Source organism: Collinsella sp. AK_207A (assembly GCF_902501965.1).
In the GTDB taxonomy this organism is placed as follows: domain Bacteria; phylum Actinomycetota; class Coriobacteriia; order Coriobacteriales; family Coriobacteriaceae; genus Collinsella.
This window is the reverse complement of the sequence record NZ_CABWID010000019.1, coordinates 55933-113603: the sequence shown is the minus strand read 5'-3', so window position 1 is coordinate 113603 and position 57671 is coordinate 55933. Positions and strand designations below refer to the sequence as shown.

The window sequence follows — 57671 nt, the reverse complement described above, 5'->3', positions numbered from 1 at the left end:
CCCAACCGCCAGGCTATCCGCTCCATCGTGAAAGCGGGCCTGGCTACGAACTGCCAGATCATGAAGCACAGCATGTTCTACCGGAAGCACTACTTCTATCCGGATATGGCCAAGAACTTCCAGACCACGCAGGGCCCCATCGCCTTCTGCATGCACGGGCATCTGGATCTGGAGGTCACGGGGCGCGGTGCCGCCGAGCGTCCGGCGTGCGCGTTCGGCGAGGCCGAGGCGCAGAGCCTGGCTTCCGCGAGTGCCAACGCCGTGGGCCTCTCCACCAGCATGTCCGCTCAGATGCCCGAGGGTGGCACGGCGGGTGCGCCCGCTCATATGGCGGGCTACGATACCTCGCACCTCCAGCTGGCCGAGCGTCACGACGACGGCTCCTACACGGTGCCCATCCGCATCTTGCGCATCCACATGGAGGAGGATGCCGCCAAGATGACGCATCTGGGCGGCGAGGAGGGCCGCATCACCGCGGCCGCGGAGTCGCTCATCGACTACAACCGTTGCGGTACCCCGCTGATCGAGCTCGTGACCGAGCCGGATCTGCGCACGCCCGAGGAGGCGCGCCTCTTCATGGAGAAGCTGCGCCGCATCTTCCTCACGCTCGGCATCTCCGACTGCTCGATGGAGCACGGTTCCATGCGCTGCGACGGTAACGTGTCGCTGCGCCGCCGAGGCGAGACCAAGCTCGGCACCAAGACCGAGCTCAAGAACCTCAACTCCTTCAAGAGCCTGCACGACGGCCTCGCCTACGAGATCTGCCGTCAGGCCGAGGTGCTTGAGGAGGGCGGCATCATCTACCAGGAGACGCGCCACTGGGAGCCTTCCCGCAAGCGCACCGTGGTGATGCGCGTGAAGGAGACGGCGGACGACTACCGTCTGTTCCCCGATCCCGACCTGGCTCCGTACGACCTCTCCGATGAATTCGTGGACGAGTGCCGCTCCGAGCTGCCCGAGCTGCCCGATGCCAAGCGGGCGCGGTTCGAGGCGAGCTTTGGCATCAAGCGCGCTGATGCCGAGCAGATCGCGGGCGACCCGGAGACGGCGGCGTTCTTCGAGGCTGCGGCGGCCGGGCTCTCCGGTAAGGAAGCCCAGACCGTGGCGAATCTGATCGTCAACGAGCTCGTGGCCTATCTCAAGGCGGCGGGGTCGAGTTTGGCGGACTCCGGTCTGACGCCTGCCCAGGTGGCGGCCCTTGCCAAGCTGCTTGCGAGCGATGCCATCAGCTCCAACCAGGCGCATGAGGTGTTCGGCCTCATGGCAGAGAGCGGGGATGATCCCAACAAGATCGTGGACGCGCGCGGCATGCGCCAGGTGAGCGACACCGGAGCGCTGCAGCCGATCGTTGACGAGGTGCTCGCCAATTGCTCCGACCAGGCACAGCAGTACCGAGATGGCAACCAGAAGGTCATCGGCTATCTGGTTGGCCAGTGCATGAAGGCGAGTCGCGGCAAGGGCAACCCCAAACTCTTCAACGAGCTCCTGCGTGCGGCGCTCTCCTAACCGGAACGTGGTCCATTGGGCCACTCCCAATGGACCACTTTTTTGTGCCGCACGCGCTACGCGCTGCAGAGTTTCTTGATGCATTGCCAGGTCGCAGGTTCCATCAGATCGGTGCGTACGAGGAGCTCGCCGGCTCCGCCCTTGAGGCGAATGACAGCGAGACGGGGGGATGCGGCACCATTCGATGATGTCGTGGACATCGTCGTAGCGGACCGCGAAGACGGTCCCGCGGCCCTTCTCGATGAGGTCTTCGAAGAAGACAGCGCGAAAGGGCCGTCCCAGAGCACAGGGTGCAGCCCGTCCCATAGGTCGTGCGGACGCCAGGCAAGGCGCAGATGGCGCTGGAAAGTGGCGTAGTCGAATCCGAACTCCTGGGTGTAGAAAGGCTTTTTTGAGGATATCGGGCGCGTAGCTGATTCCTCCAGCAAGGTGGTACATGGGGACTGTCCCACTGCACCACCTTGTAGGGGTTGACAAACCGGCTGCGACGTAGGTGAGAACGTATACGTCATTTGACGTTGCCGTCCGTCGGCGGGTCCAGTTGTGAAGATGTTCAAAGACATTTTCCGGGCGTCGCGCCTTGGTTTTCCACAGAGTTCGGTACCGAAATAGAACACACGTTTGTAATTATGAGATGAACGGCACCTTGGGCGGGGTGGGTGGTCATCGGAAGAACGGCCGTAGAATCTACAACCCCCCTTATGGAAAGACACATTTGGAAGCTGTTGAAAACCAAAAGAGGCTTCTGCCGTAGGGTTAAAGAGAGCATCGTCCCGCTTGTGAAAGGAGGTCGGAAATGATAGATCAACTCAAGGAAGCAGTTCAGTCAGACTATAATCAGGCTATCATCATCCAATTAGGTGATAAGGAGCCTGCAATGTCTATCTACAAATCCCCTTCCATCTACCCTATCACGGCGATTTCCAAGAATCCCAAGGCGGTCAAGGAGCAGGCTGACAAGGGCATCGTCCATATTACCGAGAATGGCCGGGGTGCCTATGTGTTCATGGGCATGCAGGTGTTCGATGACCTCATTAGGCGAGAGCGCGAGGATGCCGCATACGAGCAGTATCTGCATGATGAAGTGGGAAGGGGCATCGCAGACCTCGAGGTGGGACGGTATACGACATCGCGTGAAGCGATGTTTGCCCGTGCCGCAGAGATTCGCGCGAGGCGGCCCGGTGGTTCTGATGCGTGAGGTAAGTTATTCTAATCAGTTTGCAGAGTCTGTTGCAGATATCGTGTCCGAAAAGCTCCGGATGCGCCTTGACGGAGTACTCGCGTCAATCGAAGCCCTTCCCGGCATAGGCTCTCCGAACGTACAGAAATCCCTGCGAGACGATTATGGCCCGGACATCCGCAAACTGCCGTTCCCGCCGTTTGTCATCGTGTATCGCTACGACTCTATCCGTGACCTACTCGAGTTCGTTGCCCTGCCGCATGGGCGAAACATCGCATAGGAGTTCGATTCTCCGCGGTACGGAAATGAAAATGCGCCCTGCGGCCTAGGCGGCTACAGGGCGCACTGAACTAATGGTGGAGGCGCGGAGAATCGAACTCCGGTCCACGAAAGCCCCCTGATCGGCATCTCCAGGCTCAGTCGCTTATTTAATCTCGGGCTTCTTGCGCGAAGCGACACGCTCGCGAAACCCCAACCGGTTCGGTCTTAGCCCGCGCCATACCGATTACGTGCGCGGGAGCATTCCCCTGAAATGACGTCTCACCGGAGTCGGGGAAATCCCCGGGTCGACGCGCCGCAAATTAATTAAGCAGCGAGAGCCAGAGGCTCATAAGAAGAGTTGTTGTCAATTCAATTTGACGGTACCCCTGTTTAACGTGGCGAGGAGACCACGGCCTGCTTCCTCTCTCAGAGCTATCGTGTCGAAACCAGTCGCCCCCTCAGAAATGAGGTCGCGCTCCGACCTGTCAAAGAACACGAGTCGCGCGACTGGACCGCACGGCTTGGTCGAACCACTATAGCACGCAGCGACATCCGGTCCAACTGCGTGCCCGTGAACGAACGTCTCTGGTTCGTTTGTTCGAGAATGCGAGCAGGCAAGTTCGGTTCAAATGAACGAAAAACGGTAACGCTTCCCGCAACGCAACGCCACATGCGTATCCGGGCCAAAACTCGGCCGGTTTACGCATATGGCGTTGCATGTTTCATCCGCAGCTCCTGTTACCGTTCATATGACCCCGATGGTGCGCCCAGCCCGGTCCAAGTAACTCCACAGCAGCTCTCCCGCGTCGTCAGCGCTCCATTCGCCGGGACAGCAAAGCGCCAGCAGGTACCGCGACCGAGCGATGTTCAGCGCCGTGGACATCGCCGCGATGCACTCTGCGTCAAGCGGCTGCTCGGGCAGTACGCGACGTTCCGGATGCGCGGAGAGATACGTCCGCAAGCAGTCCGATGTCGTCTTGTTCAGGCACACCATGTCCTTGCGGCTGCGAAACGCCAACTGGGGAATGGCAGCGATCACCTGGCTGCGCAGGTGCATGACTTCGGGGCTGTCGGACGCGGGGTAGAGCACCCCGGACACAAATCCCGTCACCGTCTTCAGGTACGGCCGGTCGCCCGCCGCTTCCAGCGCCGCGCCCAGCGTCTCGGCGGAGCAGTCAACATGGTGGTCGCCTAGCAGCGCCGCTTCCTTGGAGGAGAAGTAGTTGAAGAACGTCTTCTTGGAGATTTCGACCTCACGGCAGATAAGCTCGATGGTCGTCTCGTCGTAGCCGCGCTCGAGCACGCTCTGCAACGCCGTGCGCTCGATATCGCGCCGCAGCTTCAACTTCTTCCGTTCGCGCAGGCCCAGCTCGCGCTCTCCGTCCTCGTTGTTCATACGATGCCCTCCTTTCACGCCCCATCATAACGCAGTACAAGAAACTTGATAGAAGTTTATACTAAGTATATTATTTCACACAGACGGGGAAAAGGAACCGCATCAATTCGTACAAGCGAATCGGGGGTTGCCCATGGGGCTCACAAGAAAACAGGTCGAAATGGTATGTGTGTTGATCTTCGGCACGTTCATCGCCGTGCTCGACCAGACGCTCATGACGCCGGCGATGGCGTCCATCATGAAGGAGATGCAGGTCGGCACCACCACGGTGCAGTGGCTCACCACCGGATTCACCATGGTCAACGCCATCATGATCCCCGTCACCGCCTTCTTGATCGAGCGCTTCTCCACCCGTGCGCTCTACATGGGTGCGCTCGGTGTCTTCGCGGCGGGCAGCCTGATTGCCGGATGGGGCCCCAGCTTCGGCATCCTGCTTGCGGGCCGCATGATCCAGGCGTCCGGTGCCGGTATCGTCATGCCGCTCGTGATGACTGTGCTCATGCTCACCTTCCCCTCGGACAAGCGTGGTAGCGCGATGGGCATCTTCTCCTTGGTCATCGCCTTCGCGCCGGCCGTGGGCCCCTCGCTTGCCGGCTTGGTGATCGACCATGCGGGCTGGCATGCGATGCTCTACATCGTGACGGTCCTCTCAACGCTCGCCATCATCCTCGCCTTCTTCTTCCTCACCAATGTAGGCGAGCAGAACAGGGCGGCGAAGCTCGACAAGCCGTCCGTCATCATGTCCTCGCTCGGACTGATTGGGCTGCTCTACGGTTGCTCGACCATCGGCTCCGAAGGTGTGAACCCCCTCGACCTGGTAATTACCGTTGCTGGCGTCTTGGTCGTGGCGCTGTTCGTGCACCGCCAGCTCAGGCTGGAGAAGCCGATGCTCGAGCTCCGCGTCTTCACGAGCCGCAAGTTCCTCACGAGCGCCGTCATCGCCATGCTCGTGCAGGCCACGCTCTTTGCTGGCGGCATGCTCATGCCCATCTACCTGCAAACCTATCGCGGTTTCTCCGCCACGGTCTCGGGTCTGGTCATCCTGCCCGGCGCCCTGCTGATGGGTGCGCTCGGTCCGTGGGCCGGCCGCGTCTTCGATAAGAACGGCCCGCGCAGGCTCGTGCTAACGGGCACCGCGGCGCTGACATTCTCGTCGCTTGGCTTCTTCATGCTGCACGACAACACGCCGATCGCCCTGATCGTGGTGCTCTACACCATTCGCATGGGCTCCATCGCCCTCGTGAACATGCCGACCACCACCTGGGGCATGAATGCGCTGGATAACAAGCTCATTAGCCATGGCACCTCGGTCAACAACACCCTGCGCATGGTCGCCGGCTCGCTCGGCACCGCCGTGCTCGTATCGGTGTCCTCGGCCGTGTCCTCGACCAGCGTGGGATCCATGAGCGCCGCCGATGCCGGCATTACGGGTATCAACGCCGCCTTCGGCGTGGCTGCGGCGATGTGCGCGGCGGTCTTTGTGCTCGTGCTGCTCTTTGTGAAAGACAAGCCGGGCGACGCGGCTGGCGCCGACCCCGACAATGCCCGCCGCACCGTGCTCGAATCCATCATGAAGCGCGAGGTGTACACGCTGCCGGACACGGCGACCGTCACAGACGCGATGCAGCTGTTCGTGGACCACGGCGTGTCTGCGGTCCCGGTGGTGAACGCGGAGGGCATACCGGTGGGCTTTGTCTCCGATGGCGATATCCTGCGGTTCCTCTCCAAGGGGACGGGAGTGGGCATCGCGATGAACCCCACCTCGCTCATAACGCTCATCGACCCCACGATTCCGGACTTCAGGGCGCGCTGCGAGGAGCTCGCCGCCATGCACGTGGCGGATATCGCCGAGCCAAGCGTGGTGAGCGTGGACGTGCATGCCGACCTGCCCGAGGTATGCCGCGTGCTGGGCGAGAACCACCTTAAGAAGGTACCCGTGCTGGATGGTGGCAAGCTGGTGGGCGTCATCAACCGCTCCGACATCACGCACTACGCCATGGAGACCTACCTGGTCAACGAGAGCAAGTAAATCCTCGAAACCCCGAGGCATCGAAAAGGGGAGGCTTTTTTCAAGCGGCCAGGGTCGATTGCGCGGGAAGGCGCGGTCGACCCCGGCCGCTATAAATCAAGTTACATAGTGCTTGTGAAGCGGGTAGCAGCAATGCATGCCATTGGGTATCCTAAACGAGTTAGCTGAAGCAAACGAACGCTTTACAGCTCGCAGTTCGCAGTACGGACGCAGCTCGCAGATGATCAGAAAGGGATATACCATGTCCGATTCCAGCAAGGTTCTCACCAACGCCCTCATCGGTCTGGGCGGTACCATCACCAACGCCATGAACGACGATCCGGAGTTCGTTCCCTGCGGCCGCCCCGCTGGCATCGTGATGGGCAACGTCGCCGCGCTCGGCCAGAACCTCTCCGACGGGGAGTTCGCGGCCCGCGCCCAGCAGGTGACCGCGCTCATGGAGCACGTGGGCGACCATCATGGTGCCCAGGTTGCCGGAACGTACGAGGGGGAGCTCACGCAGGTCAAGACCAGCCTGCTGGATAGCCTCATCGAGCTGACCGACCTCACGCTCCCCATGCTCGAGGCCGGCGCGTTCGCTCCCGAGGTCAACGCGTTCTTCTACCGGAGCCTGGCGGCGCTTGCCGCCGACGACGCTGCGTGCGAGGCGCAGCTCGCCCAGCTCGACGCGATCGCGGCGCAGGTGAAGTCGCTGTAGGTTGCCGGCGAACCCTCCACTCGGTAAGGCCCTCGGAATCGTTCCGGGGGCTTTTTGGGTACAAGCGAGGGAACGAATCAAAACGACGAAAGGCGCGGTATGGCGGGAATCGATGCGGCGGGCAACGCGGGTAAGGTGGCGCTGGTTCTTGAGGGCGGTAGCTTTCGCGGGCAGTTCACGGCCGGCGTGCTGGACGTTTTCATGGAGAACGGTATCGAGGTGGACGCTACCTATGGCGTCTCGGCCGGCACGCTGAACGGCATCAACTACAAGTCGCGCCAGATCGGGCGGGCCAATCGCATCAGCCTAGCCTTCTGCAACGATTCGCGCTACATCGGCGCGAAGTCGTACATAACCTCCGGGAGCATGGTCGGCTACGACTTCTTGCTGAACGACATTCAGGATCGGCTCGATCCCTTTGACGCCGAAGCGTACGACGTCAACCCCATGCGGCTCTACGCCACGGTTACCAACATTCTCTTCGGCACGGCGGAGTACCTGCCGGTTAGCAACGCGGAGCTGGACATCGACGCCGTGCGCGCTTCCACCTCGCTGCCCTTGGTGACACAGCCGGTAGAGATCGGGGGCAACAAGTACCTGGACGGCGGCATCGCCGATTCCGTCCCGGTTGAGCACGTGCTCGAAGACGCGGGCTTTGATCGCGCGATCGTGGTCCTTACCCAGCACCGTGGCTACCAGAAGGCGCCATACGAGTTCATGCCGGCCGCGCGCGCGGCGTACGGTACCTATCCGTATCTGCTCGAGGCCCTGGCGACCCGTCACGAGCGCTACAACGAGCAGCGCGAGCATATCTGGGCGTACGAGGACGCCGGGCGCGCGCTCGTGCTGGCACCGCAGCGGCCCGTAGAGGTGGGGCATATCGAGCGCGACCCCACCAAACTGCTCGATCTCTACATCCAGGGACGCCAGGAGGCCAAGCGCCAACTCCGCGCGATTCGGGGTTTTCTGGGCTAGAAGCACGGGCTCGCCGTACCGCCGAACGGGGAAACGGACGAAGCCCTTTTCCCGTTCGGCGGTACGGCGTTTGCCTGCGGCATTTATCTGTGGAGACGAAGATAAATCGTTGACGCGTCGTCATGCCGCGATACAATGACACGGTTACTTGCAGAGCCCCGTGAATCTCTGTAAACGACACGTATCTGTACATGGAGGAGTCAAGTTGATTACCAAGTCGACTCACTACACCAAGCAGACCGAGGCCCAGCGCAACTGGGTGCTCGTGGATGCCGACGGCGCCGTGCTCGGCCGCCTCGCCACGCAGGTTGCTGCCATTCTGCGCGGTAAGACCAAGCCGCAGTACACGCCCAACTCCGACTGCGGCGATTTCGTCGTCGTCATCAATGCCGATAAGGTCCAGCTTACCGGCAACAAGGCGGCTACGAAGACCTACTATCGCCACACGGGTTACAACGGCGGTCTCAAGGCCGAGTCGTTCGCCCAGGCTATGGAGAAGCACCCCGAGCAGGTCATCGAGCGCGCCGTTCGCGGCATGCTCCCCAAGACCACGCTTGGTCGCGCCCAGCTCAAGAAGCTCAAGGTGTATGCCGGCGCGGAGCATCCGCACGCGGCCCAGAACCCCGTCAAGATCGAGCTGGAGGGCTAAAGCATGGCTGAGAACACCGTTGTCTACTACGGCACCGGCCGTCGCAAGAACGCCGTTGCCCGCGTCCGTATCGTGCCCGGCACCGGCAAGGTGACCGTCAACAAGCGCGACGCCGAGGAGTACTTCGGCCGCAAGCAGCTTGTTGAGGACGCCATCGCCCCCTTCAAGGTGACCGACACCGCCGGTTCCTTCGACGTCATCGCGCTGTGCGACGGCGGCGGCATCACCGGCCAGTCCGGCGCCCTGCGTCTGGGCATCGCCCGCGCCCTGCTGAAGGCTGGCGACTACCGCGCCGACCTCAAGCGCGCCGGCTTCCTCACCCGCGACGCCCGCGTGGTCGAGCGTAAGAAGTACGGCCTCAAGAAGGCCCGTCGCGCACCGCAGTTCTCCAAGCGCTAATCCGCTTTCGGGAGCGAACGCATTTTGCATACGGGACCTACCGAACGTTCGGTGGGTCCCGTTTCTGTGTAAATGGGGTATTGTATCTGCGAGCGATTCTGCCCTTCGGGGCATGGGATTTCGGATACGGCACGTCGCCATGCGGCACCATATCGAAGGGATGACCACATGAAGTACTTTGGCACCGACGGTTTCCGCGGCGAGGCGGGCTGCGTTCTCACCGTGGAGCACGCTTACAAGATCGGTCGCTTTGTCGGCTGGTACTACGGCGCCCGCTTGGAGCGTCGTGCCCGCGTGATCGTGGGCAAGGACACGCGTCGCTCGAGCTACATGCTCGAGTCCGGTATCGTCGCCGGCCTGGTGGCTTCCGGTGCCGATGCCTACCTGCTGCACGTCATTCCCACACCCGGCGTTGCCTATGAGACGGTCGACGGTCGCTTTGACTGCGGCATCATGATCTCGGCGAGCCACAACCCCTATACCGATAACGGCATCAAGCTCGTGAACGGCGAAGGCTACAAGATGGACGAGGACGTCTTGGAGCGCATCGAGGACTACATCGACGGCAACTGCGAGGTGCCCTTTGCCGTGGGCGACGCCATCGGTTGCACGATCGATTACATGCAGGGCCGCAACCGCTACATCGCGCACCTCATCGCGAGCGCCAACTTCTCGCTGCAGGGCGTGCGCGTGGGCCTGGATTGCGCCAACGGTTCCGCCTCTTCGGTGGCGAAGCCCGTGTTCGATGCCCTGGGCGCCGAGGTTCACGTCATCAATAGCGTTCCCGACGGCCTGAACATCAACGTGGACTGCGGCTCCACCCATATGGACCGTCTGCGCCGCTTTGTGGTTGAGCAGGGGCTCGACGCCGGCTTTGCCTATGACGGCGACGCCGATCGCTGCCTTGCCGTGGACGAGCGCGGCAACGTGGTGGATGGTGACATGATCCTCTACGTGTGCGGTACTTACCTCAATAAGCATGGACGCCTTGCCGGCGGTACCGTCGTGCCCACGGTCATGAGCAACCTTGGCCTGTTTAAGGCGCTCGATGACGCCAAGCTTTCCTTTGAGGTCACCGCGGTGGGCGACAAGAACGTGTACGCCTGCATGCGCGAGAAGGGCTATAGCCTGGGTGGCGAGCAGTCCGGACACATCATCTTCGGCGATATCGAGTGCACCGGCGATGGCATCATGACCTCGCTGCGCATCATGGAGGTCATCCGCGCCGAGCGCGAGACGCTCTCCGCGCTGTGCGCACCTATGAAGGTGTATCCGCAGGTGCTCGTGAACGTTCGTTCCGAGCATAAGGAAGACTTGGACGGCTGCGAGGCCGTTTGGGCCGCGGTGCGCGCCGCCGAAGAAGAGCTTGGCGACAAGGGTCGGGTGCTGGTCCGCACCTCCGGCACCGAGCCGCTCATTCGCGTGATGGCCGAAGCCGAGACCGAGCGCGCCGCGCAGGACGCCGTTGATGGTATCGTATCGGTTGTGAAGCGGGAACTACCCTAAAGGAGGCGCAGGGACCGTATGTTCGAAGGGCTGAAGAAGTCCCTGGGACTGCGCCATCGTCGGGCGATGGTGCTTTCATCGCCGATTGCCGGGCGCGTGCTGCCTTTGGCGGATGTGTCCGACCAGACGTTTGCCGACGGGCTCTTGGGAGAGGGCGTTGCCATCCAGCCTACGGGAGATCGAGTGGTTGCCCCTGCCGACGCTAAGATCGAGACGATTTTTCCAACCGGCTATGCCGTGGCGCTGCATACCCACGATGGCCTCGACGTGCTGGTTCATGTGGGCTTGGATACCGTGGCGCTGCGGGGCAGGCACTTCACCGTGCATGTTGAGACGGGCGATATGGTTCATCGGGGGGACGTGCTCATCGAATTCGACCGCAAGGCGATCGAAGAGGAGGGACTCGACCTGACCGTTCCCATCTTGGTGTGCAATGCCTTGGAGTTCTCGAGCTTGGATGGTGCGGAGGGCCGCTACGTGAACGAGCTGGACGACCTGATCGTGGTGCGCGAGCGTTAATTGTTCGGAAGCGCTGGTTCCCGCCGGTTTCAGCTAAAAACGGAAAGTGAGCGCGCGGCTTCGTGCGCTATGATGGACCTGTCGTGGACGGGCAGGGGCCCCGACGCGACCTTGTGTTCTGACTCGCGCGTACACGCCCTGGTGCCGCGCTTCGCGATGGGGAGGAACCACCATGCGCATCATCCATGCCAAAGACTATGCCGATATGAGCCGGAAGGCAGCGAACATCATCTCGGCTCAGGTGATCCTGAAGCCGGATTGTGTGCTCGGCTTGGCAACGGGCAGCACGCCCATTGGCGCCTACGAGCAGCTCATCAAGTGGTATGAGAAGGGTGACGTGGACTTTGCCGAGGTCAGCACCTATAACTTGGATGAGTACCGCGGCCTGGGCCACGACGACCCGCAAAGCTACCACTACTTCATGAACAAGAATTTCTTCCATGGCATCAATATCGACCTGGCGAACACCCATGTGCCCGATGGCGCGAACCCGGATGCCGACGCCGCCTGTGCTGAGTATGACCGCATGGTCGAGGCGGCGGGATACCCCGACCTGCAGCTTCTGGGTATCGGCAACAACGGTCACATCGGTTTCAACGAGCCGGATAGCGTGTTCTCTAAGGGGACGCACTGCGTCGATCTGACGGAGAGCACCATCCAGGCCAACAGCCGCCTGTTCGAGAGCATCGACGACGTGCCGCGTCAGGCCTACACGATGGGCGTGCAGACCATCATGCGCGCGCGGAGCATCCTCGTGGTGGCCAATGGTCCCAAGAAGGCCCAAGCCGTCTACGACATGTGCTTTGGTCCGGTAACGCCTGCCTGCCCGGCGTCCATCCTGCAGCTGCACACCAACTGCACGGTGGTTGCCGACGAGGAAGCGCTCGCCCTCTGCCATTAAGCGCGGGCGATGATTCGGGAAAGACGCTCCGCGGCTTCTTGGCATCACGCGAACAACGTGAACGGTGAAGGTCCCTGGAAACAGGGGCCTTTGCTTTGGGAGGATGGTTTTCCACCGGAACCGTGCAACCTGACGGGGATTCCGATTCGGTGCACTGACAATCTGACATATCGAAGTAGTGGGTTGTAAGATACCGTTTACGCAGATGGCCGGATGTATTGCACCTTTTGGCCCCGTCAATCGGTAAATGGTCAGGATATGGCTGAGGATGGTTTGCGTACGGTAGCCACGCACCGCCATGGATAGCGCGGGTGGCAGGAGACGCTGGCCTTTTGCCCGCGGTGCCACGTCTCCTCACAGATCTCGACGAATCTCGCGCTCATCTCCACGCAGTCCCGGAACTTGCAAATGATCCGGGTTCTGCCTTTCGCTTCACGGTAGCGTTGCGGCTGCGACGTGATACCAGGGAGAAGGGTTTGAACGATGGCGGAAGAGACGGGAAAGGCGCAATCAGCGACACCGGTGGCGGCAGCGTGGAGGAACGGGCCAAGCGCGATCAGGGGAGACGTGATCGAGGGCACGGGTTGCGTCGTCTATCGAGAGCGTCTGGTTCGCCGGGTGCTGGAGGAGTGCGCTACGGCGGGAATCGTCTTCGTGTGCGCCCCGCAGGGCTTTGGGAAGACGGCACTTCTGCTGCAGTGCGCAGCGGCGATCGAGGGGGATCCTGCGCGTGGCGTTCCGGTGGTCATAAACGCGGGGCCGCTCACGGTCAGCGAACTCTGCGGTCGCCTAGCCTCATGCGTAGACGAGTTTACCTCGGAGATGATTCCCCATCTACTTGTAGACGACCTTCCGCTGGTGGACGCAGCGGAAACGGAGATGCTCGTTTCCCGACTTCGTGAACTCAGAGACAAAGGGTTTCGCCTCGTGGTTGCCTGCACGCCGGCGAACCGCCCCTTTATGAGTGCGCTGGGAGATTCTGCCAAGGTAACGGCTCAGGCGATGCGCGTGCAGCCGCGTGAATATGCCGTCTGGGCCCATCTCTTCTCAATCTCGAGCTCCCTGGATGTCTACGCGCTCACCCAGGGCGTGCCGGCGCTGGTGGCCGCGCTGCGCGCGGTGACCACCACGGGGCCGGATGGCATGCGCGCCCTCGAGGCGCAGGCGGTGAGGCTTTATCGCGCGATACTCGAGGAGGCCGGTGAAACAGGCGGGAGGCTGCACCGGCTCTTTGCCATCATGCTGTTGTTGGGTGGCGGAACCCTGGCGGAGCTTGACCGATGCGGGGTGCGCGTGCGGAGCGAGACCGTCGTGAGCCTGACGCATGACTATCCGGTGTTCGGCGTGGACGCGACGACGAGAAAGTTCTCGTGTCTGGCTTCCCGGAGCAAGGAGACTATGTCACTTCGGGCGGAGCTTGCCGAGGAAAGCCCGCGCTTCCTCGAGAAGGCGGTGCGTATCCATATGCGCGCACAGCGTGTGGACGCCGCGATACAGCTGATGGATAGCTATATGCCGCGCGATGCCATCGTGCAGATCGTCGACCAATTCCCCGTGCAGTTCGCCTTGACGGGACATGCGCCGTTCGTCCGTCGCGCGCTTTCGGGTATGGAGGGGGCGCGCATGACTACCTTGGAGATCGGTGTGGTCCTGGCGTTCTACGTATCTGCCCTTACGATGGGCGACTATCGCTTGGCGCGGGCGTCGGCTCGGGAACTGGCGCGGCGGGCGAGCGAGGTGCAGCGCGATATCGCGCCGGGCGATTGGTGCACGGCCCGTGCGTTTCGCCGTGTTTGGGGTTCGTGCAGCGGTATCGACCTGCCGGAGATGCCCGATTCGTTCCGGGTGCGCGCGGCATCGGAGCCGGTGCGCGACCTGCTCGCCCATGCGAGGGTCTACGGACGCCTGGTGGGAGGCACGGGGGACGTCGACGTGTCCGAGATGCGCAAGCAAGCTGAGCGTTGGGAGGATCATGACGAGCTGAACGTGCCTCATCTGCTGATCTACCTCGACCTCTTATTGGACGAGGCACTGAACCGCGGCACCCGCAACGTCAAAGACACCGATGAGGAGCTGCGGCAGCTGGAGCGCCGGGCAACGGAGCGCCGCCTCATGAGCCTGGTGGGCCGTGTGCGTCTCGTGGCCTCCGTGCGGAGGTTGCTCGCAGGTTTGCCGGTGGTGGACGAGCGCGCGTTCAACGACGCCGGCACCATGGCGGTGCGCGAGTCCGATCTTCCCACGCAGCTGTTCTGCCTGCTCTGCGAGGGCTGGCAGGCACTGACGATCGGTCAGTTGGCGAATGCGCTGTTCCGCGGGCAGCAAGTGCTCAAATTGGCGACGGAGGAGCAGGGATTCCTGCGTTCGTGGGCCTACCTGCTGGAGCGTTCGGCCATGCTGCTCAACAGCCCGCGCATCGGGGTGCGCGACGAGGCGGAGCTGATCGATCTCTCGGCTGAGGTGACCACGCCTGCGCAGGCCTGGTCCGTGGCACTCCACCTCTCATCCGCGCGCTTCGACTCAGATTTGTCCGTCTGGTTCTCGATGAATAAGGACCTGCTGCTCGATGAGCGCTTCAGGCCGTTGGCACGCCTGGCCATGTTCGCACTCGGCGAGCGGGCGGATTCGGTCCGGCGCCTCTTGCCGCCCGCCGTCGCAGAGGCGTATACGCTTGGGACCCGTGGGGCAGAGCGCGCGGAGCCCCTGTTCGAGGTGGTCTCGGAGACGGTGCCGTGGGATGCGGGTATGGCAAGCATCGGCTTGTTCGGCGGGTTCAGCGTTGTTCGCGCGGGCCATGTGATGACCGACGAGCTGTGGCGGCAACGGAAGGTCTGCGTGCTTGCGGCCCGTCTGACGCTCTGCCTAGGGACGTACGTGTGCCGGAGCACGCTCATCGACGAGATGTGGCCGCAGATCGATTACAAGCGGGCCCGTCAGAACCTCTACGCCACCTCATCGGCGCTCAGGAGGGCGTTTCACCAGACGGAGGACGGTCCGCAATACGTGCTCACGCAAGGCGATGGCCTCGCGCTGAACGGTGAGTTCATCTCGTCGGACGTGGTGCGGTTCGAGCTGCTCGCTCGCGAGATCCTGCTCAAGCGGATGGGTATGTCGTCGCGGGAGGTCATCGAGAGCTGTCTCAAGCTCGAGCAGATCTATCGCGGCCCGCTCTTCGTTCCCCAGACGGGCGACGCGACGTTTTTCATGCATCAGCGCCTCGCGTTCGCCTCCCGCTACGTTGACTGCCTCCTGCGCGGTATAGACGCGGCGGTTGAGGAGGAGGATCTGCCAACGGCATCCTGGCTGGTCGATGCCGCACTCAAGCTGATGCCCGTACGAGAGGATCTGCTCCGGCGTGCAATGCGGGTCTTCGCGCTCTGCGGGAGAAAGCGGGAGGCGGTAGAGCTCTACGGCACCCATCTCGGGCACCTGGGCGGAGGCCCCCATGGCGGGCCCGATGAGGAGACGCGCAGGGTCTATGAGGAGATCACGGGCGAGCGGGGCGGCCGTATCCTGCTCGCGCAGGGCTAGTGGAACGGTTCGCGCGTGGTGAGCGCCTGCGATGAGTTTTCCCGTTGGGTCCGCGCGTCGTGCAAGGTGTACACTGCAGCACTGGACCAAACGAGGAGATGGAGTGCCGCGTGATTTCTGAACGCATGCTGACGAAGGTTATCAAGACCATGACGAAGCGCGAGCTCAAGCTCGAGCCCGTAACGGAGAAGATGATGCCGGCGCCCAAGCCGGGCATCCACTACATGCTCTATATGCACGTTCCGTTCTGCCAGCGCCTGTGCCCGTACTGCAGCTTCAACCGCTATCCGTTCCGCGAGGACGTGGCGCGTCCCTACTTCCAGAATCTGCGCCGCGAGATGATGATGCTCAAGGATCTGGGATACGACTTCGAGAGCATCTATTGCGGCGGTGGCACGCCCACCATCATGATCGATGAGCTCTGCGAGACGCTCGACCTGGCCCGTGAGAACTTCCACATCAAGGAGGTGTGCTCGGAGACCAACCCCAATCACCTGACGCAGCCGTACCTGGACAAGATGAAGGGTCGCATCCAGCGTCTCTCGGTGGGCGTGCAGAGTTTCGATGACACGTTGCTCAAGCAGATGGATCGCTACGACAAGTACGGGAGCGGAGACGAGATCTTCGAGCGGATCGGCATCGCGAAGGATTATTTCGACATCCTGAACGTAGATATGATCTTCAACTTCCCGAGCGAGACCGAGGACGTGCTGATGCGCGACGTGGAGCGCATAAAGGCGTGCGGCTGCCAACAGACCACGTTCAGCCCGCTCTACTTCTCGAACGCTACCACGCGGCACATGCTCGAGACGCTCGGCAAGCCCGAGTGGGACCGCGAGTTCACGTACTACCAGATGCTCGACGAGGCGCTTGCCGGGGGAGAGAATCCGGAGTTCGAGCGCCGTACGGTCTGGACCTTCAACCGTGCCGGCCGGGATCTGCACGCCTGCGGCGAGGCGCCGGTGGATGAGTTCGGTGTGTCCTACGAGGAGTATCCGGCGATCGGCTCTGGCTCGGTGACGCACCTCGACGGCACCATCTACGTGAACACCTTCAGTATCAAGGAATACAACGAGGACATCGAGGCCGGGCACATGAGCCTCATGGGCAAGACCAAGATGAGCAAGCACGACCTCATGTGCTACCGCTTCATGCAGGACCTCTACGCCCTGCGTCTGGATAAGAAGCGCTTTGAAGCCGACTTCGGCGAGAGCGTGGAGCGCGGCCTGCCGGTAGAGATGGCGTTCATGCGCGCGAACGGTGCCTTCGCCACCGATAACGAAGACGAGCTCACGCTCACCACCAAGGGGCGCTACTACACGCTCGTGATGCAGCGGCAGTTCCTCTCCGGCTTGAACGAGCTGCGCGACCAGGCGCGCGCCCAGCTGACGGGTCCCGAGCGCGACCTGACCTTTGCAGACGGCACGGTGAAGTAGGCGAGAGGCTTCGGGCGCTTGCGCGTTTCCCCCATAGGCTCCGTATACGACCCGATTTACGAATCGGCTCGGCCCCCGCATGAGGTGCGCGTGACGTCCGTGGCCCGCCATGGCATCTACTATGTGTTCGACGAGGAGTCGGGAGAGGTCCGTGTGGAGTACCTTGAAGACTGTCGTAGGAATCTCCTGGGGAAGTTCGAGGGCTGACGCACATCGGGCTGCAGAGCGGTCGGGAAGAAGCGAGGCTTCTCCGAGCCGCCCTGCGCCCAGCGGCTACAGCTTGATGTGTTCGATATCCTTCTTGTGGCTCTCGCGGTAGAGGGCGAAGCGATGGCCGATGACCTGGACGACCTCGGAGGTCGTTACCTCCGCGAGCGCTTCGGCGGCCTCGCGGGTGGTGAGCTCGCTGCCGTCCTGCACGCCGCATTTGATGAGCTCGTGGGCCTCGAGTGCCTGGTCGGCCTGCTTGGCCACCGCCTCGGTGACGTCGGCCTTTCCGACGAACACCACGGGGTCGAGGTGGTGCGCGAGGGCGCGAAGCGTGCGGATCTGCTTACCGGTGAGTGCCATGAGGTGCTGCTTTCTCTCGAGTGCGTGCGAGGGGATTCTACCACGCGATTCTCCCGGCAAGTTTGGACGGGTATGGTGTGGGCGGGTCGTGGGCAGGTCGTGGGCAGGGTGTGACGTATAAAAGGGGTCCGGGCCTATGTGTATACTGGGGAACCCGAGTGGTGCGCGCGGACGATAGCCTCGCGCAAGGCAGGTAGATAAGGGGTTGTACCTTGAAGCTCGTCGTTGCAGAGAAGAACATCGCCGCGCAGAAGATCGCGCAGCTGCTATCCACCGGCAAGCCCAAGACCGATAAGGTCTACAACACGCAGGTCTACCGCTTTACCGTGGACGGCGAGGAATGGGTTTCCATGGGCCTCGCCGGCCACATCCTGGCGCCGGACTTTCCGCAGGCGGTCCTCTTCAACAAGAAGCAGGGCTGGTACAGCGTGACGGAGGACGGCGAGATACTTCCCGCCGACGTACCGGACGGCCTGGCGCGCCCACCCTACGATTCCAAGCGCAAGCCGTTCCTCAAGGATGGCATCGATATCAAGGGCTGGAAGGTCGAGAGCCTGCCCTACCTCACCTGGGCTCCTATCATCAAGCAGCCCGCCGAGAAAGAGATCATCCGCGTTCTCAAGAACCTCGCCAAGAAATCCGACGAAGTGATCATCGCCACGGACTTCGACCGCGAGGGTGAACTCATCGGTTCCGACGCGCTCAACATGGTACGCGAGGTAGCACCCGACGTTCCCGCCAAGCGCGCCCGGTACTCCGCGCTCATCAAGGGCGAGGTGACGGAGGCCTTCGAGCATCTGGTGGAGCTTGATCACGACCTGGCCGACGCCGGCGAGAGCCGCCAGTACATCGACCTCATCTGGGGTGCCGTACTCACGCGCTATCTGACGCTCGCCAAGTTCGGCGGCTTTGGCAACGTGCGCTCCGCGGGCCGCGTGCAAACGCCCACGCTCGCTCTGGTGGTTGAGCGCGAGCGCGAGCGTCTGGCCTTTGTGCCGGAGGACTACTGGCAGATTCGCGGCATGGGCGAAAGCGCTGGCCATGAGTTCAAGATCGGCCACGCGACGGTGCGCTTCAAGGTGCGCGACGAGGCCGAGGCGGCATACGGCCACGTGAAGGACGCCACGACCGCCACGGTGACCTCGGTGGATAAGCGGAGCCGCAAGCAGCCCGCGCCGGTGCCGTTCAACACCACCTCCCTGCAAGCCGCCGCGGCGGCCGAGGGTATCAGCCCCGCGCGCACCATGCGTATCGCGGAGAGCCTCTACATGGCGGGCCTCATCTCGTACCCCCGCGTGGACAACACCGTCTACCCGCGCACGCTCGACCTCGAGGGTATCGTGAAGGGCCTGGCCGCAGGCTCTCCTGCGCTCGCCCCGGTGTGCAAGAAGGTGCTCGCCGGTCCGATGAAGCCCACGCGCGGCAAGACCGAGACCACGGACCACCCGCCCATTCACCCCACGGGGCAGGGCGATCCGGAGAGCCTGGACGGTGGCCAGCAGAAGCTCTACTACCTGATCGCGCGACGCTTCCTGGCCACGCTCATGGGCCCCGCCACCATCGAGAACACCAAGATCGCGCTGGACGTTGCCGGCGAGTCCTTTACGGCTTCTGGAGACGTGCTGGTAGATGCTGGCTTCCGCGAGGCCTATCCCTATGGCCTCAAGCGCGATGAGCAGCTGCCGGCGCTCTCGCAGGGCGATACAGTTGACGTGCACGATATCAAGCTCGAGGCCAAGCAGACCGAGCCGCCGGCGCGCTACAGTCGGGGCCGTCTGGTGCAGGAGATGGAGAAGCGGGGGCTCGGCACCAAGTCCACGCGCGCAAGCATCATCGAGCGCCTGGAGCAGGTGCGCTACCTCAAGAACGATCCGCTCGAGCCGAGCCAGCTCGGCATGGCCATCGTGGACGCGCTCTCGAGCTACGCGCCCCGCGTGACCACGCCCGACATGACCGCGGAACTCGATCAGGATATGACTGCCGTGGCGGAGGGGCGCGATACCCAAGATCACGTGGTGGAGCACTCGCGCGCGCTGCTCGCCGGTATGCTGGACGAGCTCATCGGGCACAAGGACGATCTGGGCGAGGCCATCAGCGATGCCGTGACGGCGGATGCGCGCGTGGGCGCGTGCCCCAAGTGCGGCAAGGACCTGGTGATGAAGACCTCGGCCAAGACGCGCGGCAGCTTCATCGGCTGTATGGGCTGGCCGGACTGCGACGTGACCTATCCTGTGCCTTCCGGCGTGAAGGTGAGCCCGCTCGAGGGCGAGGCGGCCGTGTGCCCGGAGTGCGGGGCGCCGCGCATCAAGTGCCAGCCGTTCCGGCAAAAGGCGTACGAGATGTGCGTCAACCCCAAGTGCCCCACCAACTTTGAGCCCGACCTCAAGGTGGGGGAGTGCAAGGTGTGCGCCGAGGCAGGGCGCCATGGCGACCTCATCGCGCATAAGAGCGAGAAGAGCGGCAAGCGTTTCATCCGCTGCACCAACTACGACGAGTGCGGTGTCTCCTACCCTCTGCCGCAACGCGGCAAGCTCGAGGCGACGGGCGAGACCTGTCCGGATTGCGGGGCGCCGATGGTGATCGTGAACACGGCACGCGGTCCCTGGAAGATCTGCGTGAACATGGATTGCCCGGGCAAGGAGAAGAAGCCCGCGCGCGGCCGTGCGGGGGCGGGCGCCAAGAAGGCGGCGGCGAAAAAGCCCGCGGCCAAGAAGACGGCGTCAAAGAAGACGGCGGCAAAGAAGGCCTAGCAGGACGGGGCTGGCACCAGGCGGTTGCGGGCCGGCGATTCAGGCTGACCGGGTCGCCGCGCTTTTCGCGCGGCACATCGGGGGCCGGGCTGCGGGCGCACCCGCCGGCGTCGCCCGCGTCCGTTGCCATGATGCTCCCCACGCAACGGCCGATACGCGAGCGAGCGGTGCTGCATAAAACTGTCTATCTAACAAGCATATTACGAAAGCGTTTATTTCCTTACGACACGCTGTTCTGGGCAACGTGATGACCTGATATCCCTCAGATACTTTACAAAAGTGGAGTATGTGCACGCCGAATCTATTCGCGCCCACAGTGGAGGGACTATCGTGAACACGCATCATTCTGAATGGAACGAACAGGTCGGCGGGGCATCGCCCGTTGCGACGCCGTCGTCCGGCGGACATCTCGTCACGCGTCGAAGCGCGCTCGCGGGTGCCTTGGTTGCCGGCCAGGTGGGCCTCTTTGCGGCAACCGACGCCTTTGCCGAGGAAGCGCCGCAGGACGTGCAGCAGACCGCGGAGGCCCAGCAACCGGCAACGTCCGAACAGGCGACCCAGCCCGCGCCCGCCCTGCTGACGCAGCCGTTCCTCCAGATTCCGGAGGCCGATTCCGTGAACGTCGTCTGGTTCACGGAGGTGGATACGGAGGCGAACGTCGTCCGGCTGTTCGAGAACGGGCAAGACGCACCCTACTCGCGCCAAGTTGAGGCGGAGACGACCGAACCGGCGCGCATTCGCGATAACAACGGCAAGCCGCATAAGGTGTATCGGCACGAGGCCGTGGTGACGGGGCTGCCCGCCTTTACGGGACGAGATGCCGAACGGATTCCCTACCAGGTGCTTTCTGGTTCCTGGAAGGATAAGGAGACCTCCGAGCTTTCCGATGACGCCGCGGTGAGCGGTATCAACCGTCTGCAGGCCCAGGCGCAGCCGGGTGCCCCGCTCAAGGTCCTGCTGACCTCCGACATTCAGCGCAAGAAGATGGTTCCCGCCAACATGCAGAAGCTCCATGAGCTGTTCCCGCAGATCGACGTGGTGCTTGCCAACGGCGACATCGTGGACCGCGGCGACGGCTTCGAGGACTGGTTCAGCGACGTCAAGGATAACCAGTGCTCCTACTTCGGCGTCTACCAGGGCACCGAGCAGCATGTGGTGAACGGGAACACCTACTCGGGCGCGCCGCTGCTTCAAAACGCGCCCAGCTACACGGCGATTGGCAACCACGAGACGATGGGCGTGTACACGGGTGCGATCGCGGAAGATGACAAGACCGATGTGCTGTCCTCCGAGTTCAACAATCCCAAACCCCGCGCCTATGCCGAGGCACTGTACCAGGAGCGCGCCGCCAAGGTGAATCCTTCCGGCGATCCCGTCGTCAAGGAGCAGTTCATCCTCGATAACTCCTGGAACGTACAGAGCTACAGCGACATTCTCTCCCTGCCCAAGAGCAACGAGGGGGATGAGCGCTACTACGCCGTGACGATCGGCGATATCCGCCTCGTCGTGCTCAACGTGGCGCGTATCTGGCGCTCCAACGGCATGGGCGATACGTCGGCGACGCGTTACGTGGATCCCGCCGGCGCAACCGGTCCCACGGATGCAGCGCGCGGCTTTGGTGACCATATCTTCGACCCCATCAAGAAGGGGAGCGACCAGTACAACTTCCTGCTGGGCGAACTCAAGAGCGCTGAGTTCCAAAATGCCAAGTACAAGATGGTCATGTTCCACTGGCAGTTCCACAGCCTGGGCGGCAACGCGATTCCCTGCTACACGGATCCGGTTGAGAACAAGGTGACGCTTGCCGACGGACGCGAGCAGATCGTCTACACCTACCCGATGGACCAGGACTACCTCTTAAACGACGTTGAGCCGCTGTTCGAGCAGTACGGTGTGGACCTTATCTTCAACGCTCACTCCCACCTGTGGAATCGCTTCAAGACGGCGAGCGGCATCAATATCCTGGAGACGTCCAACAACGGCAACTCGTACAGCGCCTTCCTGGACACGCTCTCGCGCAAAGACGGTGGCTACCCTGCTGCCATTGCGCCGGGCTTCACCGGGGACAAGGCGCTTGCCGCCCCGTATCGGGGCCATGAGGCGGACTACGTGGTGCAGGGCGACCCCTATGGTCTCTCGCCGCAGATGCCCACGCACGGCGAGGCGGCGCTTGCGAATAGCGGCAAGCCCTATTTCATGAGCAACGACGTGACCGAGTTCTCGGTGCTCGATACCGAGAAGGGCACCGTCGACAGCTATTGCTTCGACACCAAGGGGGACCCGACGGCGAAACCGGTGCTCTTTGACTCGTTCCCCATCTGGCGCACGCCCGATCGCGCGTACGGCTACGACGGAAACGGCGTGCTCGAGAAGGTCGCGAGCTATGCCACCGGTTATTCCTCCCAAGATGGCGGCGTTGCCGAGATCGTGGCGGTGAGCGCCGCGTCGGCGCGCGCCTATCTGGTGAATGGCCACGAGCAGACGCTCGATGTGGTCGACCTATCCGGTTTGAAGGAGGGTGTGTCGGCGGGCGCGGCGGTTGAGCTCAAGATGCTCAAGCGCCTCGACGTGTCGAAGATGATCGAGGGGTTCGCGTTCGGCGACATCACGAGCGTGGCGGTGAACGAGGCGCGCAAGCTGGTTGCCGTTGCCGTGCAGGCCAAGGGCTATGCCGACCGCGGACGGGTGCTGCTGCTCACCCTGGATGGCGAGTACAGCGCCGACTACGAGGCGGGCGTTCAGCCCGACATGGTGTGCTTTACCCCTGACGGCTCCCGTGTCCTCACGGCGGACGAGGGCGAGCCGCGCGAGGGATTTGGCGCGGGAACGGTGGATCCCAAGGGTTCCGTCACCATCGTGGACCTCGACACCAAGCAGGCGACCACCGTGTACTTTGACGCGTGGGACGCGCGGCGCGATGCGCTGACGGCGCGGGGCGTGCTGCTGAAGAAGGGACTGAACCCCTCGACGGACTTTGAGCCCGAGTACATCGCCGTCTCACCGGATTCCACCCGCGCGTTCGTCACGCTGCAGGAGGCCAACGCCGTGGCGACCCTGGACCTCGGGCAGGGGGCGTTCACCTCGGTCGATCCTTTGGGATTCAAGAACCATCTGATCGCGACGAACGAGATCGATGCCTGGAAGGACAAGAAGGTCGACATCCGGTGGGGCAACCTGCGCGGCGTGTATATGCCGGACGGCATTGCCTGCCTGGAGAAGGATGGCAAGACCTACGTGCTCACGGCAAATGAGGGCGACGCGAGCGAGTGGGGTGAAGGGGACGCTGCGTATACCAACATCAAGGAGGACGTCGTTGCCGTCGATGCGCTTTGGCAAGACGTCAAGGCTGAGGTGCTGGACCCCGACAAGATGGACGGTCTGCCCGCTCCGGCGCTCGACGGGAATGGCAATCCGGCGCCGGGCACGCCGAAGTACATGCTCGGCGGCCGCTCCTTCTCCGTCTACGAGAAGACGGACGACGGCCTCGTTCAGGTATTCGACAGCGGAAGCGACTTCGAGCGCATCACGGCGAAGCGCTATCCCGACCATTTCAACGCGTCGAACAAGAACAACAAGCGCGACAGCCGAAGCGATGCAAAGGGGCCGGAGCCGGAGAGCGTGGTCGTGGGTTCGGTGGGCGACAAGGTGTACGCCTACGTGGGGCTTGAGCGCATTGGCGGCGTGATGGCCTACGATGTGACCGATCCCGCGAATCCGGCGTTCGTGGACTACATCAATACCCGCGACTTCTCGGTCGACTTCCCCAAGAAGGGATGCGATCCGGCACAGGGGGACGTGTCTCCGGAGGGCTTGGCCTTTGTGCCGGCGTCGTCGAGCCCCACGGGATACCCGCTGGTATTTGCCGCGCATGAGGTCTCGGGAACGCTTGCCGTGTATCAGCACAAGGATGGTTTCGTGAAGCCGAATGCGGGCGGCGGCAATAACCCTGGCGGCAACGGCGGCAACGGCAACAACGGCAACGGTCAGGGCGGGTCGAACACCGGCAATCCGAATGCGAGCGGCGGCAAGAAGCCCGCGACGAAGCGAAACCTGCCCCAGACGGGCGACGATAGCCTCGCCGCGGTCGTCGGGGCGGCAGCCCTCGGTGCCGGTGTGATTGGCGCCGGCATCTACGGAGCCGCGCGCCCCAATGATCAGTCCGACGAGGGCTAGACCGTTCTCTCTGTTTAAGCGCCCTGCAGGAGGTCGACGGCCGCGTCCAACCCCGCAGCCGCCGGCCTCTCCCATTTTGGGGACGCTTCTCATTATTCAAAAAACCACCCCTGCACATGCGTCTCCAGCGCCCCGAGACGCCTTCGCTGTGGTTCTCCCGCCACTTTTTCTCGAATCCGCTCCAAAAATGGTGGAATAAGCTCAGTTCTGTATAGTTGGGGAGCGTCTATGGTCACCAACGCGGTCCAAGCCCCTCATGTTACTGAACAAATTAGATAAGAATGTGGTGCAACGTGGGCCCAGCACCCCATGTAAAGCCGGTTTGGGAGCGCTGTCACCCTGAAAAGCCCCCGGGAACTTTACAGAACTGAGCTTCTCCCACCGGTCTTGCAGCCGTGCGGCGAAAAAAGTGGTGTGCGTCCCCCTTCGGGACCGTCGATCGTGGTCCAGTCCACGCGATCCCCTCGAGGTTGTCTGAGAACGCCCCCTCGACGACCGCCGCCCCGCCGACGCGCCTGCGACGGCACCAGCCGGTCGCGTTGCGCTCCAGGTGAACGCCTATCGCTCCCATGTGCTGGAGATCCCCCGACCGGTGCGGCGGTTGACGCCTTCCCGTCTCCAGGCTGTGACAACGCGGGCCTCTCGCCGCGGGCGGCGTCGGGGCGCGTATACTGATGCCGCATGAACCGACCTTCTCTGCTAGGGAGCGCATCATGGCGAAGCCGGCACCGCTCGATTACGTGAACCGCCTGACCGGGCTGGGGGCACATGCTGCCGCCTACGAGCCACGAGACCGTTCGAAGCTGCAGGTGGCGGACGCCGATCTGACCGCCGTGCTCGCCGGTGAGCGCCATCTGCTGTTCGATGGCGGCATGGGTACCATGCTGCAGGCCGCGGGGCTCGAGGCGGGCGCGCTGCCTGAGCTCCTCTGCATCAGCAACCCGGATGAGGTGACGGGCATCCATGCCGCGTATGTGGCGGCGGGAAGCGAGGTCGTCACCACCAACACCTTTGGCGCTAACCGGGCCAAGCTCGAGGCGGAGGGCGGCGGCGCGTACACCGTGGACGAGGTCTTTGCCGCTGCCGTCCGGTGCGCGCGCAACTCTGGGGCGCGCTACGTGGCGGGTGACATCGGGCCCCTGGGCACGCTGCTCCGTCCGCTCGGCACCATGACCTTCGATGAGGCTTACGAGCTCTTTGCCGAGGAGGTGCGCGCCGGCGTGGCCGCGGGCGTGGATCTCTTCATCATCGAGACCATGACGGACCTGCTCGAGATCAAGGCCGCGGTGCTTGCCGCCAAGGAGAACTCCAACCTACCCATCTTCGCTACCATGACCTTCGAGGCCGATGGGCGTACCTTCCTGGGCACGAGCCCCGAGGTTGCCGCGGTGACGCTCGAGGCGCTCGGCGTGGACGTGCTGGGCATCAACTGCTCGCTCGGCCCGGCACAGCTCCGGCCCTTTGCCGCCCGCATGCTCGAGGTCACGAGCCGCCCCGTCATGGTGCAGGCCAATGCGGGCCTGCCGCGCGTAGAAGACGAGCGCACGGTCTACGACATCACGCCGCAGGAGTACGCCGACGCCGTGGCCGGCATGGTGGAGGACGGCGTGCGGGTGGTCGGCGGGTGCTGTGGCACCAACCCCGACTACATTCGCCTGTTGAACGGGCTCATCGAGCCGCGGGGCATCGCTCCGGAGGTCCGCCCCGCCACGCCTGCGCCCGCGCTCACGACCACCTCGGCCCAGACGCTGGTGAGCCTGCCGGCGACCGCGCATCGGATCGCCGTTATCGGCGAGCGCATCAACCCCACCGGTAAGAAGCGCCTGCAGGCGGCTCTGCGCGCGGGCGACATGGACTACGTGGTGAGCCAGGGCATCAGCCAGCAGGAACAGGGTGCGGACATCCTGGACGTGAACGTGGGCCTGCCCGAGATCGACGAGGTGGAGACCATCCAGCGCGCCGTGGAGTCGCTGTCCGCGGCCACGCTGCTACCCTTGCAGATCGATTCCACCGACCCCGCCGCCGTGGAGGCCGCCGTACGCCGCTACGCCGGCAAGCCCATCATCAACTCGGTGAACGGCAAGCGCGAGATCATGGACCAGATCTTCCCCATCGTGGCGCACTACGGCACGGACGTGATCGGCCTGGCGCTCGACGAGGACGGCATTCCCGAGACGGCTGAGGCCCGCTTCGCCATCGCCCGGCGCATCGTGGGCGAGGCCGCGCGCTGGGGGATCGGGCCCGAGCGCATCCTCATCGACTGCCTGGTCATGACCGCCTCGACCAACCAGCGCCAGGTGGAGCAGATCCTGCGCGCGGTGAGCATGTGCAAGGAGCGCTTGGGTGTGAAGTGCGCGCTCGGCGTCTCCAACGTGAGCTTCGGCTTGCCCGCGCGCGAGCTGCTGAACGCCACGTTTCTCTCGGCCGCGTTCGGTGCCGGCCTGGATGCGCCGATCATGAACCCGGGCAGCGCGCGCTACATGGATGCCGTGCGCGCCTACCGTGTGCTCGACGCCGAGGACGAGGGCTCGGTGGCCTTCATCGAGCGATATGCCGGCTGGGCCGACCCGTACAAGGTTCCCGTCGGCGCGGGTGCTTCTGGCGCTTCGGGCGCGAGCGCGCCGAGCGCGCCGAGCGCGTCTGGGGCTCTGCCGGCGGGGACGAGCGCGGGTGCAAGCAGCTCCATTCGCCAGCTGGTAATCTCGGGCCGCAAGGGCGAGGTCGCGCCGCTTACCGAGGAACTGCTCAAGACGACCGATCCCATGGAGCTCATCAACGAGCAGTTCATCCCCGCGCTCGACGAGGTGGGCGAGCGCTTCGACAAGGGCGAGTTCTTCCTGCCGCAGCTCATGGCCTCCGCCGAGGCCGCGCGCGCGGGTTTCGATACCATCAAGCGCCTCATGCCCGCAAACGAGATCGCGGACAAGGGCTCGATCGTGCTGGCCACGGTCAAGGGCGACATCCACGACATCGGTAAGAACATCGTGAAGATGCTGCTGGACAATTATGGCTACACAGTCTTCGACCTCGGACGCGATGTGGAGCCACAGGCCGTGCTGGACGAGGTGCTCAAGCGCGATATCCATCTGGTTGGCCTCTCCGCGCTCATGACCACGACCGTCGCCAACATGGAGGAGACCATCAAGCTGCTCCACGCCAAGGCGCCGGGGGTGAAGATCATCGTCGGCGGCGCGGTGCTGACGCCTGAGTACGCCGAGCAGATCGGCGCCGACTACTACGCCAAGGATGCCGCGGAGAGCGCGCGCATCGCCGAGGAGGTTTTCGGAGCGTAGGGGCCTCGGCCCGGAGCGGGACGCCGGAGGGGCGTGCGACCCCTTTCGAGCGAACTGAGGAAACCTCACGCCGAACGCCAGGAACGAGCAGCGGAAACGGGCCCGAATTGAAACCGCGCCCATCTTCGTTTTGCTCGTTCCTGCGCGTTCGGCGCGAGGTTTTCCAGTTTCGCGAGAACGGAGAGCACGCCCCTCCGGCGTCCCGCTCCGGGCAGAGGCCCCTACGCGCTGTAGCAGGTGGTGCCGCGCGCGCGGAACCGGCATTCCTCGCGGAGACGGCAGATGTTGCAGGTGGGACGGCTCTTGGCATCGTGTACCGGGCCGTCGAAGAGGCCGATCATCGCCGTCACGCTCTTCGTGGGGAGCAAGAGGTTGGTGGGCGTCACGGTGAGGCCGATCAGGCGCGCGGCGTTGAGCGCGGCGACGATGCTGCGCTGCGCGGCAAGCGGACAGTCTCCATAGCCGCAGCTGAAGCGCCAGTTGCAAGAGAGTCCCAGCTGGGCTGCGCTGTCGCGCACGGCGTCGTCCATCTGGCCGACGGCCGCTTCCACGTAGGCCGAGCAAGCGGCATCGAAGACGGCGCTTTCCAGTGGGTGCTGGCTGCCGAGCATGCGGAGCTTGCGCTCGCTCGCCATACCGAGGGTGCAGGCGAGGAGCGCACAGTAACGCGCGTCTTTGAGATGACGGTAGATATCGCGTCCGGTGAGCTCCACAGCGGTGCCTATCAGGCGGATGCAGGGTTCGCCGGTGGCGTCCGTCTCGCTTGCGTCCACGGCAAAGACGCGCCGCACGCCGCGAGGGGAGATGTCGCGCTCCAGGTCCGTGACCACGTGCTCGATGCGCTGCTCGAGTTCGGGTTCGATGTCCTGGCCTGAGTAGCCCAGGTAGCGAAGCATCTCCGCGCGGTTGAGCCAAGGGTGCTCGTCGGCCGTTGGTTGATAGAGGGCGGGGCGGGCGAGCCCGGCGGGAACGTCGGAGGCTGAAGCGGACGAGGTCATCACGCGCCTCTGATCGCGCTCATGCAGGCGCGGGCGACGCTCGGGCGGTTCATGGCGTAGACGTGCAGGCCCTCGGCGCCATGGTCGCGCAGATTCTCGAGCTGGCGGCAGGCGTACTCGATGCCGGCGGCGCGGAGCGAATCCGGGTCGTTCTCGTAGCGGGCCAGCAGCTTGATGACGGGGGAGGGGAGCGAGGCGCCGCACATGAAGACCATGCGGGCAACCTGGTCCTTGCTCATGAACGGCATGATGCCGGCGGTGACGGGCACGGTGATACCGGCCTTGTCGGCGCGCTCGCGAAAGCGGTAGAAGTACTCGTTATCGAAGAAGAGCTGCGTGACGAAGAAGCTCGCGCCCGCGTCCTGCTTCTGCTTGAGGTGCTCGATCGAGGTCTGCAGGTCGTCGCACTCGATGTGCCCCTCGGTGTAGGCGGCCGCGCCCACACAGAAACCGGCGTCTACCAGCTGAGGAATGATGTCCTTGGCGTAGTGGAAGTCGGGCGTGTCCGGGATGTTCGAGGCATCGTGCGGTACGTCACCGCGGAGCGCCAACACGTTCCGGATGCCGTGCGCGCGGAAGTCCTCGATCTTCTCCTTGAGACCCTCGCGGGTAAGGGAGATGCAGGTGAGGTGAGCTACCGAGGGAATACCCAGCTCATCGGTAATCATATGGGCGATGTCTGCCGTGGCGCCCTTGTTGCCGGAGCCGCCGGCGGAGTACGTGACGCTGATGAAATCGGGGTGCAGCTCGGCCCAGGAACCTGCCACCTCGCGGGCCTTCTCCATGGTGAGGTCTCCCTTGGGCGGGAACATCTCAAAGGAGACGGGGAGCGCGCCCGCCTGTTTTGCCTGCTTGAAGATATCGTCTACGCGCATGTGGTTCCCCTCGGTCCGCGTTGTCTCTGGTCTTTCCTCTGGCGGGAGATTCTACCGCAGCGTGCTCTGCCGGTGCGGGTTGAGGCGGAAACACCGCACGACCGAACGAGTAAAACGAGAAAGGGATCTGCTCGTTCGATAGCGCGGTGTTTTGCCCCCGAAGAAGTCCGGTGAGGCCGTGTTTGCTTCGCTGTTATGCATATCAGATGATGCTTTATGCAATCTGATGGCCGTCACGCGCCTCTCTGACCTCCTGCGCTACGCTCAGGGGAGATGTTTCGCGCCGGCAACGTCCCGTTAACGACGGCGAAACACGGCGCTTCTAATCTACCGAGTTGTTCTCAGGTCGCTGCGTCCGCCGCCAGAAGGCATAGGACGCCCAACGAAGGGAGTTCCGCATGGCCGATCTTACCGACCGCTTCGGAACCGAGGTGTTCTCGGAAGCCGTGATGAAGAAGTGGCTGCCGAAGGACGTCTACAAGAAGATGGTTGCCACCATCGAGGAGGGCAAGGCGCTCGACATCGATGTTGCCAACGCCGTTGCCCATGCGATGAAGGAGTGGGCGCTGCTGCACGGCGCCACGCACTACGCGCACTGGTTCCAGCCGCTCTCCGGCATCACCTCCGAGAAGCACGACAGCTTCCTCGAGCCCGTGCATGACGGCACCGCCATCACCAAGTTCTCGGGCAAGGAGCTGATCCAAGCCGAGCCGGACGCTTCCAGCTTCCCCAACGGTGGCCTGCGCGCCACCTTCGAGGCCCGCGGCTACACCGCGTGGGATCCCACGAGCCCTGCCTTCATCAAGGACGAGGTGCTCTGCATCCCCACGGCGTTCTGCAGCTACACCGGCGAGGCACTCGACAAGAAGACCCCGCTGCTGCGTTCCATGACCGCGCTGGACAAGGCCGCCAAGCGCGTGCTCGCCTACTTTGGCAAGGACCCCAAGCGCGTCGTCACCAACGTCGGCAACGAGCAGGAGTACTTCCTCATCAAGAAGGAGGCCTACCGCAAGCGCCGCGACCTGGTGATCACCGGCCGCACGCTCTTCGGCGCCGCCCCCTGCAAGGGTCAGGAGCTCGAGGAGCACTACTTCGGCGCCATCCGTCCGACCGTCTCCGCCTATATGAAGGATCTGGACGACGAGCTCTGGGCGCTCGGCATTCCGGCCAAGACCAAGCACAACGAGGTCGCCCCGTGCCAGCACGAGCTCGCCCCCGTGTACTCCGAGGCTAACCAGGCCATCGATAACAACCTGGTGACCATGGAGAAGATGAAGCTCATCGCTTCCCGTCACGACCTGGTGTGCCTGCTGCATGAGAAGCCGTTCGAGGGCATCAACGGCTCTGGTAAGCACAACAACTGGTCCATCGGCTCCGAGTCTGAGAACCTGCTCGATCCGGGTGACACCCCTGCCGACAATCTGCAGTTCGTGGTCTTCCTGACGAGCGTCATCGCCGCCGTGGACGAGTACGCCGAGCTGCTGCGCGCGAGCGTTGCCTCGGCCGGTAACGATCACCGCCTGGGCGCGAACGAGGCGCCCCCCGCGATCATCTCCATCTTTCTGGGCGACGCGCTCACCGAGGTCGTCGAGAAGATCGTCGACGGCGAGGCTTCCGTCCATGCCAAGCATGGCGTGCTCGATCTGGGCTCCGACATCCTGCCCAAGCTGCGCCAGGACAACACCGACCGCAACCGTACCTCCCCGTTTGCCTTCACCGGCAATAAGTTCGAGTTCCGCGCGCTCGGTTCCGAGGCCAACCCGTCCGACGCCAACATGGTGCTCGACTGCGCCGTCGCCAAGACGCTTAACGATTTCTCCGCTGCTATGGAGGGCGTCTCCGAGGATGACTTTGAGGAGCGTGCGCTCGAGTTCTGCAAGCAGAGCCTGACCGCGCATCGTCGCGTACTCTTCGACGGCAACGGCTACTCCGACGAGTGGCCCGTTGAGGCCGAGAAGCGCGGCCTGCCCAACCTGCACACCACGGCCGACGCGCTGCCTGCGTTTGCCGCCGACAAGGCCGTCGAGCTCTTCAGCAGCTTGGGCGTGCTGTCCAAGGTTGAGGTGCTCAGCCGCTACGAGGTCAAGCTCGAGAAGTACAACAAGCTGCTGAACATCGAGGCCACGACGATGATCCGCGAGGCTCGCCGCACCTATCGTCCGGTGATCACCGCCTATGCCACCAAGGTTGCCAAGGGCCTGGAGGCTATCCGTGCCGCCGGCGCCGAGGCTGCGATGCAGTGCGAGCAGAACACGCTCAACAAGCTGTGCAACGGCATCACCGATATCAACGATTCCATCAAGGCCCTGGACGCCGTGCACCAGAAGGCCGAGGGCACCGAGGATGCTCAGGAGCAGGCCAACGTGTACGCGCACGAGGTCGTGCCTGCCATGGAGACGCTGCGCACCGCCGTGGACAGCATGGAGGAGCTCGTGGCCGCCGACTACTGGCCGGTGCCCACGTACGACGACATCCTGTTCTACGTGTAGGCTCGCTTTCCCGGGACTGAGCGAGGGGCCCCTGTGCCCTTCGCTCAGCCAGCGACTCTCCTGATGCTTGTGTGGTAATTTACTTGCTTGAAGACCGCTCCTCGGCCCTCGCCGGGGAGCATTTTTCTGTAGAAGCGCGGCTCTCGGGCAAAACGAAAAAGGGCTCGGAGCCAGCGTTGGTTCCGAGCCGTTATCTTCAAGGGTGCCCCCAGCGGGATTCGAACCCGCGATATCCACCTTGAAAGGGTGGCGTCCTAGGCCGCTAGACGATGGGGACAGCGCGCAAGAGTATAGCAGAGTTTCCGCATGGTCGGCACCGTGCTGCAAAAGGCGGCGCTTACGTGGGATTAACGCCTTTCGCCGAGCGCTCGCGCGGGGCCAGGTTCCGCCCGCCTATCATCCCGTACGTAAGAAGCTGTGCCCTCCACAAAGGAGAATTCCATGAACGTCCAGACCGTCGCGCGAGCAGGTATCTCCGTCGCGCTCCTCGCTATCTCCGCTTGGGTGAGTTTGGCCATCGGTCCAGTTCCCTTTACGCTGCAGACCATGGTGCTCGCGCTCCTGCCGGCGGTGCTCGACCGCCAGGGTGCCTGCCTGGCCGTTGCCGCATATCTGCTGCTGGGGGGCATCGGCCTGCCCGTGTTCGCGGGCTTTGGAGCAGGCATCGGGACGCTGGCCGGTCCCACGGGTGGCTTTCTATGGGGATTCCTCATTGGCATCTTTGCCGCGACGACGCTCGTGCGCGTGCTGCCGGAGAGCATGCCGGAGCTGGCGCGCTTGCTGTTCGCGGATGTCACCATGCTACTCATCGCCTACGCATGCGGTACCGTCCAGCTCATGGCCGTGGCCCAGCTCAGTCTTCCTGGTGCCCTTGCCGTGGCGGTGATTCCGTTCATCATTCCGGATGCCGTGAAGCTCTTTGTGGGGGCGAGCATCGGCTTGGCGGCGCATCGTGCCCTGGGCCGCGCGCACCTGGCATCGTAGGCGTACCTGCAGAATCGGGGGCGCTGCGCTGAAGCATCGTTCGGCACAGCGCCGGGTGAACCTTCGAAGCTAAGCCCCTGCCGCGGCCAGCCGCTCGGCGTGGCGCTGAGCAGGCGTCATATCGGCCCGCGGCGTCAGGATCACGCGGGTTCGGCAGTAGTCGGAGCAAAGATCGCAGCCGGCGCACGCATCCGGATCGATGAACGCTGCGGGCGGGCGAAAGCTGAGGGCCGGGCACGCGGTGATCTGCACGCAGCGCATGCATCCCACGCACGAGACGCGCTCCACCTCGGCGGGGGCGAGGATGGCCGTGCGCTGGAGCTGAGCGCAGGGGGAGGCGAAGACCAGGGCGTGTACCCCGCCCGCCTCCACAAGCTCACGAAGCATGTCCCCGGTGCCTGCGGTGTCAAGCGGATCGGCGAGCGCGATGCTCGAGTAGCCAAGACGCTGCAGATGCCGGCCGAGGTCGGTCACCGCGCCCTCGCTCAGAAAGACCTTGCTCGACGCCATGACGCAGAGAATCGCGCACGCCCCCTCGCCGGCGAGCTGCTCCGCGCCAAACCGCGTGCCATCGTCGGCGGCAACATCGGCGTCCAGGACGAAATGCGCGCATACCACCGAACCAGGCTCCTCGGGCGTACCCTGGGGTACCGGCTTGTTGTACATGGACATGAGCTCGGCCTGACCGCCGGGACAGGCGGTCGCTGCGGGGTGCACGTGTCCCACCGCGGGGCAGCCGGCCTCTCCGCAGATCACGTGTCCGCGTCCTCGGCGAATGACATCCTTAACCACCACATATGCGGCGCGATGCGGACATCCGGCGCAGCAGATGCCCCGTTGCGGTTTGAGCATGAGAGCCAGTCCCTCCCCAGAGTCGGCGTTCGCGCTACTCGGCGTCCTTGGATTTCTCCGCATCAACCGGCTCGCGGCTGATGAGTTCAAGGTCGAAGTTGATTGCGCTCCCAGCCATGGGGTGGTTGAAATCAAAGTAGGTGTCGCCGTCGTCCTCCACGCGGAGCACACGAGCGAGCTGCTGATAGCCCTCGCCGTTCATGAGGTAGATCATCTGCCCCACCACGAGGTCGTCGTAGTTGGGAATCTCGATGGTGGGCATGTGGTACACGAGTTCGGGCGTGCGCTCACCATAGGCGTCTTTGGGCTCCAGATGGATTTGCTTCTTCTCGCCGGGCTGCATGCCGACGACGGCCGCCTCAAAGCCGGGAACGACCTCGTGCGCCCCCTCAACATAGGTGAGCGGCTCGCGCCCCTCGGTGGTGTCGAACACCTCGCCGTCGTCAAAGCTGCCGGTATAGTGCACGGTTACTCGGTTCTTGAGTGAAAAGCCAGACACGCCTCGTCCTCTCCAAAAGCGATGTTGAACCTTGCTAATGTAGCGCAAGCGCGCGGTGGGCGGTTAGCGCAAAACGCGCGGCTGAGGTTCCAACATGCGATTTCCAAGAGGACGAGGCCGTGTCTGGCTTCTGGCTTTAGGTTGCAGGGGCCAGCCTACTCCTCGAGCAAGCGCTTGACCTCTTCGGAGTCCTTCGAGCTCGTGGGATCGGCCTTGCGACCGTCGGGCAGATAGGCATCGACGCCCGCCCAAGCCGAGATCTTCTCCTTCAGCTGGTCGGAGCCGCCGTCCTTGCCCTTGACCGCGGTGCGCTGGCTCTCGATGGCGTTCGAGATCCAGGCCACGAGCCACGGGTTCTGATTCTCGACGGCGCGCGGCACCACGAGCGGCGTGGACTCCAGGCCCTCGCGGATGAGCGCGTTGATGCCCAGCATGTTGTACCAGAGCGACGAGTTCTTGCCATCGTTCGCGGCGAAGGTATAGCCCCCCTGGGCCTCTCTGCCCTTGCCGGTAAGGACGACCCAGGGCTGCTTGGTCACGAGCTTGAGTCCGTTCTCAAAGGTTACGGTCTCCTCAAAGCCCAGGTCGCGCACGGTGACATCGTATTCGCAGTGCAGGTCTTCCAGCGAGTAGGGGCCGTGCGGATTGGGCATGCCGTGCGTGGCGAAGAACGATGAGAGCTCGCCTTTGCGCGTCCTCATCATGATGCCCTTGCCCTGCATCATCATGACGCCCATGACGCTCAGTGCGCCAAAAAGCGCGATGGCGCCGATGCTCTCCAGGGTGGTCTCGGAGGGATCGGAGATCAGGATGTAGAGCGAGACGAGCGTGAGCGGGATGCCGAACACGAGGCAAAAGATGCCCATCTTGCGGTAATAGGCCATGTTCTGCTGCTTGTAGACGTCGCGGAACCATGCCATCGTCATCTCCACGCGGTAGGTGAGCGGCGTGTGTCCGGACTGGCCACCGCCTGCGGAGGTGCTTGTGCTCGGGGCCGGGGTAGTTTGATCTGCCATACCGGGTACTTCCTTTGGTTGCAGTGCGCCATCGCGGAATGCGGGGCGTCACTGCTTCCATTGTCCGTACGGTTTATCAAGTGTGTGTCATGGCTATGCGTTGTGATAGACAAGATACGGTCAAGCGGGGGGGGTTCGGCTGTGGCGACGCGGCAGCTGGGTTCGCGCGAAAGGGCAGCCCGGACTCGTGCATCGCTTGGAGCCTTTAGAACCCGTTGGCGCGCGCGAATTCCTCGGAAGCGTCGCTGATGCCGGGCACGTCTGCCGCCCAGGTGGCGAAGTCGGGCGTGTCCGAGATGATGCCGTCCGCCTCCCAGGTGGCCTGGTGGCTCAGCTCCCATGCATGGCGCACGGGTGGACGAACGGGCAGGTAGGGACTCAGGTAGATGGGATTCAACAGGAAGAAGGCGCCGCCTTCGCAGCGCTTGGAGAAGTCGCGGAGTGCGCGCTGGGCGCTTTTCTCGCGGCCGAGTTTGTAGAGCAGAACCGCGCGGCCGAGAAGGTACCACGGGGAATTCTCGATCGTCCCGACGGCGCTTGCGTTATCCGCGCTCGGTAGTCTGCCATCCAGGTCATGCGCGGCGGCGAAAAAGCCCTCTTCGTCTTCCAGGCGGGCGCAGGCGAGGAGCAGCACGCCGCCCGCGTGCGTGAGGTAGCCCTCTGCGCGAACGACCTGCCGCGCATAGCGCGCGGCGGCACGATACCGTGCGCTCGCAAGACAGAGCTGGGAAATGGCCTCGAGCGTATGTAGCCACCCGATGACTTCGGGTTCCGCAACGGTGCGTTCCACTGCGGTTTCGCCGGTTTTGGCAAGCGAGCGCTCGTTCCAATAATGCGGCGCGTCCGGATCGAACCCCTCAACGGCGCCACAGAGGTAGGAGCGCACCCGCTCCTCGAGTGCGAGCAGGTCGCGCAGGCAGTAGTCGAGGGGCACGTCGGCGAGCATGATCTTCGAGCACTGCGCATCGACGCATAGGCGGTCGACCTCGCAGAGCTTCGCGAGCGTGGTCTGCGCTTCGCCGAAGATCTTGGCCTGGCGCCGTTCGAACTCCTCGTCGGAGAGGTCGTCGAGCCCGGTCAGGTCGCGCATCATGCGGTTGTGAACGTCGGCATAGGCGAGCAGCACGCGGGCGTGCTCGCTCGTGGCATAGCGCTCAGGATGCTTTGTCACTTCCGCGTGGAGCAGTTCCCGGGCGGCAGAGGTGAGGTCCGGATGCGAGGCCAGGTATTGGCGCTCAAGGTAGGCGGGGAGGTAGGCAGCAGGTTCCATGGCGAATCAATTCTCGCTGCTCGGGCGAGGCGCTCGGTAATTCCGTGCGTTCGCGCGGTCCTTCTCGTCTAGCGCGTCGGTAACGACCTCGTGCTCGGCGATCCACACGGCAAAGCTCGCGTTGTCGGGAGCCCCCAGGCCCTCTTGGAGCAGCGGGGTCGCTTCGCTGATGGCGAGGATAAGCTCGTCGTCGCTGCCGGGCGTCACCGCCACGCGAGAATACAGGCCCTCGGGAAACTCCATCTGCTGGTAGAGCGCTTGGGCCGCATTGGGGCAGGAGCGCACCAGGGTACCCAGCAGTTTGCGTGCGCCTGCGTTGTCAAACGCGCGCCACGCGGCGCTCAGCTGGGCCAAGAGCGTCCAGGGGTCGGGCCGCTTCTCGGAAAGGTGATGGCGGCGCTGCAACGGACTGCCCGCCTGATAGGCCACGGCGTGCCGACGACGGAAGCGCCGGAGCTCGTCTTGATCGGCTTCGAGCTTGGCCAGGGAGAGCATGCCGGTGTGTCGAACGCCGGCGGGATCGGTTGGTGCGAGCGCAAGGCTCTGTTCGGCCACTTCGAGTGAGGCTCGGTATCGCCCGGCAATGAGCAGGCGCGACGAGAGGGTTGCAAGCCAGCGCAGGTACGGGCGAGTTTCCAGCTCGACTGCAAGTTCGCGCTCGAAGGGGCTGCGGGCCTCGTCGGCGGCGGCGTGGGCATCTTCAAGCACCTGGCCTACGTGCTCGGAGAGATAGGAGACGAACCCCGTGGTGGACTCGGCGTCGATCTCGGCGAGCATGCGCCGGGCGTCCCAGTTGCGATCGTCCAGCTCGACGGCCTCTTCGAGGTAGCCGACAGCCAGGTCTTCCTGGCGATCCGCCTCGGTCTCGTCCGTGAGGAACGGTACCCGGTAGTCTGCGAGCACGGCGGCCCTGGCGGTGAGGTGGAACGAACGGTCGCGATCCGTTTTGACCAGCGGCGCGGGATCGCCCTCGTACGTTGCAAGGCAGTGCTCCACGTAGGCCTCATCGGTGATGGAGATGTTCTCGCGGCGCATGTTCTGCAGTATGAGGCGCTGGCAGTCCTCCTGCAAAGGGTCAAAGGCCATGGCGCCTCCCTTCGAGCTTCGGTAATTGGAACACTATACCCCTTTGGCGCACCAAGGTAGGCGGAGCAGGCGAAGGCTGCGCGGGCGGGTCGGACCACGCGGGGCGGCGGGTGCTACGAGAGCGATGTGGCGTCGGCCTCGTTCGCAACAACCTCGACCACCATGCCGTGCGGTAGGCAAACGATCTGCTCGCCCTCTTGGCGGATGGGGTCGTGGTCGACGCAGACCTGGTTGGCGCAGTTCGCCTTGGTCACATCAACCTCGCCGTCTTTGATCTGCACGACGTTCCAGTCGCCTGCCTTGGTCTTTACGGTGTACGTAGCGTCAGAGCTCAGCGGATCTGCACGATAGAAGCCGTCCTTGGTCTGGCAGACCACCACCGGGCCACCCTCCGCGCTGCTGCCGGCGGCGGTGACGCGGGAGAGCAGCCACCAGCCTCCAAAGGCAACGAGTGCCGCGGCCAGAGCGACGACAAGCAGTCGATCGCCTTTCTTCATGGCTGTCACCTCCCGGGAGGATAAGAATCTTCGCCGTTGTTTAACGCAGAGTCCAGTCTATAGAAAGAGGTCCGAGTACGCGGGGAATCACGAATTCGCCGCACGGATGGGGGAGTAAAATAGATGCCGATGAACCTTGCAAAGCGACTTGAGAACGTCGCGTGCGATCGCCTGGCGCGATGTTCCCAATCCCTGGTCAATACGGGGCCAAAGGGGCTCCGTCCAATATCAAGCCAAGAGGGGCTTGTGAAGTGGAGGCAAGATATGGGACAGTTCACCAATCCGCGCGACTTGTACTTTGGTGAGGGCGCTCGTCATGAGGTGAAGAAGCTCAAGGGCAAGCGCGCCATCGTCGTCACCGGTGGCGGCTCCATGCGTCGCGGTGGCTTCCTGCAGGACGTGGAGGCCGACCTCAAGGAGGCCGGTTTCGAGGTCCAGCTGTTCGAGGGCGTCGAGTCCGACCCGTCCGTTGAGACCGTCATGCGCGGCGCCAAGGCCATGACCGAGTTCCAGCCCGACTGGATCATCGGCATCGGCGGCGGTTCGCCCATCGACGCCGCCAAGGCCATGTGGCTGTTCTACGAGTACCCGGACGAGACCTTCGAGGAGGCCGTGGTCCCGTTCAGCTTCCCCGAGCTGCGCCAGAAGGCCAAGTTCTGCGCCATCTCCTCGACCTCCGGCACCGCGACCGAGGTCACCGCGTTCTCCGTCATCACGGACTACGAGAAGGGCATCAAGTACCCGCTGGCCGACTTCAACATCACGCCCGATGTGGCCATCGTGGACCCCGAGCTCACCTATACCATGCCGCAGAAGCTCTGCGCCCACACCGGCATGGACGCGCTGACGCACGCCATCGAGGCCTACGTCTCCACCGCCAGCTCCATGTTCACCGACGCCAACGCGCTGCACGCCATCCGCGAGATCGTCGAGTGGCTGCCCAAGAGCTACCAGGGCGACCATGAGGCCCGCGCCCACATGCACGAGGCCCAGTGCATCGCCGGCATCGCCTTCTCCTCGGGCCTGCTCGGCATCGTGCACTCCATGGCGCACAAGACCGGTGCCGCCTACTCCGGCGACCACATCATCCACGGCTGCGCGAACGCCATGTACCTCGGCAAGGTCATTCAGTTCAACGCCAAGGTGCCCGCGGCCAAGACGCGCTACGCCTACATCGCCAAGGAGATCTTGCACCTGGCCGGCGAGACCGAGGACGAGCTCGTGGAGGCCCTGGTCCAGGAGATTCGCGACCTCAACGACAAGCTGGATGTTCCGCAGGGCATCAAGAACTACGGCCAGTACGGCGTGAAGGCCGACGAGTCCATCATCGACTACGCCGAGTTCGAGGCCAAGAAGTCCGAGGTGGCCGCCAACGCGCTGCTGGACGCCTGCACGCTCTCCAACCCGCGTAAGCCCACGCAGGAGGAGATGGAGCAGCTGCTCGAGTGCGTCTACAAGGACGAGCCCGTCAACTTCTAAGCTCCTGTCGGGTTATTTCTGACTGCACGTGGCACATGGGGATCGTCTCCATGTGCCACTTTTTCTTTTTGCACGAATCCGTATGACGAGGTGCTATCCTTTCGACTCAATGCATAACAAAGGCTGCAATATGCGGCTGCGTTGAGGGGAGACCCTATGGCATACAAAGTTGCTGTGGTCGGTGCCGCAGGCTATGCGGGGGCCGAGCTGGTTCGCTTGCTCTTACAGCATCCGGATTTCGAGCTGGTGGCCATCACGTCGAACGCCGACGCCGGTCAGGCGCTCTCAAGCGTCTATCCGGCGTTTACCGGTGTCTCGGACCTGGTGTTCACCACGCACGACGACCCGGCGCTCGCAATCTGCGATGCCGTGTTCCTCGCCGTGCCGCACACCGCAGCGCTGGCGATGGCACCGCAGCTGCACGCTGCCGGCGTTACCGTGATCGACCTTTCCGCGGATTACCGCCTGAGCGATCCTGCCATATACGAGGCGTGGTACCAGACGCCGCATACATCGCCCGAGCTGCTGGCGGAGCGCGCATTCGGGTTGCCGGAGCTCTTCGCCGATGGGCTCGCCGTCGCGGCCGAGCGCCGTGCGGCGGGAGATGCCGTGCTTGTGGCTTGCGCGGGCTGCTATCCCACGGCGACCTCCCTTGCCGCTGCCCCCGCGATTCGAGCGGGTTGGGTTCGCGAGGACGCGCCGATCGTGGTGGATGCCATCTCGGGCGTCACGGGCGCCGGCAAGGGTTGCAACGCGCGCACGCATTTCTGCTCGGCAGACGAGAACCTCGAGGCCTACGGCGTGGGGAGCCATCGTCATACGCCCGAGATCGAGCAGATTCTTGGCGCGCCCGGTCGCGTGGTCTTCACGCCGCACCTGGCGCCGCTCAAGCGCGGTTTGCTGTCCACCGTTACGCTGCCGCTGACCGCGGAAGCTGCGGGCGCGGTTTCAACCGATGGGGCCGTGACCGCGTATCGCACCTTCTACCAGGAACGCTCCTTTGTGCGCGTGCTCGACGCGGGCAAGCAGCCGCAGACGGCCTCCGTGGTGGGGACGAACGTCTGCCAGGTGGGACTTTCCATGAACGCCCGCGCCGGCGTGCTCGTTGCCACGGGCGCGATTGATAACCTCTGCAAGGGTGCGGCGGGGCAAGCGGTGCAGTGCGCGAACATCGTGTTCGGGCTCGACGAGCGACGAGGTTTGCCCCTGACCGCCCTGCCCGTCTAAGAAACGCCTGCTCCTCCCATTTCAGAAATGAGGCTCCCATGAAATTCGCGTATGAATCGCGCCCGGTCGCGCCCGCCGAGGAAACGGCGCAGCTCCTGTTCGAGGCCCTGCCGTGGATCAAGAACCTGACCGGTAAGACGGTCGTTATCAAGTACGGCGGCGCGGCGATGGTGGATGTACGACTCCGCGCTGACGTTATGAGCGATATCGTGCTGCTCAAGATCATCGGCATGAACCCGGTGATCGTGCACGGAGGCGGCAAGGCCATCAATGAGGCACTTGCGCACTACGACCTGCCTGTGGAGTTCAGGGACGGTCAGCGCGTCACCACGACGGAGACGATGGAGATCGTGCGCGAGGTGCTGGTGGGAAAGGTCAACCAGGAACTGGTCGCCGCGGTAAACGCCCATGGCAACCTGGCCGTGGGGGTGTCCGGATCGGACGCGGGCACCATCGTGGCCACCGAGCTCGACCCGGGGCTGGGGCGCGTGGGCAAGATCACCCGCGTCAACGCGGACTACCTGGAGAGCCTGATGGCAGCCGACTACATACCCGTGGTGGCGACGGTGGCGCAGGGAGAGGATGGCGGGTTCTACAACATCAACGCAGACGTTGCCGCGGGTCGCATCGCCGCCGCCGTGCACGCGCACAAGGTCATCTTCTTGACGGACGTGGACGGCCTGTACCAGGACTTCTCCGACAAGAACTCGCTTATCTCCAATCTCACACTGGAGGAGGCGGTAAAGATGATCGAGGACGGCGAGATTGCGCGCGGCATGATTCCCAAGTTGGAGAGCTGCGTGGCGGCGCTTGAGGGCGGCGTCTTCCGGGCGCACATCATCAACGGCACCACGCCGCACTCGCTGCTGCTGGAGCTGCTGACGGACACGGGCGTGGGTACGGTGATCCACTCCACGCAGGTAGCGTACGAGCATGATACGCAGCCCCATCCGCTGGGCGCGTTTGCCTCGCGCCTGTCCGAAAACCTGGATGAGGCTGAAGGAGAGGCGTAAAGGTCGCCCGGATTCCAACATCTGGCTACTGTTCCGCTATACTGGTTTCTTACGGGCGACTGGCGCAACGGTTAGCGCAGGTGCTTTACACGCACAAGGCTGGGGGTTCGAATCCCTCGTCGCCCACCACAGGTCAGGCACGGCCCCTCGCGAGGGGCCGTTTCCATGCCGCGGCCCCGAAACCCGATTCAATGCTCCGATTTGGATATTTTTTGCGCGAGTCGTAAAGGAGTTGTCAGGTGCCCGATTGGGCATGTCGGCACCCGTCTTCCGCCCACCGTGCATGCTACGATGTATCCAATTATTCGATAGCTATTCATGCACAAGCCTCATGGGCAGGTGGAATGGTGCATAACGCTACCGATTTTCCATGATACGAGGAGGGTGCATGGGGGCACAGGATATGCGGGTGGCTTCGGTCCGCGACGTCGTAGAGGCGCTCGCCAAAAACGGACTGCTTGCTCCGGCCGAACAGGCACGCTGCGCCGCTTCGGCGGCCGCTCTGGACGTCCCGTTGGCCGGCTGTTCGTTCGACTCGCGCGCAGTGCATCCGGGCGAGCTCTTCTTCTGCAAGGGCGCACGCTTCAAACCCGACTATCTGGTCCGAGCGCTCAAGGCGGGCGCCGCGTGCTATCTTGCCGACGCGACCCTGGCTCCTGCGCTTGCCACCGTTGCCGGTGCGGACGCCGTACCCTCCATCTTCGTCACGAGTATTCGCTGCGCCATGGCGGTCGTCTCGCCGATCGTGTACGGACGGCCCGACCGCGAGCTTGCCTTGGTGGGCATTACGGGCACCAAGGGCAAGACGACGACGTCGTATATGCTGCGTTCGATACTGGAAGACGCGGGGCGCACGCCGGGCATCATGGGTTCCATCATGTGCGATGACGGCATCGAACAGGCGGAAGCGGTAAACACCACACCCGAGGCACCGGAGCTTTGGCGCCATCTGGCCAATTGTCGCCGCGCTGGACGCCGGGCCATGATTATGGAGGTTTCCAGTCAAGCGCTCAAGTACGAGCGCGTGAGCGGCGTCGCGTTCGATATCGCGTGCTTCCTGAATATCGGCCGCGACCATATCTCCGCTGTCGAGCATCCTTCGTTCGAGGACTATTTCTCCTCCAAGCTTCGCATCTTTGAGCAGTGCAAGACGGCGGTGGTGAACCTGGGCTGCGCTCATGCGGACCGGGTGATTGCCGCGGCGGGGCGGGCCGAGCGCTTGGTGACCGTGGGCATTGACCGCGCGGACGCCAACGTGAGCGCCCGGGATGTCACCGCTCGCGAGGGCGTGGTCACCTTCACGCTGGTGCTCTCCCCGTCGATTTCCGCTTCGGGTGTCCATGAGGAGCACGCGTTCGAGCTCGATATGCCGGGCGTCTTCAACGTGGAGAACGCGCTTGCTGCCATTGCCTGTGCGCGGCTCATGGGCGTTGGCATCGACCATATCGCCGGCGGCCTGCGTCGGGTGCGCGTGCCCGGCCGCATGGAGGTGCTGCGTTCGGCGAACGAGAACGTGGTGGCCATCGTGGACTACGCGCACAACGAGCTCTCGTATCGCGCCCTCTTTGGTACGGTGAGGCGAGAGTATCCAGGCCGTAAGGTCATCGCCGTATTCGGAGCCCCGGGAGGCAAGGCTGAGGATCGACGCCGCGAGCTGCCGCGCGCGGCGGCGCCCTTCTGCGATCTGATGATCTTCACCGAGGAGGACCCCGCTCACGAGCGCGTGGAGGACATCTGCGCGGAAATGGCCGCCAATGTGCCAGCGGGGGCTGCGTACAGGATTATCCCGCATCGCGAAGAAGCCGTCCATGCCGCCTTTGCCGCGGCCGAGGGGAGTCGCGCGCTGGTCTTGCTCCTCGCCAAGGGGGAGGAGACACGTCAGCATCGCGGCGATGCGTACGTGCCGGTCAAAAGCGATCTTGAGCTGGCGCGAGAATTGATTCGGGAGCGATAGATCGGACGACGCGCGGCCTCCTTGCCCCGACCGATTCAGGGTGCCAAGGCTTACATTTCTCGGAACAACGCATGGACGTTATGGCCTTTCGTGCCGAATGGCGTGTAACGGCGGCGTAAGTGTGACACAGTAAGGGGTGTTGCAAGAGGGATTAGCCAGGAAGGTTTTGGCATCAATGAACGGTTCAGGGATTGCGATCGGCGACATCGTCAGCGTGCTGAAGGAAAAGGGGCTCTTCGTTTCCCTCTCGCAGCCCGAGGGGGCAGCTGGGCTCGACACCCCGTTGGCGGGATGTACCTTTGATTCCCGCGAGGTCAAGCCGGGGTATCTGTTCTTTGCCAAGGGCATCCACTTCCATCCGCGCTACCTGACGAGCGCGGTCGAGGCCGGTGCCGCGTGCTACGTGGCGAACGAGCAGCTGGCCGACGAGCTGAAGGACCTGCCCGCCGCCCGGTCCTGCCTCGGCATCGTCGTGACCGACGTGCGTCTCGCCATGGCGGCCATCCCACCCGTGTTTTACGACCATCCCGATCGCGACCTCACCATCGTGGGCGTCACCGGTACCAAGGGCAAGTCGTCCACGACCGTCATGCTGCGCACCATCCTGAAGGCCGAGCATCGTTCCGCGGGCATCATGGGCTCCATCCTAAACGACGACGGCATCGAGAACTTCGAGGCGTTCAACACCACGCCCGAGGCACCCGAGCTCTGGCGTCACCTGGACAACTGCCGCAAGGCCGGGCACAAGGCCATGCTACTCGAGGTCTCGAGCCAGGCGCTTAAATACAACCGCGTGCTGGGTGTGCCGTTCAGCATCGCCTGCTTCACCAATATCTCGCGCGACCACATCTCGCCGGTCGAGCATCGTGACTTTGCCGACTATCTCGCCTCCAAGCTGCGCATCTTCGAGCGCTGCCACACGGCAGTCGTGAACCTGGGCACGGACCATCTCGACGAGGTGATGGCCGCGGCAAAGCAGGCTGAGCGTGTGGTGACCATCGGCGTGGAGCATCCGGAGGCCGATGCGTGCGCCACCAATATCCACTCCGACGAGACCGATGCCGTCTTCACGCTGACGCTCTCGCCCGCGCTGTCCGAGACGGCGGGGGAGCCTCAGACCGTTGAGGTCAAGCTGGGCATGCCCGGCACCTTCAATGTCGAGAATGCGCTGACCGCCATCGCCTGCGCGCGCATCATGGGCGTGCCCATGGAGTGCATCCTCGAGGGCCTGCTCCATGTGCACGTTCCGGGTCGCATGGACATGATTCGCTCAAAGGACGGCCAGGTGATCGGCATCGTCGACTTTGCGCACAACAAGTACTCCTACGAGGCGATCTTTGGCTATGTGCACCAGGAGTACCCCGAGCATACCATCGTCTCCATCTTCGGCGCCCGTGGTGACAAGGCCCAAGAGCGCCGGCATGAGTGCCCCGAGGTGGCGTCGCGCTACTCCGACCTCATGATCCTCTCGGAGGAGGATCCGGCCCACGAGGACGTGCTGGCGCTGTGCGAGGAAGTTGCCTCTCACTTGCCTGCGGGTGCCAACTACGAGATCCAGGTGGATCGCGAGCTGGCGGCCAAGCGCGCCTTTGAATATGCGCGCGGGCACAGGCCGGCGGTGGTGCTGTTGCTGGCCAAGGGTGCCGAGACGCATCAGCAGCGCGGTGACAACTTTGTAACCGTTAAGAGCGATATGGAGTTGGCGAAGGAGTTCATCGAGGGTTAGGCACTCATGAGCGTCTGCGGCGTGTCGCCCGGTTCGGCGGCACGCCGCCTTTCTCCTGCTATGATGGGCAGGTTTGTACGTCTGCTACCTGTTCGACCGGGAGGCTCAATGTCTTGCTCCACGCTGCCTGAACGTGCCGAGGGCGCTCTGCGCGAGCGTCTCGCGCGTATTCGCTACGTGTTCACCGACATGGACGGAACGATGCTTCGAAGCTCGTGCGTGCTCATGGGCGACGATGGTGCGCCGAGCTTGGATCTGGTCTCGATGCTGCTGCGCCTGCGCGCGGCGGGCGTGGAGATCATTCCGTGCTCTGGCCGCAATCGCGCGATGCTTCATGAGGACACGCGCGTGCTAGGGCTCAACTCCTTCATCGGCGAGATGGGCGGCATCTTGGCGCTGGACGACCGAGCCGGACGCTGGGAGTACTTCACCGCCGACATGGCCTACGACCCGGCGTGCGGCCTGACGCCGCACGAGGTGATCGAGCGCACGGGCATTTGTGAGGAGTTCGGGCGCCGTTGGCCCGGGCTGCTGGAGTACCACAACGATATGGCCAACGGCTACAAGTACCGCGAGGTGACCATCGGGTTGCGCGGCGAGGTGCCCGATGAGGAGGCGCGGGAGATTCTCTCCCGGAGCGGGCTCGCGCTCGACTGGAGCGACAACGGCTTCCTCAACTACATCTCCGCGCCCACCACGCTCAAACTGCCCGGGGGCGTTCGCGGTCGCGCGTTCAACATCCAGCCGGGCGGCCTCAACAAGGGGCGCGCGATCGAGCGCTTTTGTAAGTTGCGCGGCATCGATACGGCTGAGACCATGGCGCTGGGAGACTCGCGCTCGGATTTCTCCATGGCGAGCGCTGTGGAGGTGTTCCTGCTGGTGGAGAACGGTCTGGAGAATCCCGGTGCCCGGGAATTCCTGGCAGGCGCGGACAACGCGTTCGTGGCGCGCGGTTCCAGTGTGACCGGTTGGGTACACACCATGGAGACCATGCTCGAGGCTCAGTCCGCGGTATAGCGGAGAAGGCGGGCGTTTTGGAGGAACTGAGGCGCTCATGTCGCGTGCCGCGGAAGGACTGCAAGGTAGGAGGGGTTGCTATGTCTGAGGAGATCGTGGGCGACGCACGGCCGATCGGCGTGTTCGATTCCGGCTTGGGCGGACTCACCGTGGCCCGTGCCATTGCGGAGACGCTCCCGCACGAATCCATCTACTACTTCGGTGATACGGAGCGGTGCCCGTACGGCACGCGCAGCGTGAGCGAGGTTCGCAAGTTCGCCGTCGAGGCGGGCCGTTGGCTCGAGCGCGCGAACGTCAAGATCATCGTGATCGCTTGCAACACGGCAACCGCGGCGGCGCTCACCACGCTGCAGCAGCTGCTGTCCGTGCCGGTGATCGGCGTGATCGCCCCGGGTGCCCGGGCGGCGATCAACTCCACGCGCACGCGCAAGGTGGGCGTGCTGGCCACCAACCTCACCGTGCGCTCGGGCGCGTACACGCGCGCCATTCAGGGTCGCGATGCTGGCGTGGACGTGTACAGCTGCCCTGCCTCGAGCTTTGTGGACATCGTGGAGCGCGAGCTCGCGACCGGTGCGCATCTGCAGGAACGCTGGCTTGAGGGCAAGGACGTATTCGACACGCCGAAGATTCGCGCCGAGGTAGCCGAGACGGTGCGGCCGCTCGCGCCCGAGGGCATCGACACCGTGGTGCTCGGCTGCACGCATTTCCCCTTGCTCGCGAACCCGATTCGCCGGGCGTTGGGACCGGGTGTGCGCGTGGTGAGCTCCGCCGAGGAGACGACGCGCGAGCTGGCGGATATCCTCACGCGCCGCGAGCAGCTCGCACCTGATATGGTGGTGCCGGAGCATCGCTTTGCCACCACGTCCGAGAACATCGCCGAGTTCGCCGCGGCGGGCAGCTTTATCTTTGGGCAGCCGTTGCGCAGCATCGAGCGCGTGGACATCAGCGAGCTTGAACTGCTGGGGTAGCTTGAGCTGTCGGGTGGCCCCCGATTTTGTGTTTGAAAGGATCGTCATGGACCTGATCGAAGTGAACCGCAAGGACGGGCGTGCGGCGGATGCCATGCGCAAGGTGACGCTCACGCGCGAGGTGATGAAGAACGCGCTCGGCTCTTGCCTGGTGGAGTTCGGCGACACGCGCGTGCTCTGCGCCGCGACCATCGAGGAGGGCCTGCCCGCGTGGCGTCGTGCGAGCCGTGCCGGTTGGGTGACGGCCGAGTACGCCATGCTGCCGGCGGCGACGGGACGTCGCACCGCGCGCGAGTACAAAGGTCGCAAGGGTCGCTCCATGGAGATCGAGCGGCTGATCGGTCGATCGCTCCGCGCTGCAGTGAACCTTAAGGCGCTGGGTGAGTACACCGTCACCGTCGATTGCGACGTGATTCAGGCCGATGGCGGCACGCGGACCGCGAGCATCACCGGCGCATGGGTGGCGCTCCACGACGCGCTCATGGCGTGGGTGGATGCGGGAAAAATCTCTCGCTTGCCGCTTCTCGGTCAGGTTGCCGCCGTGTCTATGGGCGTGGTTGACGGCGCGTGCCTGCTCGACCTCGACTACTCCGAGGACTCCAATGCCGAGGTCGATATGAACCTGGTGGCCATGGATTCCGGCGAGATGGTGGAGCTGCAGGGAACGGGCGAGCGCATCACGTTCGACCGCGCGCGGCTGAACACCCTGCTCGACCTGGGCGACGCGGGCATCAAGAAGCTCATCGACCTGCAAAACGAGGTCACGGGGTTCCGCGACTAACATCCAACTCTCTACAATGGCTGATTGCAATGAAGGGCGCTCGCAGAAGGTTTGCGAGCGCCCTTCGGCGTTTCCGTGCGAGATTAACTTGCCAGCCGAAGCTCGAGACTGTCAAGGAGGCGTTCGTAGCTCTCCTGGAGGTTCTCGCGTTGATCCTGGCTGCGGACGGGGGAGGCGAGGAGGCCAAATCTCTGTGTCGGGGGGAAGGAGAATTGGTTCGCACGTTGGGAAGGCAGCACATGCGTCGTGCTTGCGTCATTGGGAGAATGCATGCGTGGCCTCCTCGCTCGTCCGCCTATTCTGCGCATCGGCCGTTGGGGCCTTCGATGCGCTGAGACCATTATGCCCGGCCCCGCCACTCCACTCGTCTAAAGAAGTTCTTACGTTCCTTTGCCGGTGGTGTGGAAAGGAGGGAAACTCCAGTTCAGAATGCTTAAGGAAGGGCGAAGCACCCCGCTTGGGACCCCTATTGTATGCGTGTGGGCCGTCGGGATGGCGTCTTCGCTGACCGTTCGCCGGCGTATTTGTTCCGTTTGCGTGGCAATGCGCAGAAAGCTTCACAAATGAGCAGAAGCAAGCAATAATCGCCATAATCAATCAATCGAAAGGAGCCAATCTATGGCGACTACCGCAGAAGCTTCGCATCAGACCGCCGCTCCGCTCGACGCCGCCGCGGCGGCGCAGGCCGCCTTTGCCGCCGTGGCGGACAAGCCGTTCCCCACGGACATCTTCACGGCGCCCGAGTTGCGCTGGGCCGTCATCGGGTGCGGTGTCATCGCCAACCAGATGGCCGCCTCGCTCGCGTTGGCCGGCCGCACGCTCGCCGGCGTGGCGAACCGCACGCGGTCAAAGGCCGAGGCCTTCGCCGCCGCCCACCACGTGGAGCGCGTGTACGACACCTTCGAGGAGCTCTACGCCGACCCTTCCATCGACGCCATCTACATCACCACGCCGCACAACACGCACATCACCTACCTGCGCGGAGCGCTCGCCGCGGGTAAGCACGTACTGTGCGAGAAGTCCATCACCCTGAACTCCGCCGAGCTCGCCGAGGCCCGCGCCATCGCCGCCGAGCACCACGTGCAGCTCATGGATGCCACGACCATTCTGCACATGCCGCTCTACCACGAGCTGCGTCGCCGTGCCGCGGCGGGCGAGTTTGGTCAGATGAACCTCGCCCAGGTGAACTTTGGCAGCTATAAGGAGTACGGCGACCTCACCAACCGGTTCTACAATCCCAAGCTCGCCGGTGGTGCCATGCTGGATATCGGCGTGTACGCGCTCTCCGCGGCGCGTCTCTTTATGGCGAGCCAGCCGACCGAGATTGTCAGCTTGGCGAACCTCGCCTCCACGGGCGTTGACCAGACCAGCGGATTCGTCATGCGCAACGCCGAGGGCCAGCTGGGCGTGTTCAGCCTCTCCCTGCACTCCAAGCAGCCCAAGCGCGCCATGATCAGCTTCGATACGTGCTATCTGGAGATCGAGTCGTACCCGCGCGCGGACAAGGCCAAGATCGTCTGGACCGCGGATGGCCGTGTGGAAGAGGTGTCTGCGGGCGAGGAGGCCTACGCGCTCTGCTACGAGATCGCCGACCTTGAGGCGGTCGTGGCGGGTGACGCCGACCGCGCCAAGCTCATCGATTACGCGGCAGACGTGATGGACATCATGACGAAGCTGCGCGCGGACTGGGGCGTGGTCTACCCCGAGGAGCGGTGAGTTCATGATCGCCGAGGAGCGCTACGCCCATATTCTGTCTGAGGTTGAGCGCGATGGTACGGTGACGGTGGCCCAGCTCGCTGCCGATTTGGGGATATCTGAGTCCACCGTGCGCCGCGACCTGGAGAAACTCGACGCGGCTCACAAACTCGCCAAGGTGCATGGCGGGGCCACGCGACGCGAGGATGCCCACGTGATGCGCGATCTGACCATTTCCGAGCGCGATGGCCTGCATGCGGACGACAAACGCCGTCTTGCCGCCGCCGCTGCCGCGATGGTGGGGCCTGACGATTTCGTCTACATCGACGCGGGCTCCACGACGCGTGAGTTGGTGGGCTGTCTGGAAGAGCGCGGTGCCACCTACGTTACCGATTCCGCTCCGCATGCGCAGTCCCTTGCGGCGCGCGGATTGACGGTGGTGCTGCTGGGGGGCGAGCTCAAGGCGGCAACGGGTGCCGTCGTGGGACCGGATGCGATCGAAGCCCTCTCCCGCTACCACTTCACGCTCGGCTTCTGGGGTGCAAACGGCATCGACGCCGCGCGCGGCCTGACGACGCCCGATCGCGAAGAGGCCGAGGTCAAACGGCTCTCGATTGAACATACGGCATCGGGGCGGCGCTTCGTGCTCACCGACCCGAGCAAGTTTGGCCGGGTGGCGCCGGTGCGGTTTGCCGAGCTTGCCGATGTGACCGTGCTCACCACGGACGTACCAGTCGCTTACGAGGGCATGGTCGGTATCGAGCTCGTTTCTTGATCGCCCGCTTCTTCCAAACCTGCCACCTTGCTCAGACGGGATCGCGAGGCCCCGTCTTTCTGCGCGAGCACAGCCGCTGTTGGCGCCATGCGTGCAAACCTGCTAGATTGCTTGGAACGGGGCCTGTGCGGCCTCGTCTCTTTGTATCTGGCTCAGATGGGGGTTCGCCGTGAAGGTCGTGCACGTTGCCGCGGGGGTCATCCGTCGTGCGTCGGATGGCCACGTGCTCGTGGCGCAACGCGGATATGGCAGCATGGCCGGGTTGTGGGAGTTTCCCGGCGGGAAGGTCGAGCGCGGGGAAAGCGCACAGGAGACGTGCGCGCGCGAGCTGGCCGAGGAGCTGAAGGTCACCGTGACCGACCTGCGTGCCTGCTACACTGTCGAACATGACTACGACGACTTCCATCTCTCTATGGAGTGCTTTCTGTGCGAGCTCGCTGATGACTCGCCGCAGCCAGAGCGCAATGACAACCAGCAGGATCTCCGCTGGGTGGCGCGCGAGGCCCTGCCTAAGCTGGATTGGATGCCGGCTGACGTGGAATTCGTCGGCCGCTTGGCGACGGCCGACGCGGATGCGCTCGAGGGTATGATCAAGCGCCGGCACGACAGCCGCCATTCCATGCAAGGCAACAAGCGTGCCGACACCAAGCCCGAGATGCTGGTGCGGCGGCGCCTGCGGGCGGCGGGGCTCACCGGGTATCGTCTGCAGTGGAAGAAGGCCCCGGGTCGGCCGGATATCGCGTTTCCCGGTCGCAAGGTTGCCATCTTCGTAAACGGCTGCTTCTGGCATCGGTGCCCGCACTGTCACCCGAGCATGCCAAAGCGCAACACGGCGTTCTGGGAGGCAAAGTTCGCCCGTAACGTGGCGCGGGACCAGGCTGCGCTTGCCGCGCTGGACGAGCAGGGCTGGACCGCCATCACCATTTGGGAGTGCCAGCTCAAAAAGGACAAGATCGACCAGACGATGGACACCGTGATCAACATGGTGCGCGCTGCCGGCGGGGCAAAGCGAGCGTAGGGCCCGGGGCGCCAACCTTACAAAGGCGTAAGGCACGCGTAAGGTAAATCGATGGCACGCGGAACGGCTGCCTGAGAGTATGGAATGCGAGAACGATTGGCATTCTCTCAAGGAGGCATTCATGACAACGCAGGAATCGCAAGCGCTCGGACGTCCCGTGCTGGCCGTCAAGCATATCCAGAAGGTGTACGGTGCCCGCGGCAACGTGACGCGCGCGCTTCAGGACGTGAGCTTCACAGTGGAAGCCGGTGAGTTCGTGTCCATCATGGGACCGTCCGGTTCGGGCAAGTCCACGCTGCTCAACTGCGTCTCGACCATCGATTCCGTGACGAGTGGCGAGGTGCACATCAACGGGGCAGACGTGACCCGTCTAGGGCCCCAGAAGCTCACGCGCTTCCGTCGCGAGCAGCTGGGCTTCATCTTCCAGGCGTCCAACCTGCTCGACACCCTCACCGCGCGCGAGAACATCGCGTTGCCCCTCACGATCGCCCGCGTGAAGCCGGACGAGGTGCTCAAGCGCGTGGAGGACGTGGCGGCCCGCCTGTCAATCACGCAGGTGCTCGACAAGTATCCCTACCAGATGTCTGGTGGCCAGCAGCAGCGCGTCGCCGCAGCCCGCGCGCTCGTCACCAACCCGGCGCTCATCATGGCCGACGAGCCCACGGGTGCGCTCGATTCCAAGAACGCGCGCCTGCTGCTCGAGAGCCTGGAGACCCTGAACCAACGTGATGGCGCCACGGTCCTCATGGTCACGCACGATAGCTTTGCGGCGAGCTACACGCATCGGGTGCTCTTCATCCGCGATGGCCGCCTGTTCACCGAGCTGCACCGCGGCGAGATGTCTCGCCAGCAGTTCTTCGATCGCATCATGCAGGTTGTGGCCATGATGGGTGGGGAGGGCAACGATGCTCTGTAAACTCGCCTGGGGCAACGTCCGCCGTGCGCGGCGCGACTACCTCGTCTACCTCGTCACGCTTGGCATTGGCGTGATGGTCTTCTATGCGTTCAACACCATCTCCGTGCAGGTGGACATCGCCGGCATCAAGGAGCTCGGCATGCGCGAGCTCATGGGAAGTCTCATGGCCGGCATGACCATCTTCCTCGCGTTCGTGATGGGCTTTCTTTTGGTGTACGCCAACAACTTCATCATGAAGCGGCGCAAGAAGGAATTCGGCCTCTACCAGGTACTCGGCATGAGTCGCTGGCAGGTGGCGCGCGTGATGGCGCTCGAGACGGTCATCGTCTCCGTGGCAGCCCTCGCGGCGGGCCTTGTCGCCGGCATCGCGCTCTCGCAGCTCATGGTCTTCTCGACGGCAGCACTCTTCAAGACGCAGGTCTCGAACTTCCGCTTCTTCCTCTCGGGCACGGCGTTTTTCATCACCGTCGGTTGCCTTGCAGCCATCTTCCTCGTGACGCTCGTCTTCAACCTGCGCGTAGTGGCCAAGGCCAAGATCGTCGACCTCATGAGTGCCGGTCGTCGCGGCGAGGTCGTGCGCGTGCGGAATCCCTGGATCTCCGCTGCGGTGTTCGTGGTGGGTGCGGTGCTCACGGGCGTGGCCTATGCACGCCTGCTGCATGATGGCATGCCGGTCATGATGGATGACCCGGCCGAGATGAACCGCTTCTACCTCACCACGGCGCTCGTCATCGTGGGTACGATCCTGCTGTTCTTTGGCCTCTCGGGCTTTCTGCTCAAGGTGCTGTCACATGCGCGCAACATCTACTGGCGCGGCTTGGCTCCCTTCACGCTGCGTCAGCTCTCATCCCGCGTGAACACGGTGAGTTTCTCGCTCGCGGTGGTCGCGATGGTGCTCTTCCTCGCCATCACGAGCGTGACCTCGGGCACCTCCCTCTTGGCGGCGATGAACTCGGGTCTTGAGAACGGCACGCCGGCCGACTACACCGTGGGCATGATGTACTTTGACCAGCAGGCCGCAGATGCGCGCAACGACGGAGACGCTTCGCCTTCCTATGGCGTGACGACCCAGCCGCTCGACCTCATGGCCGAGAGCGCGCATCGTACCGTCTCCACCAAGGACGGCGGCACCAAGCCCATGACCGCCGACGACGGGCGCGCGTACAACTTGGCCGATATCGCTGGCAAGCACGTTCAGGTGAACCTCTACAGCGGCTATTCCGCGGGCCAGGCCGGCACGCCCAAGCCCGTTCTCTCCGTTGCCGCGCTCTTCAAGATGGCGGGGGCCAGTCTGCCCACCGGCGCGGGCGACGCGGCCTTGTACTTCATGAAGGAGAGCGACTACAACCGCTATCTGGTCTTCCGTGGAGCCAAGCAGGTCGATCTGGGCGAGAGCGGCTACCTCATCACGAGTGACGCGGGCACGTCGATGACGAACGTCTACGACAAGGTCCTCGCCGCCGGCACCGAGCTCAAGCTCGGCGGGCACTCGCTCAAGCCCGTTGCCTCCTCGGTGGACGCCACGTTGAGTGCCTTCTCCGACACCCCCGGCGGCAGTTCGAACCCGGGGACCATCGTCGTGCCTGACGGGGTCGTCGACGATCTCAACCTCACCCTGGAGTTGAGCAGCCTGCTCGTCAACTACAAGGACGGCATCTCAACCGAGCAGGGCGACGCCTACGTGACGCGTGCGGGCCAGGATAGTTCTTACGACAACGTGAACATCGTGCAGGACGGCCACGTGGTCGGTGTGTGGTCGTACATGACCCTGACGCGTACCGAGGTCTACGAGTCGGCGAACTCTATGTCCGCCATGGTGTCTTACCTGGCCATCTACATCGGCATGGTCCTCGTGGTTGCTTGTGCGGCGATCCTCACCATCCAGCAGCTCTCGGGCGTGTCCGATGCTGGTCCGAGCTGCCGTATGCTCTCCGAGATCGGTACGCCCACGCGTCAGGTGAACCACTCGTTCCTCGTGCAGCAGGCGGTGCTCTTCGCCTTCCCGCTCGCTGTTGGCATCGCGCACTCCGCAGTCGCGCTGCACGTGGTCATCGGGATCGTGGAGCTCTTCGGCCACGTGGAGATCTCCGGCATGGTGGGCCTTGCCTGCGCGATCTTCGCGGTGTGCTACGGCGGGTACTTCCTCATCACCTACCACATGAGCCGCAAGGTCATCCGAGACGCCATCGCCGCGCGGGCGTAAGGTGAGTGTCGGACCATCTCCGCATGCGCGTGTGGAGATGGTCCGCATTGTTGGGCGCCTCGTAAGTGGGCCGCCTGTGTCGAGAATGAATCCTAAGAAGTTGGCGAGCGGTAACGCGTGAGAGAGTTCCCTATGGTATGCTTTCTTCGCACAGGTGGCTCCCGTGTACAACCTAATCTGCTGCTTATAGAGCATTTTTCGTTCCGGGGGCTCTCATACCGCGGAGCGCACGCGCTTCGCCTATCAGCGCTAAGGGAGCGTGGTTACACAAATGCAGGACGCAGCATGGAAAGGCTTCGAGGGCGGTATTTGGCAAAACGAGGTTGACGTCCGCGACTTCATCCAGCGGAACTACACCCCGTACGACGGTGATGACCAGTTCCTCGCCGGCCCGACGGAGCGCACGAAGGACCTGTGGAGCCAGGTGCTTAACCTGCTCCTGAAGGAGCGCGAGCAGGGCGGTGTCCTGGATATGGACACCAAGACCGTTACCGGCATCTGCAGCCATCCCGCGGGCTACATCGACAACGAGCATCCCGAGAAGGAGACCATCGTCGGCCTGCAGACCGATAAGCCGCTCAAGCGCGCCCTGCATGTGAACGGCGGTATCCGCATCGCGTGGCAGGCTGCCCACCAGCACGGCTACGAGCTCGATCGCCAGGTGGTGGAGGACTACACCTATCGCCGCAAGACCCACAACGCCGGTGTCTTCGACGTCTACACCCCCGAGATGCGCGCCTGCCGCTCCGCGCACATCATCACCGGTCTGCCCGACGGCTACGGCCGCGGCCGCATTATCGGCGACTACCGCCGCGTGGCCCTCTACGGCGTCGACTACCTGATCAAGGACAAGGAGGCCCAGAAGGCTTCCACGCCCAAGGTCATGACCGAGGAGAACATCCGCGATCGCGAGGAGCTGCAGGAGCAGATTCGCGCTCTCGGCGAGCTCAAGATGATGGCCGACTTCTACGGTTTCGACATCTCCAAGCCGGCCCGTAACACGCAGGAGGCCATCCAGTGGCTGTACTTCGCGTACCTCGCGGCCGTCAAGGAGCAGAACGGTGCCGCCATGTCCATCGGCCGCACTTCCACGTTCCTCGACATCTACTCCGAGCGCGACCTCGCTAATGGCACCTTCACCGAGGAGCAGATCCAGGAGTTCATCGACCACTTCATCATGAAGCTCCGCATGGTCAAGTTTGCCCGTACCCCCGAGTACCAGGCGCTCTTCACCGGCGACCCGCAGTGGGTCACCGAGTCCATCGGCGGCATGGGCGTGGACGGCCGCTCCATGGTCACCAAGATGAGTTTCCGCTACCTGCACACGCTGGACAACATGGGCACGAGCCCCGAGCCCAACCTGACGGTGCTGTGGTCCACGCGCCTGCCCAAGAACTTCAAGGAGTTCTGCGCCAAGACCTCCATTGCCAGCTCGTCCATCCAGTACGAGAACGATGACCTCATGCGCGTCTACCACGGCGACGATTACGGCATCGCCTGCTGCGTGTCCTCCATGCGCATCGGCAAGGAGATGCAGTTCTTCGGCGCTCGCGCCAACCTGGCCAAGTGCCTGCTCTACGCGCTCAACGGCGGCGTGGACGAGGTGTCCAAGAAGCAGGTCGGCCCCAAGTACCGTGCCGTTGAGGGCGATACGCTCGACTACGACGACGTGATCGGCAAGTTCAACGACATGATGCAGTGGCTCGCCGGCGTGTACGTCAACGCGCTGAACATCATCCACTACATGCATGACAAGTACTGCTACGAGCGCATCCAGATGGCCCTGCACGACAAGCACGTGCATCGCTGGTTCGCTACGGGTATCGCCGGTCTGTCCGTTGTGGCCGACTCCCTCTCTGCCATCAAGTACGCCAAGGTGCATCCGGTGCGCGATGAGAACGGCGTTATCGTGGACTTCGAGACCGAGGGCGACTTCCCCAAGTACGGCAACGACGACGACCGCGTGGACACCATCGCCCACGACGTGGTGCACCAGTTCATGGAGTACATCCGCATGAACGACACCTATCGTCACTCCGTGCCGACCACCTCGGTGCTCACCATCACCTCCAACGTGGTGTATGGCAAGAAGACCGGCTCCACGCCCGACGGCCGCAAGGCCGGCGTGCCGTTCGCCCCGGGTGCCAACCCCATGCACCAGCGCGACACGCATGGCGCCATCGCCTCGCTGGCCTCGGTGTCCAAGCTTCCGTTCCGCGACGCGCAGGACGGCATCTCCGACACCTTCTCCATCGTTCCGAATGCGCTGGGCAAGGATGACGACGTGATGTTCGACCACGTTGATCTGGGCGGCATCGACTTCACGCCGGCCGATCAGCAGGATGGCGAGTAGACGGGGATTTCGAAAATATCGAGAAAGTTCACGGAATGAGACCTAATCGGTAACGTTTCGCGGGCTATACTATCGATATCCGGTATCAACAACAGGAGGCAATTCCATGAAGATTCAGGACGTTTCTCTTAACCAGGCCGATAACCTCGTTAGCATGCTCGACGCGTACGCCGAGAAGGGTGGCCACCACCTGAACGTGAACGTGTTCAACC

Annotated in this window: 42 protein-coding genes, 2 tRNA genes and 1 other RNA gene (2 of these 45 only partly in view); 33 read left to right on the top strand and 12 right to left on the bottom strand. The window is 63.6% G+C overall.

What is annotated here, in order from left to right:
- On the top strand, positions 1–1506 hold the 3' portion of the coding sequence (gene gatB / locus GDJ97_RS07530; RefSeq protein WP_152070680.1) for an Asp-tRNA(Asn)/Glu-tRNA(Gln) amidotransferase subunit GatB. The gene continues 177 nt to the left of window position 1, outside the view; 1506 of the gene's 1683 nt are visible here — the last part of the coding sequence; the start codon falls outside the window, past its left edge; it ends in the stop codon at positions 1504–1506.
- Positions 1507–2302: 796 nt separating this feature from the next.
- Complete coding sequence (locus GDJ97_RS07525; RefSeq protein WP_152070679.1) at positions 2303–2704, top strand: sodium:proline symporter; 402 nt, start codon at positions 2303–2305, stop codon at positions 2702–2704.
- 336 nt (positions 2705–3040) lie between these two features.
- Here the strand turns inward: GDJ97_RS07525 and ssrA are convergent.
- Both ssrA and GDJ97_RS07515 read right to left on the bottom strand, forming a co-directional pair.
- Positions 3041–3405: a transfer-messenger RNA gene (gene ssrA, locus GDJ97_RS07520) on the bottom strand.
- 287 nt (positions 3406–3692) lie between these two features.
- Positions 3693–4343 (bottom strand): TetR/AcrR family transcriptional regulator, encoded by a 651-nt coding sequence (locus tag GDJ97_RS07515; RefSeq protein ID WP_226808913.1) that lies wholly within the window; start codon positions 4341–4343, stop codon positions 3693–3695.
- 172 nt (positions 4344–4515) lie between these two features.
- On the opposite strand from GDJ97_RS07515, the gene GDJ97_RS07510 reads away from it, so the two are divergent.
- The 10 genes from GDJ97_RS07510 (at position 4516) to GDJ97_RS07465 (ending at position 16982) form a co-directional block, all read left to right on the top strand.
- On the top strand, positions 4516–6372 hold the full coding sequence (locus GDJ97_RS07510) for an MDR family MFS transporter (protein WP_255445809.1): 1857 nt from the start codon (positions 4516–4518) through the stop codon (positions 6370–6372).
- A gap of 241 nt (positions 6373–6613) precedes the next feature.
- Positions 6614–7069 carry a hypothetical protein gene (locus GDJ97_RS07505; RefSeq protein WP_152070677.1) on the top strand — a complete coding sequence of 152 codons (456 nt, stop codon included), beginning with the start codon at positions 6614–6616 and terminating at the stop codon, positions 7067–7069.
- Between the two features lie 99 nt (positions 7070–7168).
- On the top strand, positions 7169–8044 hold the full coding sequence (locus GDJ97_RS07500; RefSeq protein WP_152070676.1) for a patatin family protein: 876 nt from the start codon (positions 7169–7171) through the stop codon (positions 8042–8044).
- Between the two features lie 205 nt (positions 8045–8249).
- A complete protein-coding gene (gene rplM, locus GDJ97_RS07495; protein ID WP_152070675.1) occupies positions 8250–8693 on the top strand; it encodes a 50S ribosomal protein L13 in 444 nt (147 codons plus the stop codon).
- A 3-nt stretch (positions 8694–8696) separates the two neighbouring features.
- Positions 8697–9092 carry a 30S ribosomal protein S9 gene (gene rpsI / locus GDJ97_RS07490; protein WP_152070674.1) on the top strand — a complete coding sequence of 132 codons (396 nt, stop codon included), beginning with the start codon at positions 8697–8699 and terminating at the stop codon, positions 9090–9092.
- A 168-nt stretch (positions 9093–9260) separates the two neighbouring features.
- On the top strand, positions 9261–10598 hold the full coding sequence (gene glmM, locus GDJ97_RS07485) for a phosphoglucosamine mutase (RefSeq protein ID WP_152070673.1): 1338 nt from the start codon (positions 9261–9263) through the stop codon (positions 10596–10598).
- An 18-nt stretch (positions 10599–10616) separates the two neighbouring features.
- A complete protein-coding gene (locus GDJ97_RS07480; protein WP_152070672.1) occupies positions 10617–11117 on the top strand; it encodes a PTS glucose transporter subunit IIA in 501 nt (166 codons plus the stop codon).
- Between the two features lie 172 nt (positions 11118–11289).
- Positions 11290–12018 carry a glucosamine-6-phosphate deaminase gene (gene nagB / locus GDJ97_RS07475; protein ID WP_152070671.1) on the top strand — a complete coding sequence of 243 codons (729 nt, stop codon included), beginning with the start codon at positions 11290–11292 and terminating at the stop codon, positions 12016–12018.
- A 483-nt stretch (positions 12019–12501) separates the two neighbouring features.
- Entirely contained in the window at positions 12502–15546 is a 3045-nt protein-coding gene (locus tag GDJ97_RS07470; protein WP_152070670.1) for a BTAD domain-containing putative transcriptional regulator, read from the top strand.
- Between the two features lie 110 nt (positions 15547–15656).
- Positions 15657–16982, top strand: coding sequence for a coproporphyrinogen III oxidase family protein (locus GDJ97_RS07465; RefSeq protein ID WP_152070669.1), 1326 nt, complete (start codon positions 15657–15659; stop codon positions 16980–16982).
- Between the two features lie 273 nt (positions 16983–17255).
- Here the strand turns inward: GDJ97_RS07465 and yhbY are convergent, their stop codons facing one another.
- Positions 17256–17552 carry a ribosome assembly RNA-binding protein YhbY gene (gene yhbY, locus GDJ97_RS07460; protein ID WP_152070668.1) on the bottom strand — a complete coding sequence of 99 codons (297 nt, stop codon included), beginning with the start codon at positions 17550–17552 and terminating at the stop codon, positions 17256–17258.
- 212 nt (positions 17553–17764) lie between these two features.
- On the opposite strand from yhbY, the gene GDJ97_RS07455 reads away from it, so the two are divergent.
- From GDJ97_RS07455 to GDJ97_RS07445, 3 genes are all read left to right on the top strand, one after another.
- Entirely contained in the window at positions 17765–20302 is a 2538-nt protein-coding gene (locus tag GDJ97_RS07455; protein ID WP_152070667.1) for a DNA topoisomerase I, read from the top strand.
- A 330-nt stretch (positions 20303–20632) separates the two neighbouring features.
- The gene (locus GDJ97_RS07450; protein WP_152070666.1) at positions 20633–24475 is read left to right on the top strand and encodes a choice-of-anchor I family protein; all 3843 of its coding nucleotides are present in this window, start codon (positions 20633–20635) and stop codon (positions 24473–24475) included.
- A gap of 713 nt (positions 24476–25188) precedes the next feature.
- Entirely contained in the window at positions 25189–27768 is a 2580-nt protein-coding gene (locus GDJ97_RS07445) for a homocysteine S-methyltransferase family protein (RefSeq protein WP_152070665.1), read from the top strand.
- A 221-nt stretch (positions 27769–27989) separates the two neighbouring features.
- Here the strand turns inward: GDJ97_RS07445 and GDJ97_RS07440 are convergent, their stop codons facing one another.
- Together GDJ97_RS07440 and GDJ97_RS07435 are read right to left on the bottom strand one after the other, a co-directional pair.
- Positions 27990–28766, bottom strand: coding sequence for a hypothetical protein (locus GDJ97_RS07440; RefSeq protein ID WP_152070664.1), 777 nt, complete (start codon positions 28764–28766; stop codon positions 27990–27992).
- On the bottom strand, positions 28766–29641 hold the full coding sequence (locus tag GDJ97_RS07435; protein WP_152070663.1) for a methylenetetrahydrofolate reductase: 876 nt from the start codon (positions 29639–29641) through the stop codon (positions 28766–28768). Before GDJ97_RS07435 ends, GDJ97_RS07440 begins: the two co-directional genes overlap by 1 nt.
- Positions 29642–30039: 398 nt before the next feature.
- Between GDJ97_RS07435 and GDJ97_RS07430 the strand changes: the two genes are divergently transcribed.
- Positions 30040–32130 (top strand): glutamine synthetase III, encoded by a 2091-nt coding sequence (locus GDJ97_RS07430; protein ID WP_152070662.1) that lies wholly within the window; start codon positions 30040–30042, stop codon positions 32128–32130.
- A gap of 203 nt (positions 32131–32333) precedes the next feature.
- Here GDJ97_RS07430 and GDJ97_RS07425 read toward each other — a convergent pair.
- A tRNA-Glu gene (locus GDJ97_RS07425) sits at positions 32334–32407 on the bottom strand.
- Between the two features lie 164 nt (positions 32408–32571).
- Between GDJ97_RS07425 and GDJ97_RS07420 the strand changes: the two genes are divergently transcribed.
- Positions 32572–33114: a biotin transporter BioY gene (locus tag GDJ97_RS07420; RefSeq protein ID WP_152070661.1), complete on the top strand. Its 543-nt coding sequence runs from the start codon at positions 32572–32574 to the stop codon at positions 33112–33114.
- A 69-nt stretch (positions 33115–33183) separates the two neighbouring features.
- Here the strand turns inward: GDJ97_RS07420 and GDJ97_RS07415 are convergent, their stop codons facing one another.
- The 6 genes from GDJ97_RS07415 to GDJ97_RS07390 all read right to left on the bottom strand — a co-directional run bounded on the left by GDJ97_RS07415 (position 33184) and on the right by GDJ97_RS07390 (position 38334).
- Complete coding sequence (locus GDJ97_RS07415) at positions 33184–33870, bottom strand: hypothetical protein (RefSeq protein ID WP_226808911.1); 687 nt, start codon at positions 33868–33870, stop codon at positions 33184–33186.
- 130 nt (positions 33871–34000) lie between these two features.
- Positions 34001–34465, bottom strand: a complete 465-nt coding sequence (locus GDJ97_RS07410) for a peptidylprolyl isomerase (RefSeq protein ID WP_152070659.1) — start codon at positions 34463–34465, stop codon at positions 34001–34003.
- 155 nt (positions 34466–34620) lie between these two features.
- Positions 34621–35481 (bottom strand): hypothetical protein, encoded by an 861-nt coding sequence (locus GDJ97_RS07405; RefSeq protein WP_152070658.1) that lies wholly within the window; start codon positions 35479–35481, stop codon positions 34621–34623.
- Between the two features lie 205 nt (positions 35482–35686).
- The gene (locus tag GDJ97_RS07400) at positions 35687–36751 is read right to left on the bottom strand and encodes a hypothetical protein (protein ID WP_152070657.1); all 1065 of its coding nucleotides are present in this window, start codon (positions 36749–36751) and stop codon (positions 35687–35689) included.
- 6 nt (positions 36752–36757) lie between these two features.
- Positions 36758–37837 (bottom strand): hypothetical protein, encoded by a 1080-nt coding sequence (locus tag GDJ97_RS07395; RefSeq protein WP_152070656.1) that lies wholly within the window; start codon positions 37835–37837, stop codon positions 36758–36760.
- A 113-nt stretch (positions 37838–37950) separates the two neighbouring features.
- On the bottom strand, positions 37951–38334 hold the full coding sequence (locus GDJ97_RS07390) for a NusG domain II-containing protein (protein WP_152070655.1): 384 nt from the start codon (positions 38332–38334) through the stop codon (positions 37951–37953).
- Between the two features lie 264 nt (positions 38335–38598).
- On the opposite strand from GDJ97_RS07390, the gene GDJ97_RS07385 reads away from it, so the two are divergent.
- From GDJ97_RS07385 to grcA3, 16 genes are all read left to right on the top strand, one after another.
- Positions 38599–39813, top strand: a complete 1215-nt coding sequence (locus GDJ97_RS07385; protein ID WP_152070654.1) for an iron-containing alcohol dehydrogenase — start codon at positions 38599–38601, stop codon at positions 39811–39813.
- A gap of 156 nt (positions 39814–39969) precedes the next feature.
- Complete coding sequence (gene argC / locus GDJ97_RS07380; protein WP_152070653.1) at positions 39970–41040, top strand: N-acetyl-gamma-glutamyl-phosphate reductase; 1071 nt, start codon at positions 39970–39972, stop codon at positions 41038–41040.
- A 38-nt stretch (positions 41041–41078) separates the two neighbouring features.
- A complete protein-coding gene (gene argB / locus GDJ97_RS07375; protein ID WP_152070652.1) occupies positions 41079–42053 on the top strand; it encodes an acetylglutamate kinase in 975 nt (324 codons plus the stop codon).
- A 53-nt stretch (positions 42054–42106) separates the two neighbouring features.
- Positions 42107–42182: transfer RNA gene (locus GDJ97_RS07370), tRNA-Val, on the top strand.
- A 259-nt stretch (positions 42183–42441) separates the two neighbouring features.
- Positions 42442–44007 carry a Mur ligase family protein gene (locus tag GDJ97_RS07365; protein ID WP_226808910.1) on the top strand — a complete coding sequence of 522 codons (1566 nt, stop codon included), beginning with the start codon at positions 42442–42444 and terminating at the stop codon, positions 44005–44007.
- A 175-nt stretch (positions 44008–44182) separates the two neighbouring features.
- A complete protein-coding gene (locus GDJ97_RS07360) occupies positions 44183–45733 on the top strand; it encodes a Mur ligase family protein (RefSeq protein ID WP_152070651.1) in 1551 nt (516 codons plus the stop codon).
- Between the two features lie 108 nt (positions 45734–45841).
- Positions 45842–46750, top strand: coding sequence for an HAD family hydrolase (locus tag GDJ97_RS07355; protein WP_152070650.1), 909 nt, complete (start codon positions 45842–45844; stop codon positions 46748–46750).
- Positions 46751–46830: 80 nt separating this feature from the next.
- Positions 46831–47718, top strand: a complete 888-nt coding sequence (gene murI / locus GDJ97_RS07350) for a glutamate racemase (protein ID WP_152070649.1) — start codon at positions 46831–46833, stop codon at positions 47716–47718.
- Between the two features lie 46 nt (positions 47719–47764).
- Positions 47765–48499 carry a ribonuclease PH gene (rph, locus tag GDJ97_RS07345; RefSeq protein ID WP_152070648.1) on the top strand — a complete coding sequence of 245 codons (735 nt, stop codon included), beginning with the start codon at positions 47765–47767 and terminating at the stop codon, positions 48497–48499.
- A gap of 618 nt (positions 48500–49117) precedes the next feature.
- Positions 49118–50215 carry a Gfo/Idh/MocA family protein gene (locus GDJ97_RS07340; RefSeq protein ID WP_152070647.1) on the top strand — a complete coding sequence of 366 codons (1098 nt, stop codon included), beginning with the start codon at positions 49118–49120 and terminating at the stop codon, positions 50213–50215.
- Between the two features lie 4 nt (positions 50216–50219).
- Positions 50220–50969, top strand: a complete 750-nt coding sequence (locus tag GDJ97_RS07335; protein ID WP_152070646.1) for a DeoR/GlpR family DNA-binding transcription regulator — start codon at positions 50220–50222, stop codon at positions 50967–50969.
- A gap of 169 nt (positions 50970–51138) precedes the next feature.
- The gene (gene vsr / locus GDJ97_RS07330; protein WP_152070645.1) at positions 51139–51987 is read left to right on the top strand and encodes a DNA mismatch endonuclease Vsr; all 849 of its coding nucleotides are present in this window, start codon (positions 51139–51141) and stop codon (positions 51985–51987) included.
- Positions 51988–52108: 121 nt separating this feature from the next.
- Complete coding sequence (locus tag GDJ97_RS07325; protein WP_152070644.1) at positions 52109–52903, top strand: ABC transporter ATP-binding protein; 795 nt, start codon at positions 52109–52111, stop codon at positions 52901–52903.
- Entirely contained in the window at positions 52893–55106 is a 2214-nt protein-coding gene (locus GDJ97_RS07320) for an FtsX-like permease family protein (protein ID WP_152070643.1), read from the top strand. Before GDJ97_RS07325 ends, GDJ97_RS07320 begins: the two co-directional genes overlap by 11 nt.
- Before the next feature lie 271 nt (positions 55107–55377).
- Positions 55378–57459: a formate C-acetyltransferase gene (gene pflB, locus GDJ97_RS07315; protein WP_152070642.1), complete on the top strand. Its 2082-nt coding sequence runs from the start codon at positions 55378–55380 to the stop codon at positions 57457–57459.
- Between the two features lie 106 nt (positions 57460–57565).
- Positions 57566–57671: the start of an autonomous glycyl radical cofactor GrcA3 gene (grcA3, locus tag GDJ97_RS07310; protein ID WP_152070641.1), read on the top strand. It continues 146 nt past the right edge of the window; only the first 106 of its 252 coding nucleotides appear in the window; it begins with the start codon at positions 57566–57568; the stop codon falls past the right edge of the window.

Coding starts and splice junctions, on each gene's coding strand:
- GDJ97_RS07390 (WP_152070655.1), bottom strand. CDS start 38,334: ATGAAGAAAGGCGATCGACTGCTTGTCGTCGCTCTGGCCGCGGCACTC.
- GDJ97_RS07445 (WP_152070665.1), top strand. CDS start 25,189: ATGGCGAAGCCGGCACCGCTCGATTACGTGAACCGCCTGACCGGGCTG.
- argB (WP_152070652.1), top strand. CDS start 41,079: ATGAAATTCGCGTATGAATCGCGCCCGGTCGCGCCCGCCGAGGAAACG.
- nagB (WP_152070671.1), top strand. CDS start 11,290: ATGCGCATCATCCATGCCAAAGACTATGCCGATATGAGCCGGAAGGCA.
- rph (WP_152070648.1), top strand. CDS start 47,765: ATGGACCTGATCGAAGTGAACCGCAAGGACGGGCGTGCGGCGGATGCC.
- GDJ97_RS07440 (WP_152070664.1), bottom strand. CDS start 28,766: ATGACCTCGTCCGCTTCAGCCTCCGACGTTCCCGCCGGGCTCGCCCGC.
- GDJ97_RS07325 (WP_152070644.1), top strand. CDS start 52,109: ATGACAACGCAGGAATCGCAAGCGCTCGGACGTCCCGTGCTGGCCGTC.
- GDJ97_RS07395 (WP_152070656.1), bottom strand. CDS start 37,837: ATGGCCTTTGACCCTTTGCAGGAGGACTGCCAGCGCCTCATACTGCAG.
- glmM (WP_152070673.1), top strand. CDS start 9,261: ATGAAGTACTTTGGCACCGACGGTTTCCGCGGCGAGGCGGGCTGCGTT.
- GDJ97_RS07360 (WP_152070651.1), top strand. CDS start 44,183: ATGAACGGTTCAGGGATTGCGATCGGCGACATCGTCAGCGTGCTGAAG.
- GDJ97_RS07340 (WP_152070647.1), top strand. CDS start 49,118: ATGGCGACTACCGCAGAAGCTTCGCATCAGACCGCCGCTCCGCTCGAC.
- GDJ97_RS07480 (WP_152070672.1), top strand. CDS start 10,617: ATGTTCGAAGGGCTGAAGAAGTCCCTGGGACTGCGCCATCGTCGGGCG.
- rpsI (WP_152070674.1), top strand. CDS start 8,697: ATGGCTGAGAACACCGTTGTCTACTACGGCACCGGCCGTCGCAAGAAC.
- GDJ97_RS07385 (WP_152070654.1), top strand. CDS start 38,599: ATGGGACAGTTCACCAATCCGCGCGACTTGTACTTTGGTGAGGGCGCT.
- GDJ97_RS07435 (WP_152070663.1), bottom strand. CDS start 29,641: ATGCGCGTAGACGATATCTTCAAGCAGGCAAAACAGGCGGGCGCGCTC.
- GDJ97_RS07320 (WP_152070643.1), top strand. CDS start 52,893: ATGCTCTGTAAACTCGCCTGGGGCAACGTCCGCCGTGCGCGGCGCGAC.
- GDJ97_RS07420 (WP_152070661.1), top strand. CDS start 32,572: ATGAACGTCCAGACCGTCGCGCGAGCAGGTATCTCCGTCGCGCTCCTC.
- GDJ97_RS07515 (WP_226808913.1), bottom strand. CDS start 4,343: ATGAACAACGAGGACGGAGAGCGCGAGCTGGGCCTGCGCGAACGGAAG.
- GDJ97_RS07430 (WP_152070662.1), top strand. CDS start 30,040: ATGGCCGATCTTACCGACCGCTTCGGAACCGAGGTGTTCTCGGAAGCC.
- argC (WP_152070653.1), top strand. CDS start 39,970: ATGGCATACAAAGTTGCTGTGGTCGGTGCCGCAGGCTATGCGGGGGCC.
- pflB (WP_152070642.1), top strand. CDS start 55,378: ATGCAGGACGCAGCATGGAAAGGCTTCGAGGGCGGTATTTGGCAAAAC.
- yhbY (WP_152070668.1), bottom strand. CDS start 17,552: ATGGCACTCACCGGTAAGCAGATCCGCACGCTTCGCGCCCTCGCGCAC.
- GDJ97_RS07405 (WP_152070658.1), bottom strand. CDS start 35,481: ATGGCAGATCAAACTACCCCGGCCCCGAGCACAAGCACCTCCGCAGGC.
- GDJ97_RS07500 (WP_152070676.1), top strand. CDS start 7,169: ATGGCGGGAATCGATGCGGCGGGCAACGCGGGTAAGGTGGCGCTGGTT.
- GDJ97_RS07365 (WP_226808910.1), top strand. CDS start 42,442: ATGGGGGCACAGGATATGCGGGTGGCTTCGGTCCGCGACGTCGTAGAG.
- GDJ97_RS07470 (WP_152070670.1), top strand. CDS start 12,502: ATGGCGGAAGAGACGGGAAAGGCGCAATCAGCGACACCGGTGGCGGCA.
- GDJ97_RS07400 (WP_152070657.1), bottom strand. CDS start 36,751: ATGGAACCTGCTGCCTACCTCCCCGCCTACCTTGAGCGCCAATACCTG.
- GDJ97_RS07505 (WP_152070677.1), top strand. CDS start 6,614: ATGTCCGATTCCAGCAAGGTTCTCACCAACGCCCTCATCGGTCTGGGC.
- GDJ97_RS07525 (WP_152070679.1), top strand. CDS start 2,303: ATGATAGATCAACTCAAGGAAGCAGTTCAGTCAGACTATAATCAGGCT.
- GDJ97_RS07335 (WP_152070646.1), top strand. CDS start 50,220: ATGATCGCCGAGGAGCGCTACGCCCATATTCTGTCTGAGGTTGAGCGC.
- GDJ97_RS07355 (WP_152070650.1), top strand. CDS start 45,842: ATGTCTTGCTCCACGCTGCCTGAACGTGCCGAGGGCGCTCTGCGCGAG.
- murI (WP_152070649.1), top strand. CDS start 46,831: ATGTCTGAGGAGATCGTGGGCGACGCACGGCCGATCGGCGTGTTCGAT.